40 protein-coding genes and 1 pseudogene (1 of these 41 only partly in view) are annotated in these 57671 nt (G+C 72.7%); 29 read left to right on the top strand and 12 right to left on the bottom strand.

The features are described 5' to 3' along the window. The 3 genes in view from GHR20_RS07690 to GHR20_RS07680 are tightly spaced (each overlapping or abutting the next) and all read right to left on the bottom strand, a layout consistent with a single transcriptional unit that may run on beyond the window. Positions 1 to 417, bottom strand: the 5' portion of a protein-coding gene (locus tag GHR20_RS07690; protein ID WP_243877971.1) for a PhzF family phenazine biosynthesis protein. 405 nt of this gene lie to the left of the window's left edge; the window shows 417 of its 822 coding nt (coding positions 1–417); the start codon lies at positions 415 to 417; the stop codon falls past the left edge of the window. After that, positions 404 to 1369 (bottom strand): ornithine cyclodeaminase family protein, encoded by a 966-nt coding sequence (locus tag GHR20_RS07685; RefSeq protein ID WP_153812728.1) that lies wholly within the window; start codon positions 1367 to 1369, stop codon positions 404 to 406. Before GHR20_RS07685 ends, GHR20_RS07690 begins: the two co-directional genes overlap by 14 nt. Continuing rightward, positions 1356 to 1946 (bottom strand): prephenate dehydratase domain-containing protein, encoded by a 591-nt coding sequence (locus tag GHR20_RS07680; RefSeq protein ID WP_241670522.1) that lies wholly within the window; start codon positions 1944 to 1946, stop codon positions 1356 to 1358. The genes GHR20_RS07685 and GHR20_RS07680 overlap by 14 nt, the downstream gene beginning before the upstream one ends. Positions 1947 to 2202: 256 nt before the next feature. Here GHR20_RS07680 and GHR20_RS07675 point away from each other — a divergent pair, with 256 nt between their 5' ends. Next, positions 2203 to 2598, top strand: coding sequence for a hypothetical protein (locus GHR20_RS07675; RefSeq protein WP_153812727.1), 396 nt, complete (start codon positions 2203 to 2205; stop codon positions 2596 to 2598). A gap of 42 nt (positions 2599 to 2640) precedes the next feature. Here the strand turns inward: GHR20_RS07675 and GHR20_RS07670 are convergent, their stop codons facing one another. Further along, complete coding sequence (locus GHR20_RS07670) at positions 2641 to 6105, bottom strand: BTAD domain-containing putative transcriptional regulator (protein ID WP_343335996.1); 3465 nt, start codon at positions 6103 to 6105, stop codon at positions 2641 to 2643. A gap of 232 nt (positions 6106 to 6337) precedes the next feature. On the opposite strand from GHR20_RS07670, the gene GHR20_RS07665 reads away from it, so the two are divergent. Beyond that, positions 6338 to 6550: an MbtH family protein gene (locus GHR20_RS07665; protein WP_111581162.1), complete on the top strand. Its 213-nt coding sequence runs from the start codon at positions 6338 to 6340 to the stop codon at positions 6548 to 6550. Between the two features lie 90 nt (positions 6551 to 6640). Here the strand turns inward: GHR20_RS07665 and GHR20_RS07660 are convergent, their stop codons facing one another. Continuing rightward, positions 6641 to 7573, bottom strand: coding sequence for an ornithine carbamoyltransferase (locus GHR20_RS07660; RefSeq protein ID WP_111581163.1), 933 nt, complete (start codon positions 7571 to 7573; stop codon positions 6641 to 6643). Positions 7574 to 7663: 90 nt separating this feature from the next. Beyond that, positions 7664 to 9091, bottom strand: a complete 1428-nt coding sequence (locus GHR20_RS07655) for a helix-turn-helix domain-containing protein (protein WP_153812726.1) — start codon at positions 9089 to 9091, stop codon at positions 7664 to 7666. Between the two features lie 276 nt (positions 9092 to 9367). Between GHR20_RS07655 and GHR20_RS07650 the strand changes: the two genes are divergently transcribed. The 13 genes from GHR20_RS07650 (at position 9368) to GHR20_RS07590 (ending at position 37521) form a co-directional block, all read left to right on the top strand. Continuing rightward, positions 9368 to 9790 (top strand): cobalamin-dependent protein, encoded by a 423-nt coding sequence (locus GHR20_RS07650; RefSeq protein WP_237520308.1) that lies wholly within the window; start codon positions 9368 to 9370, stop codon positions 9788 to 9790. Positions 9791 to 9822: 32 nt separating this feature from the next. Next, positions 9823 to 11157: a methylaspartate mutase gene (locus GHR20_RS07645; protein ID WP_243878315.1), complete on the top strand. Its 1335-nt coding sequence runs from the start codon at positions 9823 to 9825 to the stop codon at positions 11155 to 11157. A 5-nt stretch (positions 11158 to 11162) separates the two neighbouring features. Beyond that, entirely contained in the window at positions 11163 to 12191 is a 1029-nt protein-coding gene (locus GHR20_RS07640) for an asparagine synthetase A (RefSeq protein ID WP_153812725.1), read from the top strand. Beyond that, the gene (locus GHR20_RS07635; protein ID WP_208446844.1) at positions 12188 to 13471 is read left to right on the top strand and encodes a glutamate synthase-related protein; all 1284 of its coding nucleotides are present in this window, start codon (positions 12188 to 12190) and stop codon (positions 13469 to 13471) included. Before GHR20_RS07640 ends, GHR20_RS07635 begins: the two co-directional genes overlap by 4 nt. Positions 13472 to 13594: 123 nt before the next feature. Beyond that, positions 13595 to 21907, top strand: a complete 8313-nt coding sequence (locus GHR20_RS07630) for a non-ribosomal peptide synthetase (protein WP_153812724.1) — start codon at positions 13595 to 13597, stop codon at positions 21905 to 21907. After that, on the top strand, positions 21904 to 29046 hold the full coding sequence (locus GHR20_RS07625) for a non-ribosomal peptide synthetase (protein ID WP_153812723.1): 7143 nt from the start codon (positions 21904 to 21906) through the stop codon (positions 29044 to 29046). The genes GHR20_RS07630 and GHR20_RS07625 overlap by 4 nt, the downstream gene beginning before the upstream one ends. A gap of 309 nt (positions 29047 to 29355) precedes the next feature. Then, positions 29356 to 30273: a kinase gene (locus tag GHR20_RS07620; protein ID WP_153812722.1), complete on the top strand. Its 918-nt coding sequence runs from the start codon at positions 29356 to 29358 to the stop codon at positions 30271 to 30273. Between the two features lies 1 nt (position 30274). Further along, positions 30275 to 31333: a PLP-dependent cysteine synthase family protein gene (locus tag GHR20_RS07615; RefSeq protein WP_111581169.1), complete on the top strand. Its 1059-nt coding sequence runs from the start codon at positions 30275 to 30277 to the stop codon at positions 31331 to 31333. Beyond that, positions 31330 to 32625, top strand: coding sequence for an ATP-grasp domain-containing protein (locus GHR20_RS07610; RefSeq protein WP_153812721.1), 1296 nt, complete (start codon positions 31330 to 31332; stop codon positions 32623 to 32625). Before GHR20_RS07615 ends, GHR20_RS07610 begins: the two co-directional genes overlap by 4 nt. Further along, a complete protein-coding gene (gene argH / locus GHR20_RS07605; RefSeq protein WP_153812720.1) occupies positions 32622 to 34328 on the top strand; it encodes an argininosuccinate lyase in 1707 nt (568 codons plus the stop codon). Before GHR20_RS07610 ends, argH begins: the two co-directional genes overlap by 4 nt. After that, positions 34325 to 35716 carry an MFS transporter gene (locus GHR20_RS07600; protein WP_243877970.1) on the top strand — a complete coding sequence of 464 codons (1392 nt, stop codon included), beginning with the start codon at positions 34325 to 34327 and terminating at the stop codon, positions 35714 to 35716. The genes argH and GHR20_RS07600 overlap by 4 nt, the downstream gene beginning before the upstream one ends. A 60-nt stretch (positions 35717 to 35776) precedes the next feature. Further along, positions 35777 to 36613, top strand: coding sequence for a 4'-phosphopantetheinyl transferase superfamily protein (locus tag GHR20_RS07595; RefSeq protein ID WP_243877969.1), 837 nt, complete (start codon positions 35777 to 35779; stop codon positions 36611 to 36613). Then, positions 36607 to 37521, top strand: coding sequence for a HipA family kinase (locus tag GHR20_RS07590; RefSeq protein ID WP_153812719.1), 915 nt, complete (start codon positions 36607 to 36609; stop codon positions 37519 to 37521). Before GHR20_RS07595 ends, GHR20_RS07590 begins: the two co-directional genes overlap by 7 nt. A 66-nt stretch (positions 37522 to 37587) precedes the next feature. Here the strand turns inward: GHR20_RS07590 and aceB are convergent, their stop codons facing one another. Both aceB and GHR20_RS07580 read right to left on the bottom strand, forming a co-directional pair. Then, positions 37588 to 39213, bottom strand: a complete 1626-nt coding sequence (aceB, locus tag GHR20_RS07585) for a malate synthase A (RefSeq protein WP_153812718.1) — start codon at positions 39211 to 39213, stop codon at positions 37588 to 37590. A gap of 231 nt (positions 39214 to 39444) precedes the next feature. Then, positions 39445 to 40053 carry a nucleotidyltransferase family protein gene (locus GHR20_RS07580; protein ID WP_153812717.1) on the bottom strand — a complete coding sequence of 203 codons (609 nt, stop codon included), beginning with the start codon at positions 40051 to 40053 and terminating at the stop codon, positions 39445 to 39447. A 58-nt stretch (positions 40054 to 40111) separates the two neighbouring features. On the opposite strand from GHR20_RS07580, the gene GHR20_RS07575 reads away from it, so the two are divergent. Next, complete coding sequence (locus GHR20_RS07575; protein ID WP_220093214.1) at positions 40112 to 40558, top strand: DUF5955 family protein; 447 nt, start codon at positions 40112 to 40114, stop codon at positions 40556 to 40558. On the opposite strand, the gene GHR20_RS07570 is transcribed toward GHR20_RS07575, so the two are convergent. Beyond that, on the bottom strand, positions 40525 to 41112 hold the full coding sequence (locus tag GHR20_RS07570) for an HD domain-containing protein (protein WP_148023142.1): 588 nt from the start codon (positions 41110 to 41112) through the stop codon (positions 40525 to 40527). The genes GHR20_RS07575 and GHR20_RS07570 overlap by 34 nt on opposite strands. Before the next feature lies 1 nt (position 41113). After that, positions 41114 to 41908: an IclR family transcriptional regulator gene (locus GHR20_RS07565; RefSeq protein ID WP_111581178.1), complete on the bottom strand. Its 795-nt coding sequence runs from the start codon at positions 41906 to 41908 to the stop codon at positions 41114 to 41116. Positions 41909 to 42211: 303 nt separating this feature from the next. On the opposite strand from GHR20_RS07565, the pseudogene allB reads away from it, so the two are divergent. The 4 genes and pseudogenes from allB to GHR20_RS07545 all read left to right on the top strand — a co-directional run bounded on the left by allB (position 42212) and on the right by GHR20_RS07545 (position 47332). Further along, positions 42212 to 43548: pseudogene (gene allB / locus GHR20_RS07560) on the top strand (allantoinase AllB). Between the two features lie 70 nt (positions 43549 to 43618). Next, on the top strand, positions 43619 to 44734 hold the full coding sequence (gene alc / locus GHR20_RS07555) for an allantoicase (RefSeq protein ID WP_153812716.1): 1116 nt from the start codon (positions 43619 to 43621) through the stop codon (positions 44732 to 44734). 401 nt (positions 44735 to 45135) lie between these two features. Beyond that, positions 45136 to 46458 carry a globin domain-containing protein gene (locus tag GHR20_RS07550; RefSeq protein WP_243877968.1) on the top strand — a complete coding sequence of 441 codons (1323 nt, stop codon included), beginning with the start codon at positions 45136 to 45138 and terminating at the stop codon, positions 46456 to 46458. A 61-nt stretch (positions 46459 to 46519) separates the two neighbouring features. Next, complete coding sequence (locus GHR20_RS07545; protein WP_148023145.1) at positions 46520 to 47332, top strand: AIM24 family protein; 813 nt, start codon at positions 46520 to 46522, stop codon at positions 47330 to 47332. 28 nt (positions 47333 to 47360) lie between these two features. On the opposite strand, the gene GHR20_RS07540 is transcribed toward GHR20_RS07545, so the two are convergent. After that, entirely contained in the window at positions 47361 to 47858 is a 498-nt protein-coding gene (locus GHR20_RS07540; RefSeq protein WP_148023146.1) for a GNAT family N-acetyltransferase, read from the bottom strand. Between the two features lie 50 nt (positions 47859 to 47908). On the opposite strand from GHR20_RS07540, the gene GHR20_RS07535 reads away from it, so the two are divergent. The 3 genes from GHR20_RS07535 (at position 47909) to GHR20_RS07525 (ending at position 50543) form a co-directional block, all read left to right on the top strand. Then, complete coding sequence (locus tag GHR20_RS07535; RefSeq protein ID WP_153812715.1) at positions 47909 to 48487, top strand: TetR family transcriptional regulator; 579 nt, start codon at positions 47909 to 47911, stop codon at positions 48485 to 48487. A gap of 165 nt (positions 48488 to 48652) precedes the next feature. Then, positions 48653 to 49087, top strand: a complete 435-nt coding sequence (locus tag GHR20_RS07530; protein ID WP_148023148.1) for a ribonuclease — start codon at positions 48653 to 48655, stop codon at positions 49085 to 49087. A 256-nt stretch (positions 49088 to 49343) separates the two neighbouring features. After that, a complete protein-coding gene (locus GHR20_RS07525; RefSeq protein ID WP_153812714.1) occupies positions 49344 to 50543 on the top strand; it encodes a cytochrome P450 in 1200 nt (399 codons plus the stop codon). Positions 50544 to 50686: 143 nt separating this feature from the next. On the opposite strand, the gene GHR20_RS07520 is transcribed toward GHR20_RS07525, so the two are convergent. Further along, entirely contained in the window at positions 50687 to 51709 is a 1023-nt protein-coding gene (locus GHR20_RS07520; RefSeq protein ID WP_153812713.1) for a Gfo/Idh/MocA family oxidoreductase, read from the bottom strand. A gap of 117 nt (positions 51710 to 51826) precedes the next feature. Between GHR20_RS07520 and GHR20_RS07515 the strand changes: the two genes are divergently transcribed. The 6 genes from GHR20_RS07515 (at position 51827) to GHR20_RS07490 (ending at position 57619) form a co-directional block, all read left to right on the top strand. Continuing rightward, complete coding sequence (locus GHR20_RS07515; protein WP_153815884.1) at positions 51827 to 52576, top strand: GntR family transcriptional regulator; 750 nt, start codon at positions 51827 to 51829, stop codon at positions 52574 to 52576. Between the two features lie 268 nt (positions 52577 to 52844). Next, positions 52845 to 53849 carry a sugar ABC transporter substrate-binding protein gene (locus GHR20_RS07510; protein WP_111581187.1) on the top strand — a complete coding sequence of 335 codons (1005 nt, stop codon included), beginning with the start codon at positions 52845 to 52847 and terminating at the stop codon, positions 53847 to 53849. Continuing rightward, complete coding sequence (locus tag GHR20_RS07505; RefSeq protein WP_153812712.1) at positions 53846 to 54922, top strand: ABC transporter permease; 1077 nt, start codon at positions 53846 to 53848, stop codon at positions 54920 to 54922. The genes GHR20_RS07510 and GHR20_RS07505 overlap by 4 nt, the downstream gene beginning before the upstream one ends. Further along, complete coding sequence (locus tag GHR20_RS07500) at positions 54919 to 55782, top strand: ATP-binding cassette domain-containing protein (RefSeq protein WP_243877967.1); 864 nt, start codon at positions 54919 to 54921, stop codon at positions 55780 to 55782. The genes GHR20_RS07505 and GHR20_RS07500 overlap by 4 nt, the downstream gene beginning before the upstream one ends. Positions 55783 to 55889: 107 nt before the next feature. Then, complete coding sequence (locus GHR20_RS07495) at positions 55890 to 57035, top strand: ROK family glucokinase (RefSeq protein WP_111581189.1); 1146 nt, start codon at positions 55890 to 55892, stop codon at positions 57033 to 57035. Beyond that, complete coding sequence (locus tag GHR20_RS07490; protein ID WP_148023152.1) at positions 57032 to 57619, top strand: sugar kinase; 588 nt, start codon at positions 57032 to 57034, stop codon at positions 57617 to 57619. Before GHR20_RS07495 ends, GHR20_RS07490 begins: the two co-directional genes overlap by 4 nt. The last annotated feature ends 52 nt before the right edge of the window (positions 57620 to 57671 follow it).

Genomic DNA, 57671 nt, shown 5'->3' with positions numbered 1-57671 from the left:
CAGCCCGGCCGGCGGCTCGGTCTCCACCGCGCGTTCGGCCGGGAACCGCATGACGATCTCGCGCTGCTCGCGGCTGACCGTGAGCAGGCCACTGCGGGTGTGGAAGTCGATCTCCCGTTCCCGGTAGCCGCGCTGCCACAGGACGTGGGCGCTGGCGAGGGTCGCGTGGCCGCAGAGGTCGACCTCCTTGGCCGGGGTGAACCAGCGCAGTTCGTAGCCCTCGTCGCGGGCGGTCACGAAGGCCGTCTCGGAGAGGTTCATCTCCCGGGCGAGGGCCTGCATCCAGCCCTCGTCCCGGGGCTCGTCCAGCAGGCACACGGCGGCCGGGTTACCGGTGAACGGGCGCTTGGCGAACGCGTCGACGACGAAGACCTTGGTGGCCCGCAGCGTGGACGGCCGCGTCTCAGACAGCAACACCGATGCCGCCCTTCCGCGCCCGGGCCGCGATCGAGAATCCGGAGGCGACGTCCTCGACGGCCAGGCCCAGGGACTTGAACAAGGTGATCTCCTTTGGCTCGGTGCGTCCCTCGGTGGTGCCGAGGAGCACTTCTCCGATCTCGCCCCTGATGTCCTTCTCGTCCATCAGGCCCTCGTCGATGGGGTCGCAGAGGTCACTGGACTCGTTCAGGGCCGACTCCCGGCTGTCCACGTAGACCGCGCAGCCGGCGACGGCGGCGGGGGCCAGTTCCCGGGCGCCGCGCACGGACGCGCCGACCGCGTTCACATGGGCGCCGGGGCTCAGCAGGCCCGCCGGGATCAGCGGGACGCGCGAGGCGGTCGTGGTGCACACCAGGTCCGCGCCGCGTACGGCCTCCTCCGGGGTCGCGGCGACCTCGACCTCCACGCCCTGGGTACCGGCCCAGTCCCGGAAGTCCCGGGCCCGCTCGGCGGTGCGGGACCAGACCCGGACCCGGTGGACGTCCCGCACCAGCCGGACGGCCTCCAGATGGGTGCGTGCCTGGGTGCCCGCGCCGAGGATCGCCAGATCGCCCGCGTCCGCGCGGGCCAGTTCCCGGGTGGCGACGGCGGAGACCGCGGCGGTGCGGATCGCGGTGACCGCGCCGCCGTCGAGGACGGCCGAGAGCTCACCGGTCTCCGGATCGAAAACGGTGACCATGCCGATATGCGTGCTCAGTCCGCGGGCCTCGTTCCCGGGATTGTGCATGATGGCCTTGAAACCGTATCCGAGGCCCTCGGCATGGCACGGCATCATCGCGAACACACCTTGTTCGGACGGCGGCGCGAGCACCGACCTGAGCGGTTGCGTCACCTTTCCCGAGGAAAACGATCGCAGCGCCTCGGTCATGACCGATATCGCCTCGGCCATCGGATAGGAGGCGCGGACCGCCTCACCGTCAAGTATGAGCATGGGTGATCCTCCCCGCTTCCGCGGTGTCGTCGGGGACGACGAATATCTCGCCGTTCAGCGTGAATACGGACCAGAGCATCCTGATGAACCGTTTCCGGGAAATGAATTCGAGGCCGTGGGCCTCGGCCGCCGGTACGGTCGTGAGCGCCAGGTCCGTGACCCGGTCGCGGACCGCCTGGGCGGCCGTGCTGGTCGACGTGACCTGAAGGATCTCCCGGTCGGTGAAGTGACTTGGCAGCAACTCGTCCACCAGGGGGCGGGGCGCCGGGTGGGTGGCGACCACCGGCCGGTCCGGGACCGCCTCCCCGGGCAGCTGGGCGATGCCGTAGTGGGGGGTGTCCATCACGAACACGCCGGCCAGGGACAGCCGGGTGTCCATGTAGAACTCGCTGATGCCGCTGTAGGCGTTGGCCACCACCAGGTAGTCCACGTCCTGCTTGAGCACCGCCTCGGCGGCGTCCTCGTACGTCCGGTGCAGTGCGATGTTCCGGATGTCCGGGACATCGCCCCCGAGGCTTTGCCAGACGATTCCTGCGGCGACTTCGCTACTGGTTCCCGAAGGTCCCAGCGTGGCCACTCCTGGATTACCGCTGTGTGCGGCGAAGGAGGGTGTCAGCCAATTTACCATCTGCCTCATCGTTGCGTTCCTCCGTTGGTTCCTGGAAGCCGATCGGGCGAGCAGTGGGAATACGAGGACGCTAACTCGACGGGTCGCGGAGTTTCCATGAATCCGGCCAAGCACCCCGGTAACTGCCGATGGAAGCTGCCTCTTGACGGCTCAACCGGCAAAGCAGTGGCATGGAGGGCGTCGGAAATCTGAGAAGGAGCGTTTCGTGAACCATTTCCCGGACCCGCGACCGGTGACGGAACGGCTCAGCCGTGCCCTGCGGGACCTGTCGGCCGTCGAGCGCTGGGCCGCACACACCGGGACCGGCGCGGAGGAGAGTGGGGAGGGGCCCCGGTTCGGGGTGGCCACGGAGTCCAGCGACGGCATGCACCAGGTAGTCGGCATCACCCGGAACGCGCCCGCCGGCGCCGCCCCGTGGGGTGAGCCCGCCGCGGCGGACCGCGCCGTACTGCATTCGTCGGTCCGGGCCCTGCTCGACATGGCGGAGCACGAGAGCGGGCCCGCGCACACGGAGGTCGTCCTCACCGCCCGGGGCCCGCGTGTGCTGTCGTGCCGGCTCGGCGGTACGACCGTGACGGCCACCGGCGCGGGCACGGACTGACCCGGTACCGGCTCACCCGGTACCGGCTCACCCGGTACCGGCTCACCGGGACCGGCTCAGCCGATACCGGCTCACCCGCACCACCCGTCGCGGCCCGTCCCACCCGTTCGTTCCCGCCCCGGGAGACCGTTCCCGTCCCACCCTCCCGGATTCGCCTTTGTCCCTGGTCAGAGGCCGTTTCCGCGCGTTACCCGTGGGCGGTATCGGAGCGGGACCCTCGCGGGATCGCCCGTCTCCATATTCGAGGTGTCGGAAAGACGGAGACACTTCCAGGGGGCGGAAAACATGGCTCGCAAGCTCACCAACTCGGTCCGGATCGTCGTTGCTGTGGTCGCGCTGGCGCTGGGCGCCGCGGCGGTCGAGGCCGGCCACACGGACACGCAGCGGCACGGCCACCACGTGACGGCCGAGGACAAGGGCCCGACCGTCACCACCCCGGTCGTGGGCGCGTAGTACGACGGTCAGCTCTGCACGGCGGTCAGGTGCGCCGGGCGTTCGGGGGATGCCCATCGCCGAGAACAGTTCCTCGGCCTGCGCCGCGTGCTCGGCCGCCCACGGTTCGTCGCCCAGTGCCGCCGCCGCGGCGGCCAGTCCGGCCAGGGCATAGGCCGCCTCGACCCGGTGGCCGACGGAGGACGCCAGTTCATGTGCGCTGCTGTGCAGGGCGAGCGCGGAAGCGTACTCCTGCTTCCGCCGCAGCACCCGGCCGATCACGTTCTCCAGCTTCGCCTGGCGCAGCGGCGAGGAACCCGCCCGGGCGAGGGCCAGGGCGCGGTCCGCGAATCCGGAGGACTCGTTGGGCTGGTCCAGACGCTGGGCGATGTCGGCCGACAGCGCCAACGTCATCGCGACATGGCCCTGGTCCATGGACTCGTCGCACAACTGGCGGGCGAGAGCGAGCGTCTCATCGGCCTCCGCGTACTCGCCGAGTCCCGTCTGCGCCAGGGAGAGATCGGTGAGGGCCACCAACTTCCCTCCCTGACTCCCCAGTTGCTCGGCGAGCAGCATCGCGCGCCGGGCCGCCTCGGCGGCCTCCCGGTACTTGCCCCACTGCTCGTACAGGGCGCTCAGGGCGGTGAGGCTCTCCGCCTCGGCGCGGGGCGATTCGAGTTCGCGCTCGCAGGCGATCGCCCACTGGAGGTGGACCAGCGCCTCGGGGAAGCGGCCCAGCAGGCTCTTGTACAGGCCGAGCGTGCTCTCGGTGTGCGCCTGGGTGTGCCGGTCGCCCAGGCGGGCGGCGACGTCCCGGCCCTCCTCGGCGACCTTGATGCCCTCCTCGTAGCGGCCGAGCTTCCAGCAGGCGACGCCCAGGTTGGACAGGCTGACGCCGAGCAGGTCCAGATCGCCGAGGCGCCGGGCGGCCGTCACCGCGAGGCGGCACAGCTCCGCGAACTCCTGGAGATGGCCGCGCGCGTTGAGGTGGAAGACGAGATTGCGAGCCAGGCACACCGCGTGCCGGTCATGGCCGGACCGCTCGGCCAGGGTGACCAGGGACAGCAGCCCGGGATGCTCCCGGGAGAACCAGACCTGCGCCAGCTTCTCGTGGGTGAGGTCGGGGAGTTCCGCCACCGACGGGGGGATTCCGGTGGGCCGGTGCCGGCGCCCGGGGAACAGCACCTCGCAGGCCGCCTCGGTGGCCGTCAGGTAGTAGTCGAGCAGCCGCTCGACCGCGGCCCCGTCGTCCAGCGCGGTCGGCTCGCCGCGCAGGCTCCGGACGAAACTGCGCACCAGGTCGTGCATGGTGTACAGGCCGATCTCCGGCTGGAGCACGAGATGCACGTCGAGCAGCCGTTCCAGCATGTCCTCGGCGTCGCGCAGGTCCATGCCGAGCAGGGCGCCCGCCGAGTAGACATCGATGTCCCCGCCGGGATGCAGGGCGAGGGTCCGGAAGGCGGTCCGGGAGTCCTTGTCCAGCGCCTGGTACGACAGCCGCAGGGTCGCGCCGATGCTGCGCTCGCCCAGGCTGAGTTCGTCCAGCCGACGGGTCTCGTCCCGCAGCCGCTCGACCAGGTAGGCCAGGGTCCAGCGCGGCCGGTTGCGCAGCCGCGCGGTCGCGATGCGCAGGGCGAGCGGCAGATACCCGCACAGGCGGGCCAGTTCGGCGGCGGCCTCCGGCTCCGCGGACACCCGCCGGCTGCCGAGGATGTCCTCGATCAGGGTGGCGCTCTCCCCGGGGGACATCAGCCCGATGGAGATCCAGTCGGCCCCGTCGAGGTCCACCAGCCGGGCCCGGCTGGTGACGAGGAGGAGGCAGTCGGGCGAGGCGGGCAGCAGCTGCAGGATCGTTCCGGCTTCGGTGGCGTTGTCGACGAGCAGCAGCACCCGCTTGCCTCTGAGGGTGGCCCGCCACAGGGCCGCGCGCCCGGCGTCGTCCTCGGGCAGCTGCTGTCCGGGGCCCGGTACGCCCATGGTGCGCAGCAGCGAGGCGAGGGCCGCGCCGGTGGTGACGGGCTGTTCGCCGGGGGTGTATCCGCGCAGGTCGATATGGATCTGGCCGTCCGGGTAGGCCGCGGCGAGCCGGTGCGCGGCCCGCACCGCCAGGGTGGTCTTCCCGCTGCCGCCCATGCCGTCGATGGCCACGATCCGGGTGCCCCGGCCGTCCTCGTGACGCGCGTAGCTCAGTAATTCCTGGAGCTCGCGGTCCCGGCCGGTGAAGTCGGCGAGGTCGTGCGGGAGCGTGGCGGGGGCCTCGATCTCGGGGGCGGGCGGGAGCGGGGTCGGGGCCTGCCAGGACTTCGGCGCGGCCGCGAGTTCGGGGCTCTCCCGGAGAATCCCCTCGTGCAGCCTGGTCAGTTCGGGGCCGGGGTCGATGCCGAGTTCCTCGCCGAGGAGCCGGCGGACCTCGGCGTACTCCTCCAGCGCGGCGGCCTGGCGGCCCGACCGGTACAGCGCGAGCATCAGCTGGCCGCGCAGGGTCTCGCGCAGCGGGTTCTGGTGGACGAACTGGCGCAGGTCCACCACGAGTTCGGCGGACTCGCCGAGGCCAAGGCGCAGATCGAAGAGCTGCTCGGCGGCGGCCAGCCGGCGCTCCTCCAGCATGACCGAGGCGCGCTCGATGACCGGGGTGCCCTCGCCGGAGAGCAGCGGACCGCGCCACAGGGCCAGGGTGGCCTGGAGCGCGTCGACCGCGCGGGCGGGGTCCTCGGCGGCCAGGGCTTCCTTCGCGAGGCGCAGCCGGGCGTCGAACTCGGCCAGGTCCAGCTGGCTCTCGGTGACCATGACGCGGTAACCGGGGCCCTCGGTCACCAGGGTCTCGCTGCCGCCGGGTATGCGCCGGCGCAGATCGGCGACGGCTTTGCGAACCTGGTGGGGAGCGGTCGCGGGCGGGTCCTCGTCCCAGACGGCCTCGACCAGCCGGGAGACGGGCAGCATCTTGCCGGACTCCAGCAGCAGCATGAGGAGCACACGCTCCTGGATCGCCCCGCCCAGCCGGAGTTTGGTGCCGCCCTCCCAGACCTCCAGCGCGCCCAGCAGGTTGAATCTCAGTGGCCCCCCACCACCTGCCACGTGGATCCCCTCACCGGTCGGAGTTCATGGATCTCGCTGTCCGTATGATCATAGGTCGTCCACGAAATGGGCGGAAGTGTGGTGTGGACCAGTCGCGTCGGGCGGCGAGGGCGGGAACACCACCGCCGAGCTGCCTGTCACTCTGCCCGCGCATTGCCTGAACGGCCCCTAGTTTGGGACCGGAAAACGCAGACGCGGGTCATGCGTCGTCGCTTCAGCGAAGGTGGGAATCGTGGCAACCAACCCTTTTGAGGATCCGGCAGGCCGCTATGTCGTCCTCGCCAACGACGAGGGCCAGCACTCCCTCTGGCCGGTCGGCATCCCCCGGCCGGCGGGCTGGACGCTGGTGCGGGACGAGGGCACGAAGCAGGAGTGCGCCGAGTACATCGAGGCCCACTGGACCGATCTGCGCCCCAGGTCGGCCGTCGCGGCCATGGGCGGCTGAACCCGACCCCTCGGCGCGGGGCGCGCCGACAGCGGTGGGGGGATGGGCCCGCGGGCCCATCCCCCCACCGCTGTCTTGCGCGCTTTCCGGTCAGGCGCGGTCGGCCGCCCCGGTCACGCACCACTCCAGCACCGCCATCGCGGCCGTCATCTTGTGGTGCGCCTGGCGCCAGGCGACGCTCCGCTCCCCGTCGAGGACCTCGTCGGTGACCTCCTGGCCGCGCACGGCGGGCAGGTCGTGCAGGAACACGGTGTCCGGGCCGGCGAACCGGTCGAGGAACGCCTGGTCGATCCGGAACCCCTCGAAGTCGGCCAGCCAGTCGGGGTTCGCCTTGGGGACGCCCATCGTCTGCCAGCGGCTCGTGTACACGGCGTCCACCGGCCCCGTCACCTCGTCGGCCGACGTGACCTGCTCGACCAGCGCCTGCCCGTCACTGAGCTTGCCGACCAGGTCGAGGGTCTCCCGCGGCACCTCGTACCCCTGCGGGCACAGCAGGGTCAGCCGCAGCCCGGGGGTGAGCGCCGCGGCCAGCGCCAGCGCGGCACCCGAGCTGTTCCCCTCGCCGACGCACAGCACATGCCGCCCCGCCAGGTCACCGAACAGCTCGGTGAGCGTGGCGAGGTCGGCGATGGCCTGGGTCGGATGCTCGTCCAGGGTCAGGGCGTTGACCACGGCGAGCTTCGGGCTGCTGCCCAGCCGCCGTATCTCCGCCATGTCCCCGTTGGTGCGCACGACCAGCGCGTCCAGGTACTCGCCCAGCACCCGGGCCGTGTCCTCCAGGGTTTCCCCCGTGCTGATCTGGAGTTCGTCGGGACCGAACGTGATGACGTCCGCGCCCAGACGGCTCGCGCCGCTCCAGAACGAAGTACGGGTACGGGTCGAGGACTTGCGGAAGTAGATACCGACCCGGTGCCCGGCCAGCGGCCGTTCGCCGGTGTCACCGCGGCCGAAGACGACGGCGCGCCGGACGATGCGGTCGAGTTCCTCGGAGGTCAGGTCGGCGAGCGAGATGAGATTACGCATGGCGGAGTGTCATCACCTTTCGTGAACTACCTGTTTATGAATAAGAGTTGGCAGTTAATACCGGGGTGTCCGAGTGGTGGCGGCCGCCGGTCACACGGCGCCGGTGGCCAGCAGGCGGGGCGCCGCGTCCTCGGGGGACGGCCGTCCGCCGGTGACGAGGTCGCGGACGAGATGGAGCACCGAGAACCGGCCGGGCCGGGCCGCGCCGCCCGGACCGGCGGGGAACTGGCGGATCAGGCCGTGCAGAAGCAGGGCGTGCACGTCCTGGGCCGCCCGCGCCGAGGGGACGCCGAGCGCCTCGGCCGCGTCGTCGACCGTCCAGGAGGAGGCCGAGGGGGCCATCGCGGCCAGCAGATCGGCCTGCCGGTCCGGGAGTCCGGCGCGCACCGAGGCCAGCAGGTCGCCCAGCGGCGCGGCGGCGCCGAGGGTCAGCGAGGGAGCGCCGTCGACCAGCGCGAGGGGTGACTCCCGTGCCATCTCCCGCAGTTGCTCCAGGGAGTACAGCAACAGCCAGGAGGTGGCCGCCTCCAGAGCCTGGGGGATGCCGTCCAGCGCCTCGCAGATCTCCGCCACGACCGCGATGACGGAGTCGGTGAGCAGCAGGTCGGGACGCAGATGGCTGACGTACGACAGCATCAGCTCGACTGCGGGGCGGCGCGCCGACAGCGAGTCACCGGGGAGCGGCGACATCGCGGCCGGCCCGGATATCGCGGCCGGCCCGGTTATCGGGGGCGGCCCCGGCGCGAGGACCGTCGGCAGCGGGGCGAGGGGCAGCAGCCGGCCGCCGGAGACATGGTGCGGGTGGCGGGAGGTGAGCAGAATCCTGAGCCGCCGGCAGCTGTGCAGCAGATACATCAGGGCCGGGCTGGTGGCGGGCGTGACCTCGTGGCCGTCCAGGACCAGCAGGGTGGGCCGGTCCGCGATGAACGCCGCCAGTTCGTCGTAGCGCCCGCCCTCGGACACCAGCGGCCGTACCCAGTTGGCCAGCGCCGTCCGCGGCCGGTGCGCGGCCTTGTCCGGGGTGCGCCCGGCCCCGTCCATGGGCAGCCACAGCACGGGTATGTCGCCCCGCCGGTGCACCTGGAGGGCGGCCTCCTGGGCGAGCCGGGACTTGCCGACGCCGGGCAGCCCCACGACCGTCACCAGCCGCTCCCGCTCGCCGCCGAGCAGGTCGGCCAGCGCCCGCAGTTCGGACTCGCGGCCGAACAGGGTGTGCACCGGCATGGGCGGGCAGGCCAGTTCGGGGCTGTACACATCGCGCAGCGCCTTGCCCACCGAGGCGCTGTCGGCGGCCAGTTCGAGCGCCGCCCGGCCCGTGTCACCGAGCCGCATGGCGTCGGCGAGCAGTCGCACCGTGTCCCTGCGGGGCCGTACCACCCGGCCGCGCTCCAGATCGCGGATCGCCCGGATGCTGACAGTCGAGAGCCCGGCAAGCTGTTCCTGGGTGAGCCCGGCATGCTCCCGAGCGCTGCGCAGCACGGCGCCGAACTCAGCCGACCGAGCCTGTCGGTTCGTCATCGCTGTCTCCCCTGGTGTTCCGGTTACTTGCGGGAGCAGCTTCCGAGGCCGCCTTACCGTTCCGTTCCTGCGGCGATACTGCCGGCGGGAACACCGGGCGGCCGGGCGGCGGCAACTGCCGCTGCGCTGCCGTCGCGGACGCCGGTGACGCTCCGGGGGGACTCCTAGTCTCGATCGTGCGGGGCGTTCAGAACCCGCCAGCCCCCTTCTCCCGATGTCATCGACGATGTGGACGAAGAACGAATGAAGCCTGCCGAACTGGCGACGTGCGACCGCATGGCGTCACTCGAAGTGATCGTCACTGGACTGGCGTCCGACGCACACACCTGGAATCTCGTATTCGTACAGCTGCTGCTCGAGGACCTGGGGCACAGGGTCGTCAATCTCGGCCCCTGTGTCCCCGAGGAAGAGATCGTCGAGTCCTGTGCGAGGCACCAGCCCGATCTGCTGGTGGTCAGCAGCGTCAACGGCCATGGCTGCCGTGACGCCAAGCCGTTGATCGCCGCCCTGCGCGCCCGTCCCGACCTGGACGGTCTGCCGGTCGTCATCGGCGGCAAGCTCGGGATCTCGCAGGACCGGCAGGAGGAACAGGCCCATGAACTCATGGCGGCCGGCTTCGACGCCGTCTTCCAGGAGGGCGTGGACCTCGCCTCCTTCGAGACGTTCGTCGGCGCCCTGCCCAAGGAGGTGACCCGGTGACCCGGGCCTTCGCGAGCCGCCCCCGGGGCCCGGTGGCCGTGCACGGATCGCGCGTCTCCTTCGCACGGTACGTCGCGGATGCCCAGGCCAGGGGCGCCCTCGTGGTGCAACCGCGGATGGGGTTCTCCGACCCCGCCCTGATGCGGGCCGGGCTGCGGGCGACCAGGGACGCCGCCGACGCCGTCGTCGGCACCATCACCATCGACAGCTACACCCGGGTGGGCGACGAACCGGCCGCGGTGCGCGCCCTCAACACGGACCACCCCCTCAACGGCTACCCCATCAGCTCGCTCAGCCCGCACACCTCCCGCTGGGTCCTGGACGGCGTGCGCGACCCCTCGTTCCCCGTGCAGGTACGCCACGGTTCGGCCCGCCCCCAGCGCATCATGGCCGCGCTGGCCGCGCTCGGCCTGGACGCGACCGAGGGCGGCCCCGTCTCGTACTGCCTGCCCTACGGCCGCACCCCGCTGGCCGACTCCGTCCGCAACTGGCGCCAGGCGTGCGAGTTCCTCGCCTCGCTCCGCTCCACCGGCGCGGAACCCCACCTGGAGACGTTCGGCGGCTGCATGCTGGGACAGCTGTGCCCACCGGGTCTCCTGGTGGCGCTCAGCGCGCTGGAGGCGCTCTTCTTCCACCAAGCCGGCCTGCGCTCCCTCTCGCTCAGCTACGCCCAGCAGACCAACTCCGAGCAGGACGCGCACGCGATCCACGCGCTGCGCCGGCTGGCGGCCGAGCTGCTGCCGGACACCGAGTGGCACATCGTCCTCTACACCTACATGGGCCTGTACCCGCGCACCCGCGAGGGCGCGCTGGAACTGCTGGAGAGGTCGGCGGAACTCGCCGTGCAGGCCGGAGCGGCGCGGCTGATCGTCAAGACGGCCGCGGAGGCGCACCGCATCCCCACCGTCGCGGAGAACGTCGAGGCGCTGCGCGTGGCGTCGGCCGCCGCCCGCAACACCCGCAAGACCGCCGCCGCGGGCGTGCCGGACGTGTCCGACAACCCGGTGTACGCCGAGGCCCGCGCCCTGATCGACGCGGTCCTCGGGCTCGACGCCGACCTCGGCCGGGCCCTGCTGGCGGCGTTCGCGCGCGGCTACCTCGACGTCCCCTACTGCCTGCACCCCGACAACGCGGGCCGCACCCGCAGCCACATCGACGAGTCCGGCCGGCTGGCCTGGTCCGAGACCGGCTCGATGCCGATCGGCCGCGCCGCCGGGAGCAGCGGCCGGCTGACCGCCCGCGGCCTCTTCGACGCCCTGTCCTTCGTCCAGAGCCGGCACGACCGCCACGTCCTCGCCCCGACCGCCGCGCCGCCCCGGCGCCCGCGTCCGCTCGCCGGTCTGTCCGGCGGCACCTCCAGGAGGTAGTACCCATGACCGTGTCGACCGCCGAGTCCGCCGGACCGGCCACCCTCCAGGCCCCGCCCCCGCTGCCCGCCTCCCTCGACGCGCACCTGACCGCCGCCGGGACCCGAGCCACCCTGCGGGTGCAGAACCGGATGCTCACCGCCGTCCGCGCCTTCCTCGCGGGCCACGGCTTCCAGGAGCTGCTGCCGCCGCTCATCGGCCCGGTGACCGACCCCGGCATCCGCGGTTCGAAGCAGGTGGACGTCGATTTCTACGGCCACAAGTACAAGCTGATGACCAGCGCGATCCTCTACAAGCAGGCCACGCTCGCCGCCTTCGACAAGATCTTCTACATCGCGCCCAACGTGCGGCTGGAACCGCTGGAGACGGCGGTCACCCACCGCCACCTCGCCGAGTTCCACCAGATCGACGTGGAGATACGGGACGCCCGCCGCGAGGACGCGATGGCGCTCGCCGAGGCCCTGGTCGCGCACACCGTGGCGGAGGTCCTGCGGGACATGCCCGCCGAACTGGAGCTGCTCGGCCGGGACGAGGACGCCCTGCGCGCGGCCGTCACCGGCGCCTTCGGCCGCACCAGCCACGAGCGGGCCACCGCCGACCTGGTCGCCCTCGGGCACCCGCAGGACCCGGGCGCGGAGATCGACTGGCGGGGCGAGGAGATCCTGTCCGCCGGCTCCGCCCGCCCCTTCTTCGTCGTCGACTACCCCAAGGGCTCGCGCGGCTTCTACGACCGCGAGGACGCCCGGCGCCCGGGCGTGCTCCGCAACTTCGACCTGATCGCCCCCGAGGGCTACGGCGAACTGGCCAGCGGCAGCGAGCGCGAGCACGACTACGCGACGCTGGTGACCCGGATGCGCGAGACCGGCGAGAACCCCGCCAAGTACGGCTGGTACCTGGACCTGGCCCGCCGGGGCATCCCGGCCAGCTCCGGCTTCGGCATCGGCCTGGAGCGCTTCACCCGGTACGTCACCGGCCGCACCGCCGTCTGGGAGGCCAGCGCCTACCCGAAGCTGCCGGGAGTGGTGTCCGCGTGAGCGCCGCACTGAGCGCCGCCGGCTTCCCCGAGGAGGAGGTGCGCCGCCGCGCCCGGCTGGGAGCCGCGGCCGCCTTCCCCGACCTGTCCGTCTACGGCACCGGCCTGGTCGGCGCCGTACCCGCCGGGCAGGACCTGGGCGACCCGCTGGAGCGGACCCGGATCGTGCCGCCGGTGTTCATGCCGGAGCGGCTGGAGAAGCTGATCGAGCTGGCCCGCGAGCCGCTGTACACGGACGTCGAACTGGACACCGTCATCGGCGGGTTCGCCTCCCGGCTGCCGCTGTACGTCTCGGCGTTCGGCTCCACCCAGGTCGCCAGCCGCGACCTCGGGGAGGCCGCCGGGGCGCAGGCCGGACGGCTGGGCATCCCGATGGTGATCGGCGAGAACGTGGTCCCCGTCAACGGCTACCGGGGTGCCAGCGAGGCCGAGGTCTCCTCGATGACGGGCCGTATCACCGCCTACACCGAGGCGGCCGCCGCGTTCGGCAACGAGGAGTACGGCGGTGTGGTCGTCCAGCAGTCCACCGAGGACGCGGACGCCGAGGTGTGGAACCTCCTCTACAGCGACCCCGTGTCCCAGCCGCTGCTGGCCGCCGGGAAGCTGGCCTTCGAGCTGAAGGTCGGCCAGGGCGCCAAGCCGGGCCTCGGCGGGCTGACGGTACTGGACCGCGAGGCGGCCGGGCGGATCGCCGAACAGTACGCCACCCAGGAGGTGTTCGGCGCCGGCGACCGGGTGCTGCGGCTGAGCAGCCCCGGCACGTTCACCGAGGAGATCCTGCGCCAGCAGATCCGGCTGATGCGCAACAACTTCCCACGCGTACGGGTCTGGGTGAAGCTCCACCCCGGGCGGGACGTGGCCCACGCCGCGGCCACCGCGTGGGCCTCCGGCGCGGACGCGGTGACCGTCGACGGCGCCGAGGCGGGCACCGCGTGGGCGCCGAACGGGTTCCTGGCCCAGGTCGGGCTGCCGCTCGGCGACTGCCTGACCCGGATCGGCCGCACCGGCCGCTGCCTGCTGGCCAGCGGACGGATCTGGGAGGGCACCCGGGCGGTCAAGGCCCTGGCCCTCGGCGCCAGGGCGGTCGGGCTCGGCCGGGCGGCCCTGCTGGCCGTCGACGAGGACGGCGACGCGGGACTGCTGCGGCTCGCCGAGAGCATGGCCCTGGAGCTGCGGATGCTGATCAGCGCCGTCGGAAAGTACCGGGTCGACGCCCTGTCCCCGGAGGACCTCCAGCTCCCCGCCGACGTACGCCCACCGCTCGCGCACGTCCTGCACTAGAGCGGCCCGCCGGACCGGCTCTGGCCACCTCCCGCTCCTCCCGTCGGCGCCGATCGCGGTCGCGGCGGTCCGCCCCCTTCCGCGCGCGAGCGCAGCCCCGAATCCTCGAGATTGGTGTGTGAGATGCCCCAGCAGCAGGCCGGTCAGGCCCACTCGGTCGACATCGACGAGTACAACAGCACCGCGGTGGCCCTTCCCGAGCTGCCGCTGCACGACCTGTTCACCGCCCAGGCGGCGCGCACACCCGAAGCCGCAGCCCTGCTGTGCGGCGAAGTCGAGCTGTCCTACGGCCGGTTGGACGCCGCGTCCGACGCGTTCGCCCGTCGGCTGGTGGCGGCCGGGGTAGGCCCCGGAGACCGGCTCGGGCTGCTCTTCGACCGGTCGGTGGAGTATGTCGTCGCGATGCTCGGGGTGTTGAAGGCGGGTGGCGCGTACGTCCCGTTGGACGCCCGTCAGCCGGAGGAGCGGCTGTCCTGGATGCTCCGCGACACGGGCGCGGTCCTGCTGCTGACCGACCGCCGTTCGGGCGGGACCGACTTCGCCGGTGGTCTGCCGGTGGTGCGGGTGGGCGCCGAAATCACTGTCGTCGAGGGGGAGTCGGCGCCGCTGGGTCTGTCCGTCGCCGCCGGTCAGGCGGCGTACGTGATGTACACCTCGGGGTCGAGCGGGACGCCGAAGGGTGTGGTGAACACGCACCGCAATGTGGTGGAGCTGGCCCTGGACCCGTGGTGGGCGAGTGGCCGGCACCGGCGGGTGCTGGCGTATTCGCCGCTGGCCTTCGACTCCTCGACGTACGAGTTGTGGGTGCCGCTGCTGAGCGGTGGCCTCGCGGTGATCCTCCCCGCCGCCAAGATCGACCTCGGGGAGATAGGCGAGGCCATCGTCCGGCACGGTGTCACCGCCGCCTACTTCACCACCGCCCTCTTCGACGCGATGGCGCACGAGGCCGTGGACAGCCTGGGGTGCCTGGAGGAGATCTGGACCGGCGGCGACGTCCTGTCCAGGACCGCCCTGGAGAAGGTGCTCGCGCACTGCCCCGGCACCACCGTCGTGCACGCCTACGGCCCCACCGAGGCGACCGTCTTCTGCAGCTACCAGGTCTTCGCCACGGACACCCGCGTAGTGGAACGGCTGCACCTGGGCGGCCCGATGGCCAACACCGCCATGTACGTCCTGGACGAGTGGCTGCGCCCGACGGCGCCGGGCGCGGCGGGCGAGCTGTACGTCGCCGGGTCGCATCTCGCCGCCGGCTATCTGGGGCGCGCGGCGCTGACGGCGGAGCGCTTCACCGCAGACCCGTACGGTCCGTCCGGCAGCCGGATGTACCGCACGGGTGATCTGGCCCGCTGGAACCAGCACGGCGAGATCGAGTTCCTCGGCCGCGCCGACCAGCAGGTCAAGCTGCGCGGCTTCCGGATCGAACTCGGCGAGATCGAGACCGTGTTGAGCCGTCGCCCGGAGGTGGGGCAGGCGGCGGTCGTGGTGCGCGAGGACCGTCCCGGTGACAAGCGGCTCGTCGCCTACGTCGTCCCGGTCGCCGGGAGCGAGACCGACCCGGAGGCGCTGCGCCGGTACGTGGAGGGGGAACTGCCGGAGTACATGGTGCCGTCGGCCTTCGTCCGGCTGGCCGCCCTGCCGCTCACCGCCAACGGGAAGCTCGACCGGCGGGCCCTGCCCGAACCGGTGCTGGGCGGCGGCGCGGCCGGCCGCGCCGCGCGGACACCCGTGGAGGAGATCCTGTGCACCCTGTTCGCCGAGGCCCTGGGCCTGCCGTCGGTCGCGGTGGACGACGACTTCTTCCGGCTCGGCGGCCACTCGCTGCTCGCCACCCGCCTCGTCTGCCGCATCCGCGCCCTGCTCGGCACCCGGCTGTCGCTCACCGACTTCTTCCGCCACCCGACGGCCGCCCTGCTCGCCGGTCATCTCGCCGGGGCGGTCGCGGAGGACCGTCCCGCGCTGGTGCCGGCCGAGCGCGGTGACACGGTCCCGCTGTCCCCGGCCCAGCGACGGCTCTGGTTCCTGGACCAGATGGAGGGGCCCTCGGCGACGTACAACATCCCGCTGGCCGTCCGGGTCCGGGGCGGCCTCGACCGGGAGGCGCTGCGCGGCGCCCTCTCGGACGTCGTGGCCCGGCACGAGGTCCTGCGGACCGTGTACCCCGCCCAGGACGGCACGCCGTACCAGTCCGTCCTGCCGGCGGAGTCGGTCGATCTTCCGCTGCCGGTGGTCCCGGCGACCGAGGACGCGCTCGGGGACACCCTCGGCGAGCTGGCCGGAAGCGTGGCCTTCGATCTCGCCCGTGACCTGCCCGTGCGGGGGACGCTGCTGGAACTGGCGCCGGATGACCACGTCCTGCTGCTGGTGGTGCACCACATCGCCTCGGACGGCTGGTCGAACACCCCGCTGATGCGGGACCTGGGGACCGCGTACGCGGCCCGGGCCGACGGGGCGGCACCCGGCTGGCAGCCGCTGCCGGTCCAGTACGCGGACTACACGCTGTGGCAGCAGGAACTCCTGGGCGACGCGGACGACCCGGACAGTGTGCTCGCCGCTCAACTCGACTACTGGAAGGGCGCGTTGGCGGAGCTGCCCGACACGGTGTCGCTGCCCGCGGACCGGCCCCGCCCGGTCGTGGCCTCCTACCGGGGCGCCACGCACACCGTCTCCTGCCCGGCCGCGTTGCACCAGGCGCTCACCGCGCTGGCCCGGGAGACCGGCACCACCTTCTTCATGGTCGCCCAGGCGGCCGTCGCGGCGCTGCTCACCCGCTCGGGCACCGGTACCGACATCGCCCTCGGCTCCCTCGTCGCGGGGCGCGGCGACGAGGCGCTCGACGATCTGGTCGGCTTCTTCGTCAACACCCTGGTCCTGCGCACCGACACCAGCGGGGACCCCTCCTTCCGTGAACTCCTCCGGCGGGCCCGGGAGACCGACCTCGCGGCCTGGGCCCACCAGGACGTGCCGTTCGACCGGCTGGTCGAGGCGCTCAACCCGGAGCGGTCCGCCTCCCGGCACCCGCTCTTCCAGGTCATGCTCACCGTGGCCGACGCCGTCGACCCGGCTCCGGTCCTGCCCGGCGCGGACACGAGCGCGAGCCAGCTCCCGCTGGGCGCGGCCAAGTTCGACCTCACGGTGAACTTCCACGAGCACCACACCCGCGACGGCGGACCGGCCGGCCTCGACATCACCATCGAGTACGCCACCGACCTCTACGACGCCGTCACCATGCGGGCCGCGGCCGCCCGGCTGGTCCGGCTGCTCGGCGCGGCCGTCGCCGAACCCGAGACCCCGATCGGCCGGATCGAACTGCTCGGGGAGACCGAGCGCGCCGCACTCCTCGTCGACTACAACGACACGGAGACCGACCTGCCCGCCGCCTCCCTGCCGGAGCTGTTCGCGGCCCAGGCGGCCCGTACGCCCGAAGCGGTGGCGCTGATATGCGGTGAAGCCGAGCTGTCCTACCGGCAGTTGGACGCCGCGTCCGACGCGTTCGCCCGTCGGCTGGTCGCGGCCGGGGTGCGTCCCGGCGACCGGGCGGGCTTGTTCCTGGACCGGTCGGTGGAGTATGTCGTCGCGATGCTGGGGGTGTTGAAGGCGGGTGGTGCGCTCGTCCCGTTGGACGCGCGCCAGCCGGGGGAGCGGCTGGGCTGGATGCTGCGGGACACCGGCGCGGCCTTGCTGGTGACCGATCGTGGTGCGGATGCGACGGAGTTCGCCGGTGGTCTGCCGGTGGTGCGGGTGGGCGCCGAAATCACTGTCGTCGAGGGGGAGTCGGCGCCGCTGGGTCTGTCCGTCGCCGCCGGTCAGGCGGCGTACGTGATGTACACCTCGGGGTCGAGCGGGACGCCGAAGGGTGTGGTGAACACGCACCGCAATGTGGTGGAGCTGGCCCTGGACCCGTGGTGGGCGAGTGGCCGGCACCGGCGGGTGCTGGCGTATTCGCCGCTGGCCTTCGACTCCTCGACGTACGAGTTGTGGGTGCCGCTGCTGAGCGGTGGCCTCGCGGTGATCCTCCCCGCCGCCAAGATCGACCTCGGGGAGATAGGCGAGGCCATCGTCCGGCACGGTGTCACCGCCGCCTACTTCACCACCGCCCTCTTCGACGCGATGGCGCACGAGGCCGTGGACAGCCTGGGGCGCCTGGAGGAGATCTGGACCGGCGGCGACGTCCTGTCGGCGACGGCCCTGCGGACCGTCCTGGACCGGTGCCCGGACACCACCGTCGTGCACGCCTACGGCCCCACCGAGGCGACCGTGTTCTGCAGCTACCAGGTCTTCGCCACGGACACTCGCGTGGTGGAACGGCTGCACCTGGGCGGCCCGATGGCCAACACCGCCATGTACGTCCTGGACGACCGGTTCCGCCCCGCGCCTCCGGGCGTCACGGGGGAGCTGTACGTCTCCGGGTCGCATCTCGCCGCCGGCTACTTCGGACGTCCGGCACTGACGGCGGAGCGCTTCACCGCGAACCCGTACGGTCCGTCCGGCAGCCGGATGTACCGCACGGGCGATCTGGCCCGCTGGAACCAGCACGGCGAGATCGAGTTCCTCGGCCGCGCCGACCAGCAGGTCAAGCTGCGCGGCTTCCGCATCGAACTCGGCGAGATCGAGACCGTGTTGAGCCGTCGTCCGGAGGTGGGTCAGGCGGCGGTCGTGGTGCGCGAGGACCGTCCCGGTGACAAGCGGCTCGTGGCGTACGTCGTCCCGGTCACCGGGAGCGAGACCGCCCCGGACACCGCGTGCGACATCGACCCGGAGGCGCTGCGCCGGTACGCGGTGGAGGCGCTGCCGGAGTACATGGTGCCGTCGGCGTTCGTGACCCTGGACGCCCTGCCGCTCACCGCCAACGGCAAGCTCGACCGGCGGGCCCTGCCCGCGCCGGTCCTGCGGGGGAGCACGGGCGGCCAGGCCGCGCGCACGCCCGCCGAACAGGTCCTGTGCACCTTGTTCGCCGAGGCCCTGGGCCTGCCGTCGGTCGCGGTGGACGACGACTTCTTCCGGCTCGGCGGCCACTCGCTGCTCGCCACCCGGCTGGTCGCGCGGGTGCGGGAGATCTTCGGGGCGCAGGTACTGGTGCGGGACCTGTTCCGGCACCCGACGGCGGCCGCGCTGGCCGCTCACATCGCCGGCGGCCAGCACGATGCCACCCGCCCCGCCCTGACCGCCGGATCGCGTCCGGCTCGGCTGCCGCTCTCCCCCTCCCAGCGACGGCTCTGGTTCCTGGACCAGATGGAGGGCCCCTCGGCGACGTACAACATCCCGCTGGCCATCCGCCTCACGGGCGGCCTCGACCGGGAGGCCCTGCGCGGTGCCGTGTCGGATGTCGTGGCCCGGCACGAGGCCCTGCGCACCCTGTTCCCCGCCGAGAACGGCGAGCCGTACCAGCGGATCGTCCCGGCGGACCGGGCGGAGGTCCCCTTCGCCCTCCTCGGCGCCGACGAGGACACGCTCGCGGCGAGGATGGCCGACGAGGCCGGCCGCCCCTTCGTCCTCGACTCCGAACTGCCCCTGCGGGCCATGCTGTTCGAGCCGGCGCCGGATGAGCATGTCCTGCTGCTGGTGATGCACCACATCGTCTCGGACGGCTGGTCCAACACCCCGCTGACGCGGGACCTGGGGATCGCGTACGCGGCCCGGGCCGACGGGGTGCCGCCGGACTGGGAACCGCTGCCGGTCCAGTACGCCGACTACACGCTGTGGCAGCGGGACGTGCTGGGCGACGCGGACGACCCGGACAGTGCGGTCTCCACTCAACTCGACTACTGGAAAGGGGTATTGGCGGGGCTGCCGGACGAGGTGTCGCTGCCCGCGGACCGGCCCCGCCCGGTCGTGGCCTCCTACCGGGGCGCCACGCACACCGTGTCCTGCCCGGCCGCGTTGCACCAGGCGCTCACCGCGCTGGCCCGGGAGACCGGCACCACCTTCTTCATGGTGGCCCAGGCGGCGGTGGCGGCGCTGCTGACCCGCTCCGGCGCCGGTACCGACATCGCCATCGGAGCCCCCGTGGCCGGCCGCGCGGACCAGGCCCTCGACGATCTGGTCGGCTTCTTCGTCAACACCCTGGTCCTGCGCACCGACACCGGCGGCGACCCCTCCTTCCGTGAACTGCTGCGCCGCGCCCGGGACACCGACCTCGCGGCCTGGGCCCACCAGGACGTCCCCTTCGACCGGCTGGTCGAGGCCCTCAACCCCGAGCGCTCCACCTCCCGGCACCCGCTCGCCCAGGTCATGCTCTCGGTCACCGACGCGGCCGTACCGGTACCCCAACTCCCGCGCGTGGTAGCCCGGTCGGAGTTCACGCCGCTCGCGATCGCCAAGTTCGACCTCACCTTCACCTTCCGGGAGCACCGCACCCCGGGAGGCGAACCGGCCGGCTTCGACCTCGGCGTGGAGTACGCCACCGACCTGTACGACGCGGGCACCGTCGAGGCCGCCGCGGCCCGCCTGACCCGGCTGCTGGACGCGGCGGCCGGCACCCCCGATCTGCCGGCCGGCGGGCTGGACATGCTCGGCGACGAGGAACGCCGGCGGCTGCTCGTCACCTGGAACGGCGAGACGACCCCCCGGGCCGGGGCCTCGCTGCCGGAGGCGTTCGCCGCGCGGGTCGCCCGCGAACCGGACGCACCTGCCGTGGTGATGGGTGAACGAAGCCTCAGCTACGCCGAGTTGGACGAGCGCACCGACCGGCTGGCCCGCCGGCTCCTCGGCGAGGGCATCCGCGCCGGTGACCCCGTGGTCCTCTTCCTGGAGCGCTCGCTGGAAGCGGTGGTCGCCCTGCTGGCGGTCGTCAAGACCGGCGCGGTCTACGTCCCGCTGGACGTCCGCTACCCCGCCGACCGCATCGCCCTGATCATCCGGGACTCCAAGGCCACGGTCTTCCTCACCGACCGGGACCTGACCGGCCTCGGCCTCTCCGAGCACGCCCGGACGATCCCGGTCACCGGTGTGGCGGACCGCCCGCAGGGCGCGGCGGGGGAAGCGGCGGCCGGATCAGCGGCGACCGGGAGAGCGGCGGCTGGGGGAGCGGAGGTTGGCGGGGCCGACCCCCTGCCCCCGGTCCACCCCGACCAGCCGGCCTACGCCATGTTCACCTCCGGCTCGACCGGCGTCCCCAAGGGCGTCGCGGTCACCCACCGCAACATCACCGACCTGGCCGCCGACGAACGCTTCCCGCTCGCCTCTCGGGCTCGGATGCTGCTGCACTCGCCGATGGCCTTCGACGCCTCGACGTTCGAATTCTGGATGCCGCTGCTGACCGGTGGCACGCTCGTCGTCGCCCCGCCCGGACTGCTGGACACCACCGCGCTGAGCCGCGTCCTGTCCGAGGGCCGGATCACCGGACTGGTCCTGTCGTCGGGCCTGTTCCAGATGCTGGCCGAGGACGACCCGGCGGCGCTGGCGGGCGTACGGACCGTGCTGACCGGCGGCGATGTCATGTCCGTCGAGGCGGTCCGCCGTATCCACGAGCACTGCCCCGACACCACCGTGCTCAACGGCTACGGCCCGACCGAGACGACCGTCCTGGTCGCCGCGCACACCGTCCGCAGGCCCTACGACCGCCCCGGAGCGGTACCGATCGGCACCCCGCTGGACAACACCCGGATGTACGTCCTCGACAGCCGGATGCGCCTGGTCCCGCCCATGACGCCGGGCGAGCTGTACCTGGCGGGCTCCGGACTGGCCGCCGGCTACCCGAACCGGCCCGCGCTGACCGCCGAACGGTTCACCGCCGACCCGTACGGCCCGCCCGGCAGCCGGATGTACCGCACCGGCGACCTGGCCCGCTGGAACCACCGGGGCGAGATCGAGTTCCTCGGCCGCGCCGACCAGCAGGTCAAGCTGCGCGGTTTCCGGATCGAACCCGGTGAGATCGAGACGGCCCTGTGCCGGCATCCGGCGGTGGCGCAGGCGGCCGTGGTGCTCGGGGAGATCAGGGCGGGCGACAAGGCCCTCATCGCCTACGTCACCCCCTTCGAGGGCGTCCACGCGGACATCGCCGAGCTGCGCGCCCAGGTGTCCGCGACCCTGCCCGACTACATGGTGCCGTCGGCCTTCGTCCAGCTGGACGCCCTGCCGCTCACCGCCAACGGCAAGCTCGACCGGGGCGCCCTGCCCGCGCCCGAGCCGGCCGACACGGGAGCGGCGGCCGAGGGGCGGGCGCCGCGCACCCCCAACGAGGAGATGCTCTGCGGCCTGTTCGCCGAGCTGCTCGGCCGGCCCTCGGTCTCCATCGACGACAACTTCTTCCACCTGGGCGGGCATTCGCTGCTCGCCACCCGGCTCGTGCGCCGGATCAACAGCGTCATGGGTGTCGACCTGCCGATCGGCGCCCTCTTCAACAACCCGATGGTGGCCACGCTGGTCGAGCAGCTCGACCGTATCGGCAGCGCCCGGCCCAAGCTTCGGCCCATGCGCCGGATGGGAGCGTCCACATGATCCCCTTGTCCTTCGCCCAGCAGCGGCTGTGGTTCCTGGACCAGATGGAAGGCCCGTCCGCGACCTACCACATTCCGCTGGCCGTCCGGATGCGCGGCGCTCTCGACCGCGCGGCCCTGCGGGACGCTCTGACGGATGTGGTGGCCCGGCACGAGGTGCTGCGGACCCTGTTCCCCGCCCAGGAGGGAACGCCGTACCAGTCGATCCTCGCGGAGGAGGACGTCGAACTCCCGCTGCCGGTGCTCCCGGTGACCGAGGACGCGCTCGCCACCACCCTCGGCGAGCTGGCCGCGAAGACCTTCGACCTCGCCCGTGACCTGCCCCTCCGCGGGACCTTGCTGGAGCTGGCCCCCGAGGACCACGTCCTGCTGCTGGTCGTGCACCACATCGCCTCGGACGGCTGGTCCAACGCCCCGCTGATGCGGGACCTGGGGACCGCGTACGGCGCCCGGACCGAGGGCGGCGCGCCGCACTGGGAGCCGCTGCCCGTCCAGTACGCCGACTACACGCTCTGGCAGCGGGAGGTCCTGGGGGACGCCGACGACCCGGACAGCGTGATCTCCTCCCAACTCGACTACTGGAAGGACGCGTTGGCGGAGCTGCCGGACGAGGTGTCGCTGCCCGCGGACCGGCCCCGCCCGGTGGTGGCCTCGTACCGGGGCGCCACCTGCGAGGTGTCCTGCCCGGCCGGGACGCACCGGGCGCTCACCGGTCTGGCCCGGGAGACCGGCACCACGTTCTTCATGGTCGCCCAGGCGGCGGTGGCCGCGCTGCTGACCCGCTCGGGCGCCGGTACGGACATCGTCATCGGCTCCCCGGTCACCGGGCGCGGGGACGAGGCCCTCGACGACCTGGTCGGCTTCTTCGTGAACACGCTCGTCCTGCGCACCGACACCGGCGGCGACCCGTCCTTCCGTGAACTGCTCCGCCGCGCCCAGCAGACCGATCTGGCGGCCTGGGCGCACCAGGACATGCCGTTCGACCGGCTGGTCGAGGTCCTCAACCCGGAGCGCTCGGCTTCCCGCCACCCGCTCTTCCAGGTGATGCTCACGGTCGCCCGGTCGCTCGACCCGGCCGGGCCCGGACTCGGCTCCCTGGACACGTCGTTGGTGATCCCGGAACTGCGGATCGCCAAGTTCGATCTGACCTTCGGCTTCCAGGAGCGCTCCGGCGCCGACGGCCGGCCGGCCGGATGCGACATCGTCGCCGAGTACGCCACCGATCTGTACGACGCGGGAACGGTACGGGCCGTCCTCGACCGGCTGGTACGACTGCTCACCGCGGTGGCCGACACCCCGGACGCGCCGGTCGGCACGCTGGAGATGCTGACGGCCGACGAGCGCAGCCGGCTGGACGGGTGGGCCGGGCCCCGCACCCGGGCCCCGCGGCTCTCCCTCGACCAGCTGTTCAGCGGGAAGGCGGCCGCGACCCCCGACGCGGTGGCCCTCGTCCACGAGGAGCAGCGGATCACGTACGCGGACCTGGACATCTGGTCCAACCGGCTGGCCCGCCATCTCACTTCGCGGGGCGTGACACCGGGCAGCCTGGTCGCCATCCATCTCGAACGCTCGCCGCTGCTGATCGCCTCGCTGCTCGCGGTGCTGAAGGCCGGCGCCGGATACACCCTGCTGGACCCGCAGTTCCCCCTGGAGCGCCTCAACAAGGCCCTCGGACAGACCAGTCCGTCGGTGGTGATCAGCCAGGCGTACCTCCCGGCGCTGGAGCACACCGCGCCGCTGATCGACCTGACGGCCGACGCGACGGTGATCGCGGCGACTTCGGGCGCGTCGGTGGAGACGTCCGGCCATCCCGAGGCCGTGGCCTGCGTCATGTTCACCTCCGGTTCGACCGGCGCCCCGAAGGGTGTGGCGGCCTCCCATCGCGCCCTGGCGGCGACGTTCCTGGGGCCGGACTACCTCCACTTCGGCCCCGAGCAGAGCTACTTGCAGTGCTCGCCGGTTTCTTGGGACGCCTTCGCGCTTGAGGTCTTCGGTCCTCTCCTCCACGGTGGTACGTGCGTTCTCCAGCCCGGTCAGCACACCGATCCGCATCAGATCGTGGAACTCGTCGAGCGGCACCGGATCACCACGCTCCAGATGTCCGCGAGCCTGTTCAACCACATGCTGGACGAGCACCCCGCCGTCTTCAGCGTCCTCCGCGAGGCCATGACCGCCGGAGAAGCCGCCTCGCCAGCCCACACCGCACGCGCCCTCGCCGACCACCCGCACCTGCACCTGATCAACGGCTACGGCCCGGCGGAGAGCATGGGATTCACCACCACCCACCCGATCACCTCCGACGCCGCGTCCATCCCCATCGGCGGCCCGGTCACGGGCAAGAACGCCTACGTCCTCGGCCCGAACCTCGAACTGCTTCCTCCGAACACGCCGGGGGAGTTGTATGTCGCCGGACACGGCCTCGCCCACGGTTACATCGGCCAACCCGCGCTCACAGCGGACCGGTTCACCGCCAACCCGTACGGCCCGGCCGGCAGTCGGATGTACCGCACCGGCGACCTGGCCCGCTGGAACCACCGGGGCGAGCTGGAGTACCTCGGCCGTGCCGACCAGCAGTTGAAGCTCCGGGGCTTCCGCATCGAACCCGGCGAGATCGAGAACGTCCTGTGCAAGCACCCCGCCGTGGCCCAGGCGGCGGTCGCCGTGCGCGAGGTCCGCCCGGGTGACAAGCGGCTCGTCGCGTACGTCGTCCCGGCCGCCGGGAGCCGGATCGAACCGGAGGCGCTGCGCCGGCACGCCGAGAGCACGCTGGCCGACTACATGGTCCCGGCCGTGTTCATGGCGCTGGACGCCCTCCCGCTGACCGTCAACGGCAAGCTCGACCAGCGGGCCCTGCCCCAGCCCGGCCTCCCGGGCCACTCCACCGAGGGCCGGGCCCCCCGCACCCCCGCCGAAGAAGTTCTCTGCACCGTCTTCGCCGAGGTCCTGGGCCTGCCCTCCGCCAGCGTGGACGACGACTTCTTCCGCCGTGGCGGCCACTCCCTCCTCGCCACCCGCCTGGTCTCCAGGGTGCGGGAGATCTTCGGAGTGCGGCTGCTGGTACGGGACTTGTTCCGCCACCCCACGGTCGCCGCCCTGGCCGAGCGCATCGCCGGCGACCGGGCCGAAGCCTCTCGCCCCGCACTGCTGGCCGGGCCGCGTCCGGCGCGGCTGCCGCTCTCCCCGGCCCAGCGCCGGCTCTGGTTCCTGGACCAGATGGAGGGCCCCTCGGCGACGTACAACATCCCGATGGCCGTACGACTGACCGGTGACCTCGACCGTGCGGCGCTGCGCGGCGCCCTGTCGGACGTCGTGGGCCGACACGAGGCCCTGCGCACCCTGTTCCCCGCCGAGCACGGCGAACCCCGCCAGCAGATCGTCCCGGCCGACACGGCGGAGGTCCCCTTCAGCGTCCTCGGCGCCGACGCGGACACCCTGGCGGCCAGGATCAGCGAGCAGGCAGGACGGCCCTTCGCCCTCGACTCCGAACTCCCGATCCGCAGCGTTCTGTTCGAGCTGGCACCGGACCATCACGTCCTGCTCCTGGTGGTGCACCACATCGTCTCGGACGGCTGGTCGAACACCCCGCTGATGCGCGACCTCGGCACCGCCTACCGGGCACGCGCCGACGCCGAGGCGCCCGGCTGGGCGGCGCTGCCGGTCCAGTACGCCGACTACACGCTGTGGCAGCAGGAACTCCTGGGCGACGCGGACGACCCGGACAGCCTGATCGCCGCCCAGCTCGGCCACTGGCGCGGCGCCCTGGAAGCCGTACCGGACGAGGTGACCCTCCCCGCCGACCGGCCGCGCCCGGTCGTGGCCTCCTACCGGGGCGCCACGCACACCGTGTCCTGCCCGGCCGGGACGCATCAGGCGCTCACCGGTCTGGCCCGGGAGACCGGTACCACGTTCCTCATGGTCGCCCAGGCGGCACTGGCCGCGCTGCTGACCCGCTCGGGCGCCGGTACCGACATCGTCATCGGCTCGCCCGTGGCCGGCCGCGCGGACCAGGCGCTCGACGATCTGGTCGGCTTCTTCGTCAACACCCTGGTCCTGCGCACCGACACTGGCGGGAACCCCTCCTTCCGTGAACTGCTGCGCCGCGCCCGGGACACCGACCTCGCGGCCTGGGCCCACCAGGACGTTCCCTTCGACCGTTTGGTCGAGGCCCTCAACCCGGAGCGTTCGGCCTCCCGGCACCCGCTCTTCCAAGTCATGCTCACCGTCGGCCAGTCCCTCGGCAGCGGACCCGAACTGGGGCACCTGACAACCGAGTTCGTCGTGCCTGAACTGCGGATCGCGAAGTTCGACCTGACCTTCGGCTTCGAGGAGCACCGGACCGAGGACGGCGGCGCGGCCGGCTTCGACATCTGCGTGGAGTACGCCACCGACCTGTACGACGCCGGTACCGTCCGGGCGGCCGTGGCGCGCCTGGTCCGGCTGCTCGGCGCGGCGGCCGAGACTCCCGATCTGCCGTTCGGCCGGCTGGAGATCCTCGGCGCGGAGGAGCACGGACGGCTCACTGCCTGGGCCGGCCCGGACACGTCCGCTCCCGGGCTCTCCCTGGACCGGCTGTTCAGCGCACGGGCGGCGCGGGTCCCCGACGCGGTGGCCCTCGTCCACGAGGAGCAGCGGATCACGTACGCGGACCTGGACATCTGGTCCAACCGGCTGGCCCGTCACCTCACTTCGCGGGGCGTGACGCCGGGCAGCCTGGTCGCCATCCATCTGGAGCGTTCACCGCTGCTGATCGCCTCGCTGCTCGCGGTGCTGAAGGCCGGTGCCGGATACACCCTGCTGGACCCGCAGTTCCCGCGGGAGCGGCTGAACGGCGTTCTCGCGCAGACCGGTCCGGCCGCCGTGATCGGCCAGGCGTACCTCCCGGCGCTGGAGCACACCGCGCCGCTGATCGACCTGACGGCCGACGCGACGGTGATCGCGGGGACTTCGGGTGCGTCGGTGGAGACGTCCGGCCACCCCGAGGCCGTCGCGTGCGTCATGTTCACCTCCGGTTCGACCGGCGCCCCGAAGGGTGTGGCGGCCTCCCATCGCGCCCTGGCGGCGACCTTCCTGGGCCCGGACTACCTTCACTTCGGCCCCGAGCAGGACTACTTGCAGTGCTCGCCGGTCTCCTGGGACGCCTTCGCCCTGGAGGTGTTCGGTCCGCTCCTGCACGGTGGTACGTGCGTTCTCCAGCCCGGTCAGCACACCGATCCGCATCAGATCGTGGAACTCGTCGAGCGGCACCGGATCACCACGCTCCAGATGTCCGCGAGCCTGTTCAACCACATGCTGGACGAGCACCCTCAGGTCTTCGCCACGGTGCGTGAGGCCATGACGGCGGGCGAGGCGGCTTCGCCCTCCCACACGGCACGGGCCCTCGCCGACCACCCCCATCTGCACCTGATCAACGGCTACGGGCCCGCGGAGAGCATGGGTTTCACCACCACGCACCCGATCACCCCCGAGTCCGCCGTCTCCGGGGCCGCGTCCATCCCCATCGGCGGCCCGGTCACGGGCAAGAACGCCTACGTCCTCGGCCCGAACCTCGAACTGCTTCCTCCGAACACGCCGGGGGAGTTGTATGTCGCCGGACACGGCCTCGCCCACGGTTACATCGGCCAACCCGCTCTCACGGCGGACCGGTTCACCGCCAACCCGTACGGTCCGGCCGGCAGTCGGATGTACCGCACCGGTGACCTGGCCCGCTGGAACCACCGGGGCGAGCTGGAGTACCTCGGCCGTGCCGACCAGCAGTTGAAGCTCCGGGGCTTCCGCATCGAACCCGGCGAGATCGAGAACGTCCTGTGCAGGCACCCCGCCGTGGCCCAGGCGGCCGTGGTCATCGGCGAGGTCAGGCCGGGCAACAAGGGCCTCATCGCCTATGTGACACCTCTCGACGGGTCCCGTATCGACATCCCCGGACTCCGCGCCCACGCCTCCGCGTCGCTGCCCGACCACATGATCCCGGCGGCGTACGTGGCCCTGGACGCGCTCCCGCGCACCACCAACGGCAAGCTCGACCGCAAGGCCCTGCCCCAGCCCGACCCCGACGACCAGCCCCGCACCGGCCGCGGCCCCCGCACCCCCGCCGAAGAGGTCCTGTGCACCCTGTTCGCCGAGGTCCTCGGCCTGCCCGCGGCCTCCGTCGACGACCACTTCTTCCACCGCGGCGGCCACTCCCTGCTCGCCACCCGGCTGATCAGCCGCATCCGCACCATCTGGAGCACGCACACGACGATCAGCGACCTGTTCCGCTACCCGACACCCGAGCTGCTCGCCGAGCACATCGCGGCCGGCCCCGCCGGCGCCGGCGCCAACCCGCTGGAGGCCGTCCTGCGCATCCGCGGCGCGGCCGAGGGCGCCGCCCGCGCGGCGGAGGGGACCGCGCCACCGCTGTTCTGCGTCCACCCCGTCTCCGGGATCAGCTGGGGGTACGCCGGGCTGCTGCGGCACATCGGCGAGGACCACCCCGTCATCGGGTTGCAGGCCCGGCACTTCACCGAGCCCCAGCGCCGTCCCGGCTCCGTCGCGGAGATGGCGGACGACTACCTGGCCTCGATCCGCGCGGTCCAGCCGCACGGGCCGTACCACCTGATCGGCTGGTCCTTCGGCGGCATGGTCGCGCACGCCGTCGCCGCCCGGCTGGAACGGCTCGGCGAGGAGGTACGGCTGCTCGGGCTGCTGGACGCCTATCCGCTGCCGGAGGGCTTCGAACCGCGGCCGATCACCGGCGGGGACGTCCTGCACGGCCTGCTCGGCGAGGTGCCGGCGGACGCGCCCGTGCACTGCGCCGACGGGGCGCCGGACGTCGGGGAACTCGCCGGGCTCGTACGGGACCGGGCACCCGGGCTCGGCGAACTCGACGGGCCGGGCGCCGCCGCCGTCGTGGAGGCGACCGTCGCCAACCTGGAGATCCGGCTGCGCCATGTGCCGGACCTGCCCTTCGGCGGCGACCTGCTCTTCTTCAACGCCACCGGCACGCCCGCCCCGTCGACGGCGGCCGAGGCATGGGCGCCGTACGTGCGCGGCCGGATCGAGGAGGTCGACGTCGACTGCCGGCACGCCGAGATGACCGAGCCGGAGCCGCTGCGCGCGATCGGCGAGATCCTGGCCGGCCGGCTGCGTCCCGCCAGACGCTAGAACCGCCAGACGTGAGAACCGATACCAGGAACCTCCGGCCGGTCGCCTGATGGCCTCCGGCCGGAGGTTCCTGGTTCCTGGTCCCTGTTCCCCGGTCCCGACCGTCCACCGCCCTGCGCTGCCCCGCCAACGCCCTGCCCCGCCCTGCCCTGTGCCGCCCCCGCCCCCCGCTTCCCCCTCCGTGGTGACTGCCCCGGAACTGCCGCCTCGGTCACCGGATTCGGCCGGTTCCTTTTCCTAACGTGGAGGTGTCCGAACGGCCGACCCGGTACGCAAAGGAGCGGCCCGGCCTCAGAGGAAGCAAGGGATATGGCTGATCATTCCGGCTGGCGCCTCGGTATCGCTTCGGCTCCCATCCATCACGGCGAGATCCTGCAAGGTGTCTTCCCCCACGAGGGCGGACTCAGCAGGGGCCTGGTGACCCTGCCCTGCACCATCTACAAGACACACGCGACCTTCATGCCGGCCCCCGGTGCCGAACTGACGGTCTCCCCGGCCTGGAAGACCAAGGCCCTGCGCGCGGCCGAACTCACCATCGCCGCGATCAGCCCGGACGGGGACCACCCCGTGGGCGGCCACCTCGACCTCTCCGGAGACGTCCCGCTGTGCCGCGGCTTCGGCTCCTCGACCAGCGATGTCCTCGCCACCATCTGGGCGGTGAAGGACGCCTTCGTCAGCACGCTGGCCCCCGAGGACGTGGCCCGGCTCGCCGTACAGGCCGAACTGGCCTCCGACTCGCTGATGTTCGAGGAGACCTCGGTGCTGTTCGCGCAGCGCGACGGCGAGGTCATCGAGGACTTCGGCTACCGCATGCCGCCGGTGCGCGTCCTCGGCTTCGGCTCACGGCCGCAGAACAACGGGCAGGGCGTCGACACGCTCGCCTTCCCGCCCGCCACGTACGGCAGCGACGAGACCCGGAGCTTCGCCGAGCTCCAGGCCATGCTCCGCGACGCCATCCAGACGAAGGACGCGGCCCTCCTGGGCGCGGTGGCCACCGCCAGCACCGAGATCAACCAGCGGCATCTGCCGATACCGGACCTCGACCGGATCCGCTGGATCGTCCGGGAGGTCGGCGCCCTCGGGGTGCAGGCCGCCCACAGCGGGGACATCGCCGGAATCCTCTTCGACCGCGACGACCGCGAGGTCGAGGCCCGCACCGAACACGCGAAAGACCTTCTGCACAGCACGGGCATCCACGAGCAGTGGATCTTCACGACGGGTGACTGACATGACGACGACCGTGGTCGCGAGTGCCGCCAAGGCGCACTCGTCCGTAGTGGAAGCCACCGAGCTCCCGCGCATCATCCGACTCACCGACAACCTCTACGCGGCCGCCTTCAGCCTGATGAAGCTGCTGCCCGCCCGCTACATCATCGACCAGGCCGAGGCCGCCGGGACCCTGCTGCCGGGCACCCCCGTCATCGAGACCTCGTCGGGCACCTTCGCCCTCGGCCTCGCCATGGTGTGCCGGCTGCGCGGCTACCCCCTCACCATCGTCGGCGACGCGGCGATCGACCGGGAGCTGTACACCCGGCTGACGATGCTCGGCGCGACGGTGGAGATCGTCGAGGACACCGGACAGCCCGGCGGCATCCAGGGCGCCCGGCTCGCCCGGGTGGAGGAACTGCGCCTGGAGCGCCCGGACAGCTTCGTACCGGGCCAGTACGACAACCCCGACAACCCGGCCGCGTACGGCTCGGTCGCCGAACTGATCGGCGGCACCCTCGGCCCGGTGGACTGCCTGGTCGGCCCGGTCGGTTCGGGCGGCTCCACGGGCGGTCTCGCGGCGGCGCTGCGGCTGTCCGACCCGGCCCTGCACCTGGTCGGCGTCGACACCCACGGCTCGATCATCTTCGGCACCCCGGACCGCCCCCGGATGCTGCGCGGCCTGGGCAGCAGCATCCACCCCGGCAATGTGCGGCACTCCGCCTACGACGAGGTGCACTGGGTCACCGCGCCCGAGGCGTTCCACGCCACCCATGAACTCTTCCGCACCCACGGCCTGTTCATGGGCCCGACGAGCGGCGCGTCCTTCCAGGTCGCCGCCTGGTGGGCGCGGCAGAACCCGGACAGCACGGTGGTGGCCGTACTGCCGGACGAGGGCTACCGCTACCAGTCGACCGTCTACAACGAGGCATGGCTGCGCGAGCAGGGCATCACCCCGGCCGCCGATCCGGCGGGCCCCGCCCTGGTCGAGCATCCGCTGGACGCGCCGGCGACCTGGTCGCGGCTGCTGTGGGCGCGGCGGCGGTTCGACGATGTGATGGTGCCCGGAGCGGGCGCATGAGCGACCGGCTGCTCCTCCTGATCGAGTCCAACACCACCGGCACAGGGCGCCAGTTCGCACGGCGGGCCGTCGCGGCGGGCATCGAACCGGTGCTGCTCGGCGCCGATCCCGGACGCTATCCGTACGCCGCCGAGGACGGCCTGCGCACGGTGACCGTCGACACCGCCGACCCCGAGGCCCTCTGGTCGGCGGTGCGGGAACTGGCCGCGGACACGGAGATCGCGGGCGTGCTGTCCAGCTCCGAGTACTTCGTGGCCACCGCCGCCGAGCTGGCGGCCCGGCTCGGCCTGCCCGGTCCGTCCGCCGACGCCGTACGGGCCTGCCGCGACAAGACCACCCAGCGCCGCCTCCTCGCCGGGGCCGGGGTGCCGGTGCCCGGGTTCACGGAGGTGGGCGAGGTCGCGGAGGCCGTCGACGCGGCCGCCCGGCTGGGCCTGCCCGTGGTGGTCAAGCCGGTGCAGGGCTCCGGAAGCGTCGGGGTACGGCTGTGCGCGAGCCCCGGCGAGGTCGCCGACCACGCCGGCGCCCTGCTGGCGGCCACCGTCAACGAGCGGGGGCTGGCCGCGCCGACCCGGATTCTGGTCGAGTCGTACCTGACGGGCCGGGAGTTCTCGGTCGAGGTGGTCGGGCACGAGGCCGTGGTGACCGTCGCCAAACACGTCGGTCCGCCCCCGGTGTTCGTCGAGACCGGCCACGACCTGCCCGCCGCCCTGCCGGCGCGGCAGCGGGACGCCCTGACCGGGTGCGCGGTCGCCGCCGTACGGGCCCTCGGGCTCGGCTGGGGCGCGGCGCATGTGGAGCTGCGGCTGGACGACGACGGGCCCCGGGTGATCGAGGTCAACCCGCGGCTGGCCGGCGGGATGATCCCCGAACTGGTGCGCCGCGCCCGGGGGATCGACCTGGTCACCGCGCAGGTGCGGGCGGCGGCCGGGCTGCCGGTGACGCCGGAGGGCGACCGGGACGGCGGGGCGTCGATCCGCTTCCTCACCGTCGACGCGGCGGGCACCCTCGGTCCCGCGGACGCCGTCGAGGCGGCCCTGTCCCGAGCCCGGGAGGTGCCGGGGGTGGTGGACGCCGCGCTGTACCGCGCGCCGGAGGCGCCGGTAGGTCCCGCCGAGGACTTCCGGGGCCGGCTGGGCCATGTGATCACGAACGGTTCCTCCGCGGCCGCCGCGGCGCGGGCGGCCGAGGAGGCGCTGGCCGGACTGGCCACCGCGCTGCGCCCCCCGGCCGCGGACCGGACGGAGCGCACCGACCGCTCGGACCACCGTGACCGCAAGGAGACCGTATGAGCGCCATCGACGCCATCGACGCCCTGGGCGCCATCACCCGCCGAGCCGACACGGCCGTCCGCGACACGGCTGTCCGTGACACGGCTGTCCGTGACACGGCTGTCCGTGACACGGCTGTCCGTGACACGGCTGTCCGTGACACGGCTGTCCGTGACACGGCTGTCCGTGACACGGCCGTCCGCGACACGGCCGTCCGCGACGGGGCTGTCCGCGACGGGGCCGACACCGGCCGGCTGCGGACCACGCTCAACGGCGAGGCGCACCGGATCGTGTATGACCAGTACCTGCCGGACTCCGGCTCCGGCCGGGACGGACTGGTCCAGGAGCTGCGCCTGATCAGCGAGGTGGACCTGGCCCACCTGGTCATGCTGGCCGAGCGCGGCATCGTGGACACCGGCCGGGTCGCGGTCCTGCTGGACACCATCCTGGCCCTGCGTGCCGACGACTTCGCCGACCTGCGCGGCATGCCCATGCCCCGCGGCGTCTACCTGGCCTACGAGGGCAGGCTGGTGGAGCGGCTCGGCGAGCGGATCGGCGGTGTCCTGCACACCGGGCGGTCCCGCAACGACCTCAACGCGACGACCGTACGGCTGAAGACCCGCGGACCGTACGGCGAACTCCTAGCCGAGGTCGCCGAGTTGGCCGACATCCTGCTGGCCGCGGCCGATGTGTACCGCGACGTCACCATGCCCGCGTACACCCACGGCCAGCCCGCCGTGCCGATCACCTACGGGCACTACCTGACCGGCGTGGCCACTTCGGTGCTGCGGAGCCTGGAGGCGCTGCTGGAGGCGGGCCGGGAGATCGACGTCAACCCGCTCGGGGCCGGTGCCGTCGGCGGCACCTCGGTCCGCATCGACCCGCACCGCACGGCCGAACTGCTGGGCTTCACCGGCGCCGCGCTGAACTCGGTCGACGCGGTCGCCTCCCGGGACTTCGTGCTCCGCCTGCTCGCCGCCTGCTCCACCCTCGGGGTGACGATGGCCCGGGTCGCCCGGGATCTGAGCACCTGGACGTCGGAGGAGTCCGGGCTGCTGCGGATGGCCGACGACCTGGTCGGCTCCAGCTCGATGATGCCGCAGAAGCGCAACCCGTTCCTGCTGGAGCACATCCAGGGCCGGTCGAGCGCCGCCCTCGGCAGCTTCGTCGCCGCCTCCACGGCGATGAGCACGGCGGGCTTCACCAACGCCATCGCGGTGGGCACGGAGTCGGTACGCCACCTGTGGCCGGGCCTCGCCGGCACCCTGGACGCGGTCACCCTGCTGCGGCTGGTGGTGGCGGGCGCGGAACCGGAGCGCGAGCGGATGGAGGAGCGGGCCGTCGGGGGCTTCACCACGGCGACCTATCTGGCGGAGTCCCTGGTGCTGGACGGCATGCCGTTCCGCAAGGCCCACCATCTGGTGGGGGAGACCGTGCTGTCGGCCCTGGGACGGGGGGTCTCGCTGACCGAGGCCGGTCGCGGCCGGCCCGAGGTCGACGCTCTCGCACCGGGTGACGGCTCGTCCTGGCTGGACCCCGCGGACGTCGCCGCCGCCTGCTCCTACGGCGGGGGCCCCGGCGCGGCCTCGGCCGAGGTGGCCCTGCGGCGGCTCACCGCGGAACTCGAACGGTTGCAGAGCGAGGCGACGGCCCGCAGGACGCGCTGGACGCGCGCGGCCGACCGGCTCACCGCGACGGTGCGGGGGATGGTCGAGTCGCCGTGAACGAAGAGAGCGAAGAGAGCGAACAGAGCGAAGTGGACGGGGTGGGCGGAGACAGGGAGGGGCGCGGGCCGGGGAGACGGCACGACTTCCGGCTCCTGTGGGGCGGGGAGACCGTCAGCAAATTCGGCAGCAGCATCTCCGGCGTCGCCATGCCCCTGGTGGCCGTGGTGACCCTGCGCGCCGACACGCTGTGGGTGAGCATGCTGGCGGCCGCCGCCTGGCTGCCGTGGCTGCTCTTCGGGCTGTCGGCGGGCGCCTGGGTGGACCGGGTGCGCCGGCGCCCGCTGATGATCGCCTGCAACCTGGTCTCGCTGGTGCTGCTGGCCAGCGTCCCCGTCGCCGCCTGGTGCGGTGTCCTCACCATGGCGCAGCTGCTGGCCGTGGCCCTGCTGACCGGCTGTGCGAGCGTCCTGTTCTCCGTGGCGTACCGCGTCTATCTGCCGACCGTCGTGGCCAAGAAGGACCTGTCCGCGGCCAACGCCAAGCTCCAGGGCAGCGAGTCGGTGGCACAGCTGGGCGGTCTGGGCGCCGGCGGCCTGCTGGCGGGGGCCCTCGGCGCGGTGAACGGACTGCTGGCCGACGGGGCGAGCTTCCTGGTCTCCACCCTGGCCCTGCTCGCCGTCCGCGGCCGCGAACCGCGTGTGGAGAAGCCCCGGGTACGTTCCGGGCTGCGCGCGGAGATCCGGGAGGGCCTGCGCTACACCCTGCGCGACCCCTACCTCCGGGTGCTCACGGTCTACGGTTCGGTCACCAATCTGCTGCTGACCGGATGCCAGGCCATCCTCACCGTCTTCCTGGTGCGTGAACTGGGCGTCGGCGAGGGCGCGGTGGGCTGGCTGCTCGCGGCGGGCGGGGTGGGCGGCTTCCTCGGCGCCCTCGCCGCGAACCCGATGGCCCGGCGCTTCGGCACGGCCCGCGGCATGCTGCTGTGCAAACTCGTCACCGCCCCCCTCGGGCTGCTGATCCCGCTGGCGGGCGCGGGCGCGCGGGCCGTGCTCCTGGCGCTTGGCCTCGCGGGCCTGTCGGTGGGCGTGGTCTGCGGCAGCGTCATCCAGGGCGCGTTCCGGCAGACGTACTGCCCGCCCGAACTCCTCGGCCGGATCACGGCGAGCTACTCCGTCGCCAACTACGGATCGGTGCCGGTCGGCGCGCTGCTCGGCGGAGCGCTCGGTACGGCCATCGGGCTGCGGCCGACGCTGTGGCTGCTGACCTCGGGCCTCGCCGTCAGCAGCCTGCTGCTGCTGGCGAAGCCCCTTGCCGGCCGCCGCGACCTGCCCACCACCCCAGCGCCCGACCCCACCGACGCCCCGGAGACACCGGCACCGCCGGTGCATACGGCCACAGCCTCGGCCCCGACCACAGCCCCGGCCCCGGCACCCGCGATGTGACGCCCCCCCCCGCCCCGCATGAACATGTCCGACACCCCCTCCACGGCCGGGAGCAGTCCAGTGGAATCCATTCCGCAGCCCCTACGGCGCGGCCTCCCGTCGGCGGGCTCCCCCGAGCTGTGGCTGCTCCGGCTGTCCGACACCCCGGAGGCCGCCCTGGACGCCGCCGCGCTGGACGCGTCCGAACGCGAGCGGGCCGCGTCCTTCGCCAGGCCCGCCGACCGCGCCCGCTTCACGGCGGCGCACGGCACGCTGCGCGCGGTACTGGGGTCCTACCTGGGGGTGGCGCCGGCGGACATCCGCTACGCCCGCGAGACCTGCCCCTGCTGCGGCGGACCCCATGGCCGCCCCGCCCTCCTCGGCTTCCCCGGCGACCTCCACTTCTCGCTCTCCCACCGCGGCGACCTGGTGCTGATCGGTGTCGCGGGAGAGCCGGTCGGGGTGGACGTGGAGCTGGTCCCCGGCATCGAGGGGAGCGGCGAGCTGGCCCTGATGCTGCACCCCGACGAGCAGCGGGAGGCGCGGGCCCTGGACCCGGCCCGGCGCGCGCGGGCCGTCGCCCGGCTGTGGACGCGGAAGGAGGCGTACCTGAAGGGCCTCGGCACCGGCCTCGGCCGCGACCCCGCCACGGACTACATCGGCCTGGGCACCCCGGACGGCCCGCGGCCCAGGGTCGACTGGCACTTCCGGGACGTCCCGGTGGACCGCGGCTACGTCGCCTCGGTGGCGACGCGCGGCCCGATGACCGCCACCGCCGTCCGCCCGAACCGCGTCACCGGCCGCTTCCCCTCACCCCGGCGGATGACCCTGGCGGATCACCCCGGCGCAGCACCCTCGGTCTATGCTCACCACGTGGCACGCAGGGCGGACGAGGCTGGTGACGTAGGGACATGCTGAGAGAGGTCACCGCGACCCGTTATGTCGAGCCCCTGCGCTCGGGCGGCTCGGTCCCCGGGATCGTCGAGGCCGACGACCTGGGCACGTACGTCGTCAAGTTCACCGGTTCGGCACAGGGGCACAAGGCGCTGGTCGCGGAGGTGATCGTCGGCGAGCTGGCCCGCGCGCTCGGGCTGCGCTTCCCCGAGCTGGTCCTCGTGCACTTCGACCCGGCCGTCGCCGACGCGGAGCCGCACCAGGAGGTGCGCGACCTGCACAGCGCCAGCGCGGGGGTGAACCTCGGCATGGACTATCTGCCGGGCGCCCACGACCTCACCCCGGAGCTGGCCCGCGACTTCCCCGTGGACCCGCTGGAGGCCGGCCGCGTGGTGTGGCTGGACGCGCTGACCGTCAACGTCGACCGCACCGTGCACAGCTCCAACCTGATGGTGTGGCCCACCCTCGGCACCGCCCCGCCCCGGCTGTGGCTCATCGACCACGGCGCCGCCCTCGTCTTCCACCACCGCTGGGACACCACGGCCCCGGGCAAGCGGTACGACTTCCGCCACCACGCCCTCGGCCCGTACGGCCCCGACGTCCGCGCCGCCGACGCCGCCCTCGCCCCGCGCGTCACGGAAGAGCTGCTGCGCGCGATCGTCGCCGAGGTGCCGGACGCCTGGCTGGCCGAGGACGCCGGGTTCGCCACCCCCGACGACGTACGGGACGCCTACGTCGGCCATCTGCTGGCCCGGGCGCGGCGGTCCGCCGAGTGGCTGCCCACCGAGTTCCCGAGCCGCGAACAGGTCGCCGCCGAGGACGCCGCCCGCGCCGCCCGTACCCAGGCGGGCCGCCCGGACTGGCTGAAGCAGGTCCCCGATCTGCACGGCAAGCCGGCCGTGGAGCACGACGGCGCGGTCCACCTGCGCTGACGGGCCCGGAAAACGCGAGGGGTGGCCCAGGGCCGGAACCCTGAGCCACCCGGGACCCCTTGGGGCTCAGCCCCGGAGCTGCTCGTACGCCGGCAGCGTCAGGAAGTCGGCGTAGTCCTCGTCCAGGGACACCCGCAGCAGCAGATCGTGCGCCTCCTGCCAGTGCCCGGCGGCGAACGCCTCCTCGCCCATCTCCCCCCGGATGGAGTCGAGTTCCTCCGCGGCGACCTTGCGGGCCAGCTCCGGCGTCGCCTTCTCGCCGTTCTCGAACTCGACGCCCGCGTTGATCCACTGCCAGATCTGGGAGCGGGAGATCTCCGCGGTGGCCGCGTCCTCCATCAGGTTGAAGATGGCGACCGCGCCGAGTCCGCGCAGCCACGCCTCGATGTAACGGATGCCCACCTGTACGGCGTTGACCAGACCCGGGTACGTCGGCTTCGCCTCCAGCGAGTCCACGGCGATCAGGTCGGCGGCGGACACGTGCACGTCCTCGCGCAGCCGGTCCTTCTGGTTCGGCTTGTCGCCGAGGACCCGGTCGAAGGACTCCATGGCGATCGGCACCAGGTCGGGGTGGGCGACCCAGGAACCGTCGAAACCGTCGTTCGCCTCGCGGTCCTTGTCGGCGCGGACCTTCTCGAAGGCCACCTTGTTGACCTCCGCGTCCCGGCGGGAGGGGATGAAGGCCGCCATGCCGCCGATCGCGTGCGCGCCGCGCTTGTGGCAGGTGCGCACCAGGAGTTCGGTGTAGGCGCGCATGAACGGGGCGGTCATCGTCACCGCGTTGCGGTCCGGCAGCACGAACTTGGGTCCGCCGTCACGGAAGTTCTTGACGATGGAGAACAGGTAGTCCCAGCGTCCCGCGTTCAACCCCGAGGCGTGGTCGCGCAGTTCGTAGAGGATCTCCTCCATCTCGTACGCCGCCGTGATGGTCTCGATCAGCACGGTGGCGCGGATGGTGCCCTGCGGGACGCCCACGTAGTCCTGCGCGAACACGAACACGTCGTTCCACAGGCGTGCTTCGAGGTGCGACTCGGTCTTCGGCAGGTAGAAGTACGGGCCCTTGCCGAGGTCCAGCAGCCGCTGGGCGTTGTGGAAGAAGTACAGGCCGAAGTCCACGAGCGCGCCCGGCACCTGGCTGCCGTCCTCGGCCACGAGGTGGCGCTCGGTCAGGTGCCAGCCGCGCGGGCGCATGACGACGGTCGCCAGCTCCTCGTCGGGCCGCAGCGCGTACGACTTGCCGGACCTCGGGTCGGTGAAGTCGATGTCCCGGGTGTAGGCGGCGATCAGATTGAGCTGGCCGAGGACGACGTTCTCCCAGGTGGGCGCGGAGGCGTCCTCGAAGTCGGCGAGCCAGACCCGGGCGCCCGAGTTGAGCGCGTTGATGGTCATCTTGCGGTCGGTGGGCCCGGTGATCTCGACGCGCCGGTCGTTCAGCGCGGCCGGAGCCGGGGCGACCCGCCAGGAGTCGTCCGCGCGGATCGCGGCGGTCTCGGGCAGGAAGTCGAGCGTGGAGGTGCGGGCGATCTCGGCGCGGCGCTCGGCCCGGCGGGCCAGGAGTTCGTCACGGCGCGGGGTGAACCGCCGGTGCAGCTCCGCCACGAAGGCGAGCGCCGCGTCCGTGAGGACCTCTTCCTGCCGGGGCAGGGGCTCGGCGTCGACGATGGCCAGCGGGGACGGCGCTGGTGTGGACATGAGCTGTCACTTCCTTCAGCGGTGGCACCACGTGCCAAGCGGCACGAAAGGGATGAATCGCGTCCGCTGTGCGGTCGGACGCTTCTGATCAGTGGATACTAGTTTCCTCATTGTGGAACTTCAATGGTGTGTTGATGTCGAGATTCTCCGAGTCGAGGCATGCTGACGCCGGGTGCCACCGAACCCGGCCGGCGACACCCGCCCCGTTCATCCGAGGTGCCTCAGGTCGGCTCATTCGAGGTGGCTCAGGTCGGCCTCGGTGTCGATGTCGTACGGCCGCGCCACATCCGCGCACTCCACCAGCCGGACGGCCCCCGCGTGGGCCTTCAGATAGGCGCGGGCGCCCCGGTCCCCGGTGGCGGCCTCCGCGATCCCCGCCCAGTGGGCCGACCCGAACAGCACGGGATGCCCGCGCGTCCCGTCGTACGCGGCGGAGACCAGCGCGTTCTCGCCGTCGTACGCCCCAAGGACCCGCGCCACCGCCTCGGCTCCGATGCCCGGCTGGTCGACCAGCAGGACCAGGGCCGCCCGTGCGTCGGTCCGGGCGAGCGCGGCGAGTCCCGCGCGCAGCGAGGAGCCCATGCCCTCGGCCCAGCGCGGGTTGTCGACCAGGACGCAGCCGGCCAGGTCCGCCCGCTCGCGCACCTCCTCGGCGCGCGCGCCCAGCACGACATGGATGCGCCCCGCCCCGGCCGCCCGGAGCACCCCGACCGCGTGCTCGACCAGGGGCCGCCCCCGGTGTTCCAGCAGCGCCTTGGGCCGTCCGCCGAGCCGTCTGCCGCCCCCGGCGGCCAGCACGAGCCCGGCGACCCGGGCGGTGGGGTCCTCGATGTCACTCATGGCTCCTGCATACCCGACGGCGGCCCGGCTTTCAGGATTCCGGGGGCTGAATTTCGGCATGCCCCATGGCGCTCGCCGGGCCGGGTGGCGTTTACTGACCCGCGCACGACGGCGTGGCTGCCTGGGGAGGGCTGCTTTGCGGAGCTTGGGGCACAGGCCGGTGACCGGCGGTGAAGAGGACCCGAGGGTGACGGAGCTGCGTACGGCGGTGGCCCGCTTACGCCGTGAACTGGCCGCCCTGCGCACGGACTTCCCGGACCGGGCGACAGCGGAGGAGGAGCTGGCGGCGCTCGCCGCCATGACCTCCGGCGGCTTCCCGGAGATACCCCGGCTGCGCGGCTCCCTGCTGCTGCTCGCGGGCGCCATCGGCTCGATGAGCGCCCTGTCCGGGGGCCTGCGGGAGGTCAGGGCGGCGGTGGATCTGTTCGGGGAACCCGCCCGGCGGAGCCGGGAGCCGCTGCCCCGCCCGGATCAGCCCTCCGACGCGAACAGCCCCCGCTCCTGAGCCTGTTCGCGGATACGGCCGTACAGCGCGGTCAGCGTCTCGCTCACCCCCACGCGGGGCAGCTGGAGCCGGTCCAGCGCCTCGGGGCCGGCCGGTACGTCCTGCCAGCCCTGGCCGGTGAGCAGCCGCATCAGGGCCGGATTCAGCCGGTCCACCCCGCGCACCAGCCGCGCCTCGGCGGTGGCGCCCGCCTCGTACTCGTGCCACAGGTCCAGGAACTCCCCGGCGAGCGGACCGGGCAGCGCGCCGAACCGCCGCCGGGCGACGGCCTCCTCCGCCCGCGCCTTCCCCGCCCGGTCGCCGGGAGCCCAGGCGGAGGGATCACCGGTGTCGATCTCCACCAGGTCGTGCATCAGGCACATCTTGATCATCCGGGTGAGGTCCAGCGACCGGCCGCTCTCCCGCTCGAACTCGCCGTGCAGCAGCCAGCAGACCAGCGCCAGGTGCCAGGAGTGCTCGGCGACGCTCTCCCGGCGGTCCGGGGTGGCGTTATTGTGCCGCTCGACCTCGCGGAGCCGCGCGGTGTGGGCGATGGCGTCGAACAGCTCGCGCAAGCTACGCGCCGGAGCTCGCCAGCGACCGGGACAGCTCGACCGCGACCTGCTGGAGCACCGGCACGATCTTGTCCGTCGCGTCCTCGGTCACCCGGCCCGCCGGGCCCGAGATGGAGATCGCCGCGGCCGTGGGGGAGTCCGGTACGCACACGGCGAGGCAGCGCACCCCGATCTCCTGCTCGTTGTCGTCCACGGCGAACCCCTGCTGCCGCACCTCCGCCAGCGCCGCGAGGAACCCCTCCGGCGTGGTGATGGTCCGGTCCGTCGCCGCGGGCATCCCGGTACGGCCGAGCAGCGCCCGCACCTCGTCGTCCGGCACCGCCGACAGCAGTGCCTTGCCCACGCCCGTGGAGTGCGGCAGCACCCGCCGGCCGACCTCGGTGAACATCCGCATCGAGTGCTTGGAGGGCACCTGTGCCACGTACACGATCTCGTCGCCGTCCAGCAGCGCCATGTTCGCGGTCTCGCCGGTCTCCTCCACGAGCCGCGCGAGGTACGGCCGCGCCCAGGTGCCGAGCAGCCGGGACGCCGACTCGCCGAGCCGGATCAGCCGGGGGCCGAGGGCGTAGCGCCGGTTGGGCTGCTGGCGCACATAGCCGCAGGCGACCAGGGTGCGCATCAGCCGGTGGATGGTGGGCAGCGGCAGCCCGCTGGTCGCGGACAGTTCGCTCAGGCCGACCTCGCCGCCCGCGTCCGCCATCCGTTCCAGCAGGTCGAAGGCGCGCTCAAGGGACTGGACCCCGCCACCGCCGGGGGCCTTGGCGGATTCGGGGGTGCTGGCGCTCGACGTCGGCACGGCACGTTCCTTTCGGGACGAACGGAGGGCAGCAGCCTACCCGGCAGACGGTTGACTCCCCGCTTGTGCGGAGCTACATTCTGCTTGCTGGAATTCTAATTCCGCTTTGTGGAAACGTCCAGGGTGCCCCTCCTTCCGCCGCCGCCAGGCGGACGCCCCTTGACGACGCCGAACCGGGAGTGAAGACTCCTTCAACAGAACGTTGAAATCCGTTTCGTGGCTGTATATCCCGTTTCCCCGGGTGCGAAGACCCGGGCGTCCGACAGCGGTACAGATCCGACGGCGGGACAGAAAGGGGTCCGGGTGTCCGACGCTGAACTGGTGCTGCGCTCGACGCGGGTCATCACCCCGGAGGGGACACGGGCCGCCACGGTCACCGTGTCCGCCGGGACCATCACGGCCGTCCTGCCGTACGACACCGAGGTCCCGGCCGGCGCGCGCCTGGTGGACGTCGGCGAGGACGCGCTGCTGCCCGGCCTGGTCGACACCCATGTGCACGTCAACGATCCGGGCCGCACCGAGTGGGAGGGCTTCTGGACCGCCACCCGCGCCGCGGCCGCCGGCGGCATCACCACCCTCGTCGACATGCCGCTCAACTCCCTGCCGCCGACCACCACCGTCGAGCATCTGCGGATCAAACGGGACGTGGCCCGGGACAAGGCGCACATCGACGTCGGCTTCTGGGGCGGCGCCCTGCCCGACAACGTCAAGGACCTGCGCCCGCTGCACGACGCCGGGGTCTTCGGCTTCAAGGCGTTCCTCTCCCCGTCCGGCGTGGACGAGTTCCCGCACCTCGACCAGGAGCAACTCGCCCGCTCCCTCGCGGAGATCGCCGGATTCGGCGGCCTGCTGATCGTGCACGCCGAGGACCCGCACCACCTCGCCGCCGCCCGCAGCACGGCGGCCCCCGCTACGCCGACTTCCTCGCCTCCCGCCCGCGCGACGCCGAGGACACCGCCATCGCCGCGCTGATCGCCCACGCCCGCCGCCTGGACGCCCGGGTGCACGTCCTGCACCTGTCCTCCAGCGACGCGCTGCCGCTGATCCGCGCCGCCCGCGCCGAGGGCGTCCGGATCACCGTGGAGACCTGCCCGCACTACCTCACCCTCACCGCCGAGGAAGTCCCCGACGGCGCCAGCGAGTTCAAGTGCTGCCCGCCGATCCGCGAGGCCGCCAACCAGGACCTGCTGTGGGCGGCGCTCGCCGACGGCACCATCGACTGCGTCGTCACCGACCACTCGCCCTCCACGGCCGACCTGAAGACCGGCGACTTCGCCACCGCCTGGGGCGGCATCTCCGGCCTCCAGCTCAGCCTCTCCGCCGTGTGGACCGAGGCCCGCAGGCGCGGCCACACCCTGGAGGACGTGGTGCGCTGGATGTCCGCGCGCACCGCCGCCCTGGTCGGACTCGACAGCCGCAAGGGCGCCATCGCCCCCGGCCGCGACGCCGACTTCGCGGTCCTCGCCCCCGAGGAGACCTTCACCGTCGACCCGGCCGGCCTCCAGCACCGCAACCGGGTCACCGCGTACGCGGGCCGCACCCTGCACGGCGTCGTCAGGTCCACCTGGCTGCGCGGCGAACGCATCGTCGCCGACGGCGAGTTCACCCCGCCGAAGGGCACGCTGCTCGACCGCCCCTGAGCCGCGCCCCGCCCCGGGGCGCCCCCCGCAGACCCATCCGGCCGACTCCCGAGAGGAAGCACTGATCACCGTGACGGCGACATCAGGTTTTACCGGCGACGCGAACCCCTACGGAGGCGGTGACCCGTACGCGGACTACCGCACCGCCGACTTCCCCTTCACCCAGTACGCCAACCTCGCCGACCGCCGCCTCGGCGCCGGTGTCGTCGCCGCCAACGACGAGTTCTTCGCCCAGCGCGAGAACCTGCTGGTGCCCGAGCGCGCCGAGTTCGACCCCGAGCACTTCGGGCACAAGGGCAAGATCATGGACGGCTGGGAGACCCGCCGCCGGCGCGGTGCCTCCACCGAGGACCCCTGGCCCACCGCCGAGGACCACGACTGGGCCCTGATCCGCCTCGGCGCCCCCGGGGTGATCCGCGGCATCGTCGTGGACACCGCCCACTTCCGCGGCAACTACCCGCAGGCCGTCTCCGTCGAGGCCGCCTCCGTCCCCGGCTCGCCCGCGCCCGCCCAGCTGCTCGGCGACGACGTGAAGTGGACGGCCCTCGTCCCGCGCACCCCCGTCGGCGGCCACGCCGCGAACGGCTTCCCCGTCTCCGTGGAGCAGCGCTTCACCCACCTGCGCGTCAACCAGCACCCCGACGGCGGCATCGCCCGGCTGCGCGTGTACGGCGAAGTCGCCCCGGACCCGGCCTGGTTGGCGGCCCTCGGCACCTTCGACGTGGTCGCCCTGGAGAACGGCGGCAGCGTCGAGGACGCCTCCGACCGCTTCTACTCCCCGGCCACCAACACCATCCAGCCCGGCCGTTCCCGCAAGATGGACGACGGCTGGGAGACCCGGCGCCGCCGCGACCGGGGCCACGACTGGATCCGCTACCGGCTCGGCACCCAGTCCCGCATCGGCGCCGTCGAGATCGACACCGCCTACCTCAAGGGCAACAGCGCCGGCTGGGCATCGGTCTCCGTGCGCGACGGCGAGGACGGCGAGTGGCGCGAGATCCTGCCCCGCACCCGCCTCCAGCCCGACACCAACCACCGGTTCGTCCTGCCGGAGGCGGCCGTCGGCACCCACGCGCGCGTCGACATCTACCCCGACGGCGGCATCTCCCGGCTGCGCCTGTACGGCTCCCCGACCGAGACCGGGGCGGCCCGGCTGGCCGCGCGCCACCAGGAACTGGGCGGCTGACCCACCGTCACACGGATCGAGGGGCGGGCACCGCGGGGAGGCGGGCGCCCGCCCCTCGTGCTGTCCGCGGTGGGTGCGGCCCGTACAGCGAAGCAGCAGGTGGCGGGGGGTGAACAGGGCCGAACGGCCCCATCGGCAGGGCCGGACGGCATCGGGCCCGCGGTGCAATACTGGCTCGTCTTCCGGCCGGACCTCCGGCGCCGTGGGGCACGGGTCCACCGCCACCGTCTTCTTCCGGCGGCTAACTCGCCCACGGCGCACGGGAGTCACGCTGCGCCCCGACCCGGCGCACCGCGCGGTCCACGCGAAGACGGCGCCGAGAGAGCGCGCCGACCACCACCGGGTACGGGGCCGGGCACGGGCGGGCGGCGCGCGAGGAACCGCAGGGAGAGAGCCAGTCCGTGAACACCACCCGAAGCGACGGCCACGACGAGTACCACGCGCTCCTCGCCCGGCGGGACGCGATGCGCCTGCGCCAGCAGCTCCTGTCCCCGTCCGCCCGCCCGGACGCGGGGACACCGCGCGCCGGTGCGCGAGCGGCCCCCGGGCAGCCGTACGACGGCGCCGCCGACCAGCGGATCATCACCCGCCAGCTGCCGCTGGTCACCCCCTTCGGCAAGCTCATCGGGCACCTCTACGACGCCATGTTCGAGCGCCACCCCTATCTGCGCTCGCTCTTCCCCGACTCCATGGAGTTCCAGCGGGTCCACCTGGAACGCGCCTTCTGGTATCTGATCGAACACCTGGACCGGCCGCGGGAGGTGACCGACTTCTGCGCCCGGCTCGGCCGCGACCACCGCAAACTCGGCGTCCGGCCGGTGCACTTCGAGGTGTTCGAGCAGGCGCTCGCCGAGGCCCTGCGGCGCGGCGCGGGCGCGCACTGGAGCGAGGAGTTGGAGGGGGCGTGGCTGCGCATGGTGCGCTTCGCCGTCACGGCCATGGTGGACGGCGCGGCCGGCGCGCTGGGCGAACCGCCGTACTGGAACGGCACGGTCACCGCCCACGAGCTGCGCGGCCCCGACCTCGCGGTGCTCCGGGTGCGCCCCGCGGAACCGTTTCCCTACCAGGCCGGGCAGTACACCCGCATCCAGACCCCGCTGCTGCCGCTGACCTGGCGGCCGTACTCGATCGCCTGCGCGCCCCGCCCGGACGGCGAACTGGAGTTCCACGTCCGCCGCACCGCCCCCGGCGGCGTCAGCGACGCGCTGGTCACCCGGACCCGGGCCGGCGACCAGCTCCGGCTCGGCCCCGCCCAGGGTTCCATGGTCCTCGACGACGACCCCGCGCGGGACGTCCTGATCGTGGCCGGCGGCACCGGCTGGGCCACCGCCCGCGCCCTGCTCGAAGAGCTGTCCCGGCGCCCGCTGCACCGCACCACCCACCTGTTCGTCGGCGCGCGCACCCTGGACGACCTGTACGACACCGCCGCCCTCGCCCGCCTGGAGAAGAACTGCTCCTGGCTGCGGGTCGTGCCGGTGCTCGGCGAGGGGTCCGGCGCCGCCGAGAGCGGCTCGGTGGCCGACGCGGTGACCCGGCGCGGCGACTGGTCCGGACACACCGCCTACGTCAGCGGCCCGCCCCTGATGGTCACCAGCGCGGTGTACGGCCTGACCGCACTGGCCCTGCCCCCGGACCGCGTCCATCACGACCCGGTCGACGGCACCCTGCCCCCGGCCACGCGGCCCTCCCGGCCGGGGTCACCGGTGGCGATCATCGGGGGGTGAGCCGCGCCACGCGCGGGTGCGCACCGGAACTTCTCCCCCCTCCCGGCGCGTTCTTCCCGGCGTGACCCTTCAGCAAGAGATCGTCGGCAACGCCATGCAGATGGCGGTCGTCAACCTGGACCCCGGCCAGACCGTGTACTGCGAGGCCGGGAAGTTCCTGTTCAAGACCACGAACGTGACCATGGAGACCCGGCTGTCCGGTCCCTCCGGGAGCGGCGGGCAGCAGGGCGGCGGGAGCGGCGGCATGGGCGGCCTGCTGCGCCAGGCCATGGGCACCGCCATGCAGGTGGGCCAGCGGATGCTCGCGGGCGAGTCGCTGGCCTTCCAGTACTTCACCGCGCAGGGCGGTCAGGGCACGGTCGGCTTCGCGGGCGTGCTCCCGGGCGAGATGCGCGCGCTGGAACTCGACGGCCACCGCGCCTGGTTCGCCGAGAAGGACGCCTTCGTGGCCGCCGAGTCCTCGGTGGAGTTCGGCATCGCCTTCGCGGGCGGCCGCACCGGCATGAGCGGCGGCGAGGGCTTCGTCCTGGAGAAGTTCACCGGTCACGGCACCGTGATCATCGCGGGCGCGGGCAACTTCATCGACCTCGACCCGGCGGACTTCGGCGGCCGGATCGAGGTGGACACCGGCTGCGTGGTCGCCTTCGAGGAGGGCGTCCGGTACGGCGTCCAGCGCGTGGGCGGCCTCAACCGGCAGGGCGTCATGAACGCCGTCTTCGGCGGCGAGGGCCTCTCCCTGGCCACCCTGGAGGGCAACGGCCGCGTCATCCTCCAGTCCCTGACCATCGAGAGCCTGGCCAACGCCCTGAAGAAGGCGCAGGGCGGCGACAAGCAGGGTCCGACGGGCGGCCTGTTCTCCACGCACGCGGGGTGAGCCCGGGACCCCCGGGTGCGCGGGGACGTCACAGAGCGCGTCGCCAGGTCTGGCCGACGAGGTCGTGGCCGAAGCTGTGATGGGCCTGCGCCTCGGCCAGTTCGAAGCCGTGTGCCTCGTAGACGCGGCGGGCCGTCCTCAGTACGTCATTGGTCCACAGCGTGATCGCCGCGCACCCGGCCTCGCGCGCGAAGCGCAGGCATTCCCCGACCAGGCGGGTGCCGAGGCCGAGCCCGCGCGCGGCGGGGTCCACCAGCAGCAGGCGCAGCTTGGCGGTGCCCTCGTCGTCCCCGGGCGCGCAGAAGACGCAGCCGGCCCGCACCCCGTCGACCTCGGCGATCCAGGCCGCCCGCGGACCGGGACCGTCCGCGCGGGTGTGGTCGGCGACGATCCGGGCGACGAGCGCCTCGAAGTCCGCGTCCCAGCCGAACTCCCGGGCGTAGAGCTCGCCGTGCGCCATCACGACCCAGCCCAGGTCCCCGGGCCGGCCGAGCGGGCGGACGACCACCTCGTGTTCCGTCGCCATCAGGACCACCCACCTCTCACTGAAACGACTGTTTCAGTACACTAACCCGGGTGGCCCGATCCGAAGCAACCCCCTCTCCGCGACGGCAGGAACTGCTGGAGGCGGCATACGCCCACGCGCTGCGCGCCGGCCTGGCCGGTCTGTCCCTGCGCCCGCTCGCCGAGGAGATCGACTCCTCCCCGCGAGTGCTGCTCTACCTGTTCGGCAGCAAGGACGGCCTGGTCCGGGCCCTGCTGGCGCGGGCCAGGGCCGATGAGCTGGCCGCCCTGCGCCGGCTCGCCGCCGCCCGCGACCCGGCGCGGGGGCTGGCGCCGGTCGCCCGGGAGCTGTGGCGGTGGCTGTCCGAGGACGCCCATCGCGGTCTGCTGACGCTCTGGGTCGAGAGCTACGCCCGCTCCCTCGTGGGGCCCGACGGCCCGTGGGCCGGGTTCGCGAACGACACGGTCGAGGACTGGCTCGCCCTGCTCGCCGCCGCCCAGCACCCGGGGGAGCGCGACAGCGAAGCGGGCCTGGCCCGGCGCACGTTCGTGCTCGCCGCCCTCAGGGGCGCCCTGCTGGACCTCCTCGCCACCGGCGACCTGGCCCGGACGACCGCGGCGGTGCACGTCCTGCTGGCCGCGGTGGAGTGACCCCGGCGCGACCGGTTCGCGCCGGGCGTCCGGTGGCCGCCGCGTGACCTTCCTGTGGGTGTTCTGCGGAGGAAGGTGAACTGGTTGAAAAACACGGTTACCTGCGGGGGAATTCCACGCTGTTGTCGTTGACATGTCCTTGTCTACGCGCGTCATCATGACGTCATGCGTATCCCCCCACGTGCCGCCCGTATCGGCGCCGCAGCAGCAGTCCTGTCCGCACTCCTCGCCGGCGGCACCGTCTCCGCCACCGCGGCGAACGCCGCCCCCGTCTCCGTCGCCACGGCGAAGGCGTCCGTCGTCTCCGCCGACTCCGTCGGCAGCATCTGCCAGAGCGCCCTGCCCTCGCAGGCCGACGACACCCTCGACCTCATCGCCCAGGGCGGCCCCTACCCCTACTCGCAGGACGGGACGGTCTTCTCCAACCGCGAGGGCGTGCTCCCCAGCCAGTCCTCGGGCTACTACCACGAGTACACCGTGGTGACCCCCGGTGCCCCCACCCGCGGCACCCGCCGCATCATCACCGGCGAGGGCAGCCAGGAGGACTACTACACCTCCGACCACTACGAGACCTTCGACCTGATCGACTTCGGCTGCTGAACCACTCTGTACCACCCCTGATCCACCCCTGATCCACCGCTGATCCATCGTTGATCCGCACCGAGCCCCGCCCCGCGGCCCCACCCCACGTGACGGCCGCGGGGCGAGCCGTTACCGGCGCCCGCACATCGCTTTCGGCCATCTCCCGCTTTCCGCACGGCATTTCCGCGGGTCCGGGCACCAAGCCGCCGCCGTGTGCGTTCTCCGGACACCGGGATACGCCCGGTCGGCCTCGGGGGAGCCCGGAAGGGACGTCATGGATCGTCGACAGGCAGTGGATCTGGGGGAGTTCGGGGACGCGTTCCGCCGCGACCCCCATCCGGTGTACGCCCTGCTGCGCGAGCGGGGCCCGGTGCACCGGGTCCGGATACCCCACGCGGACGAGGACTACGAGACCTGGCTCGTCGTGGGGTACGAGGAGGCGCGCGCCGCCCTCGCCGACCCCCGGCTCTCCAAGGACGGCACGAAGATCGGCGTGACCTTCCTCGACCAGGACCTGATCGGCAGGGATCTGCTGGGCACCGACCCGCCCCAGCACACCCGGCTGCGCGGCCTCGTCACCCGGGCCTTCACCATGCGCCGGGTCGAGCAACTGCGCCCACGCGTCCAGCGGATCACCGATGAACTGCTGGACGAGATGCTCTCGCCGGGCAGCGCCGGCCGCGCCGACCTGATCGCGGCCCTCGCCTACCCGCTGCCCCTGACCGTCATCTGCGAACTGCTCGGCGTCCCCGAGATGGACCGCACCGAGTTCCGCAAGATCTCCACCCAGGTGGTCGCCCCGACCGACCCGGGATCCGAGCGCGAGGCGATGAGCCGGCTCGGCGAGTACCTCACCGAACTGATCGAGGACAAGCGCCGCTCCGGGGTCACCGGCGACCTCCTCGGCGACCTGGTCCGCACCACCGCCGAGGACGGCGACCGGCTCTCGTCCGAGGAACTGCGCGGCATGGCCTTCCTGCTGCTCATCGCGGGCCACGAGACCACGGTCAACCTCATCGGCAACGGCGTCCTCGCCCTGCTCACCCACCCCGACCAACTCGCCGCCCTGCGCGCCGACATGAGCCTGATCGACGGGGTGGTCGAGGAGACGCTGCGCTGGGAGGGCCCGGTGGAGAACGCCACGTTCCGGTACGCGGCCGAACCGCTGGAGCTCGGGGGCGTCCGCATCGAGAAGGGCGAACACGTGATGGTCGGCCTCACCGCCGCCCAGCGCGACGGCGCCCGCTTCCCCGCGCCCGAGCGCTTCGACATCCGCCGCGACACCCGTGGCCATCTCGCCTTCGGCCACGGCCTCCACTACTGCCTGGGCGCACCCCTGGCCCGCCTGGAGGGCCGCGTCGCCCTCTCCACCCTGCTGGAACGCACCCCCGGCCTCGCCCTGGACGGCCCGCACGACGAGTGGCTGCCGGGCATGCTGATGCGCGGCCTGCGGACCCTGCCGGTGCGCTGGTAGAGCTGGTCGAGGGGGAGCGCCGGGCGGGTGGTCGTACGGCTCACGCGTGACGGTCGTACGACACCCCGCGCGTGACCGTCGTACGACCACCCCGTGACCGCTTCCGCACGGCGACCACTCCGCGACCGCTCCCGTACGGCCGCTCAGCCGCCCGCGGACCCCGGCGCCGTCGGGATCTCCGCCATCGCCACCGCCCGCCGCTCCCGCCGCGAGACCTCGCACGCCTCGGCGATCCGCAGCGCCTGGAGGGCCTCGTGGCCGTCGCAGGGGTTGGCGCGTTCGCCGTGCAGCACCTCCACGAAGGCGCACAGCTCGGCCTCGTACGCGGGCGCGAACCGTTCCAGGAAACCGGTCCAGGGCTTGTCCGCGGGCGGTGGCCCGGTCGGTTCGGTGGAGGCCAGCGGGGTGCGGTCGTCCAGGCCGACCACCACCGTGTCGCGCTCCCCGGCCAGCTCCATGCGGACGTCGTAGCCCGCGCCGTTCGTGCGGGTCGCGGTCGCGGTGGCCAGGGTGCCCTCGGCCAGGGTGAGCAGCGCCGCGCCCGTACAGGCGTCACCGGCCTCGCGGAACATCACGGGGCCCGCGTCCGAGCCGGCCGCGTAGACGTCGCTCACCTCCTGGCCCGTCACCCAGCGCAGCATGTCGAAGTCATGGATGAGGGTGTCCCGGAACAGCCCGCCGGACAGCGCCAGCCAGTCGGCGGGGGGAGGGGACGGGTCGCAGGTCAGGGCCCGTACGGTGTGCAGCCGGCCGAGCCGCCCGGCGCGCACCGCCTCGCGCGCTCCGGCGTACCCCGCGTCGAAGCGGCGCTGGAAGCCCATCTGGAGCACCGTGCCGGCCGCCGCCACCTCGGCCAGCGCCTGGAGCGTGCCGGGCAGGTCCAGGGCGATCGGTTTCTCGCAGAAGACCGGCAGCCCCGAGCGCGCCGCCCGGCCGATCAGCTCGGCGTGGGCCGCGGTCGCCGTGCTGATCACCACCGCGTCCACGCCCCACCGGAAGATCTCGTCCACCCCCGGCGCCGCCGTCTCGCCGATCCGGTGCGCGAGCCGCTGCGCCCGCACCGGATCGGCGTCCGTCAGGATCAGCGAACCGACCTCGCGGTGCCGGCTGAGCGTGTTCGCGTGAAGGGTGCCGATGCGGCCCGTACCGATGACCCCGATGCGCATGGAAACAAAGTGACGGCGCGGCCCGGCCCCTGTCAATGTGTATGTCAGGACAATCAGACTTCACGACTTCCCGTCAACTGCCCACCCGACTACGCTCGGCCCGTGCCCAAACCAGATGTGGACCCGACCGTCGCGCTCGAACTCCGCGTGGACCGCGGTTCGCCGGTGCCGCTGTACTTCCAGCTGTCCCAGCAGCTGGAGGCCGCGATCGAGCACGGAAGCCTGACCCCCGGGAGCCTGCTGGGCAACGAGATCGAGCTGGCCGCGCGGCTCGGCCTGTCCCGGCCCACCGTCCGCCAGGCCATTCAGTCGCTGGTCGACAAGGGGCTGCTGGTGCGCCGCCGGGGCGTCGGCACCCAGGTCGTGCACAGCAGGGTCAGGCGCCCGCTGGAGCTGAGCAGCCTCTACGACGATCTGGCGGCGGCGGGCCGGCGGCCCACGACGAAGGTCCTGGTCAACACGGTCGTCCCGGCCTCCGACGAGATCGCGGCCGCGCTCGGGGTCACCGAGGGCACCGACGTCCACCGCGTCGAGCGGCTCCGGCTCGAGCACGGCGAGCCGATGGCGTACCTGATCAACCATCTGCCGCCCGGACTGCTCGACCTGGACACCGCCCGGCTGGAGGCGACCGGCCTGTACCGGATGCTGCGCGCCGCCGGGATCACCCTGCACAGCGCCCGCCAGTCGATCGGCGCCCGCGGCGCCGGCGCCACCGAGGCCGAGCGGCTCGGCGAGGCCGCCGGCGCCCCGCTGCTCACCATGTGCCGCACCACCTACGACGACACCGGCCGCGCGGTCGAGTACGGCGACCACGCCTACCGGCCGAGCCGCTACGCCTTCGAGTTCCAGCTGCTCGTACGGCCCTGAAAGGCACCGGCCGGCCGTCGCGTTCCCCGCCGCGCCGTCCGGTTCTCCGCCGCCTCGTCCGGCCGGCGTTCGTCGCATTGTCAGGACAAGGTGACCGGAATCTCCTCCCCGGCCGTCCGCCCGCCCACCCCGGTGACCGATACTGAAGTGTTTGGGGCCGGTGCGGTCGCCGCCGGGACACACCGACGGTGAGGTCGCCCGCCCCATCCGCACGTCGGAGCAAGGACAGCTGAGAGTCAGCTGGAGACAGCGAGAAGGGCACGGCCTCGTGGCACGGTTTCGGACCTGGGCAGTCATGGCGCTCGCAGGGGCACTCTCGGTGTGCCTCGCGGGCTGCAGCAGCACCGGCGGGAAGCGGGCCGAGGACGCCCGCAAGGCCGCCGTCGCCCAGGGCAGGTCGGGGGTGAACACCCCCCGCTGGACCTTCGCGATGATCACACACTCGGGAGACGGCGACACCTTCTGGGACATCGTGCAGAGCGGCGCCAAGCAGGCCGCCGTCAAGGACAACATCAACTTCCTGTACTCGCACGACGACGACGCCCAGCAGCAGGCCCAGCTGGTGGACGCGGCGGTCGACAAGAAGGTCGACGGGATCATCGTCACCCTGGCGAAGCCGGACGCCATGAAGGCCGCCGTCCAGCGCGCCGAGAAGGCCGGCATCCCGGTGATCACCGTCAACTCCGGCTCGGAGGAGTCCAAGGCGTTCGGCGCGCTCACCCACATCGGCCAGGACGAGACCATCGCCGGTGAGGCCGTCGGCGACGAGCTGAACAAGCGCGGGAAGAAGAAGGCCCTGTGCGTGCTGCACGAGCAGGGCAACGTGGGCCACGAGCAGCGCTGCGACGGCGTCGCCAAGACCTTCAAGGGCAAGCTCCAGAAGCTCTACGTCAACGGCACGAACATGCCCGACGTGCAGTCCGCCATCGAGGCCAAGCTCCAGGCCGACAAGTCCCTGGACAGCGTCGTCACCCTCGGCGCGCCCTACGCCGACACCGCCGTGAAGGCGAAGAACGACGCGGGCAGCAAGGCCGAGGTGGACACCTTCGACCTCAACGCGCAGGTCGCGGCCTCGCTCAAGAACGGCACCCTGGGCTTCGCGGTCGACCAGCAGCCGTACCTCCAGGGATACGAGGCGGTCGACCTGCTGTGGGCCTACAAGTACAACGGTGACGTCCTCGGCGGCGGCAAGCCGGTGCTGACCGGCCCGCAGATCATCACCAAGGACCAGGCGGCCACGCTGGCGGCGTACACCGAGCGGGGCACCCGATGACCGCCGAGCGGACCACCGGGCAGAACGCGGTCGAACAGAAGGTCGGGGAACCGGTGGCCGACGAGCGGCTCCTGCGGACCTCCCCGCTGAAGAAGCTCCTCGCCCGCCCCGAGCTGGGCTCGGTCGTCGGCGCCCTCGCCGTCTTCGTCTTCTTCGCCTTCATCGCCGACGGCTTCCTGCGCGCCCCCAGCCTCAGCACCGTCCTGTACGCCTCCTCGACCATCGGGATCATGGCCGTGCCGGTCGCGCTGCTGATGATCGGCGGCGAGTTCGATCTGTCGGCCGGCGTCCTCGTGACGTCCTCGGCGCTGATCTCCTCGATGTTCAGCTACCAGATGACGGCGAACACCTGGGTCGGCGTCGGCGTGTCCCTGCTGGTCAGCCTCGCCATCGGCGCCTTCAACGGCTTCATGCTCACCCGCACCAGACTGCCCAGCTTCATCATCACGCTGGGCACCTTCCTGATGCTGTGCGGCATGAACCTCGGCTTCACCAAGCTGATCGACGGCACGGTCTCCACCAAGACCATCGCCGACATGCAGGGCTTCTCCAGCGCCCACGCCGTCTTCGCCTCCACGGTCACCGTCGGCGGCGTCGACTTCAAGATCACCATCCTGTGGTGGCTCGCCCTGGTCGCCCTCGGCTCCTGGATCCTGCTGCGCACCCGCGTCGGCAACTGGATCTTCGCGGTCGGCGGCAACGAGGACGCGGCCCGCGCGGTCGGCGTGCCGGTGGCGAAGACGAAGATCGGCCTCTACATGGGCGTCGCGTTCGGCGCCTGGATCTCCGGCCAGCACCTGCTGTTCTCCTTCGACGCCGTCCAGTCCGGCGAGGGCGTCGGCAACGAGCTGATCTACATCATCGCGGCCGTCATCGGCGGCTGCCTGATCACCGGCGGCTACGGCAGCGCGGTCGGCTCCGCGGTGGGCGCCCTGATCTTCGGCATGACCAGCAAGGGCATCGTCTTCGCCGAGTGGAACCCCGACTGGTTCAAGTTCTTCCTCGGAGCGATGCTGCTCCTCGCGACCCTGCTCAACGCCTGGGTCCGCAAGCGCGCGGAGGCGACGACATGACGGACGACATGACGGACGGCGTGACGGCCGGGACGACGGACGGGACCACGGACGGGACCACTTCGGCGGCGACCGCGACGACGGCTGCGCCCGCCCTGGTCGAGCTGTCCGGCGTCGGCAAGCACTACGGCAACGTGCGCGCCCTGGACGGCGTGTCCCTCCAGGTGCACGCGGGCGAAATCACCTGTGTCCTCGGCGACAACGGCGCGGGCAAGTCCACCCTGATCAAGATGATCGCCGGACTGCACCAGCACGACGGCGGCACCCTGCGCGTCGACGGCGAGGAGACCCGCCTCGCCTCCCCGCGCGACGCCCTGGACCGGGGCATCGCCACGGTCTACCAGGACCTGGCCGTCGTGCCCCTGATGCCGGTCTGGCGCAACTTCTTCCTCGGCTCCGAGCCCCGCAAGGGCACCGGCCCCTTCAAGCGCCTCGACACCGCCCTGATGCGCCGCACCACCCGCGAGGCGCTGCTGCGCATGGGCATCGACCTGCGGGACGTCGACCAGCCCATCGGCACCCTCTCCGGCGGCGAACGCCAGTGCGTGGCCATCGCCCGCGCCGTCCACTTCGGCGCCAAGGTCCTCGTCCTCGACGAGCCCACCGCGGCCCTGGGCGTCAAGCAGTCCGGCGTGGTCCTCAAGTACGTCGCCGCGGCCCGCGACGAGGGCCTGGGCGTCGTCCTGATCACCCACAACCCGCACCACGCGTACCTGGTGGGCGACCGGTTCGTGCTGCTGCGCCGCGGCACGATGGTGGGCAATCACACACGGGACGAGATCACCCTGGACGAGCTGACCGCGCAGATGGCCGGCGGCTCCGACCTGGACGTCCTGCGCCACGAACTCCAGCGCGACTGAGGGCGGCGAGGGGCGCCGCGGTCAACCGGGACACCACCGGGATCGCCCGCCCCTCGCCCCCGCCTTGTACGGCACCCTTACCGTCGTTGAGGCACAATCGACCAACGATGAGCACCTATCGCGACCTCACGGCCCCCATCGGCTCCCGCCGCGCCCCCGTCCTGCGGACGGTCGGCACCCGGGAGCGCCGGTCCCACCTGACGGCCCCCCGTGTCCCCACCGTCGGCATCGACATCGGCGGCACCAAGGTGATGGCGGGCGTCGTGGACGCCGACGGCAACATCCTGGAGAAGCTCCGCACGGAGACCCCGGACAAGTCGAAGAGCCCCAAGGTCGTCGAGGACACCATCGTCGAGCTGGTCCTGGACCTCTCCGACCGGCACGACGTGCACGCGGTCGGCATCGGCGCCGCCGGCTGGGTCGACGCGGACCGCAACCGCGTCCTGTTCGCCCCCCACCTGTCCTGGCGCAACGAACCGCTGCGCGACCGGCTCAGCGGCCGCCTCTCCGTGCCGGTGCTGGTGGACAACGACGCCAACACCGCCGCCTGGGCCGAGTGGCGCTTCGGCGCCGGGCGCGGCGAGGACCACCTGGTGATGATCACACTGGGTACCGGTATCGGCGGCGCGATCCTGGAGGACGGCCAGGTCAAGCGGGGCAAGTTCGGCGTCGCGGGCGAGTTCGGCCATATGCAGGTCGTGCCCGGCGGCCACCGCTGCCCGTGCGGCAACCGCGGCTGCTGGGAGCAGTACAGCTCCGGGAACGCCCTGGTCCGCGAGGCGCGCGAGCTGGCCCAGGCCGACTCGCCGGTCGCCTACGGGATCATCGAGCACGTCAAGGGCAACATCGCCGACATCACCGGGCCGATGATCACCGAGCTGGCCCGCGAGGGCGACGCGATGTGCGTGGAGCTGCTCCAGGACATCGGCCAGTGGCTCGGCGTCGGCATCGCCAACCTGGCCGCCGCCCTCGACCCCTCCTGCTTCGTCATCGGCGGTGGCGTCTCGGCCGCCGACGATCTGCTCATCGGCCCCGCCAGAGACGCCTTCAAGCGCCATCTCACCGGCCGCGGCTACCGCCCCGAGGCCCGTATCACCCGCGCCCAGCTCGGCCCCGAGGCCGGCATGGTGGGCGCGGCCGATCTGGCCCGCCTGGTCGCCCGCCGCTTCCGGCGCGCCAAGCGCCGCCGGGTCGAGCGGTACGAGCGCTACGAGCGGTACGCCCAGGCCCGCCGCGAACGGGACACCGCATGACCGCCTCCACCTCCCTGCCCCGCCAGGCCGCCGGGCCGCAGCCGGGGCGGCGGCCTCCCGAGGACCCCCGCCACAAGGCCAGGCGCCGGGGGATCACCCTGCTGATCATCGTGCTGCTCATCGGTGTGCCGGCCGGTTATCTGGTGATCTCGGCGAACCAGAGCCGCAACAGCGGCAAGGACAAGGAGGCCAAGTACTCCGCGACCGGCCTCACCGCGGGCTGGCCGTCGAAGGTGCAGCGCCGCCTCTACCAGGTCAACGTCCCGCGCCCCGCCGACCACATCGCGTCGTACGAGACCAACAACTGGAAGACCAGCCGCCTGTACGTGCAGTTCCGCACCAACCCGGCCGGCCTGGACACCTTCCTCCAGTCCATGGACTCGCGCCGCGACGAGCTGAAGAAGGGCGACATCGCCGTCGGCGCCCGCGACCGCAAGGTCAGCGGCTGGACCTTCGCCGGCGCCGGCTCCTGGTACGGCCTCACCCACACCCAGAAGAACCCGGCACCCACCCAGGACGTGGTCGTGAACATGGCCGACCCGGACTTCCCGATGGTGTACGTGGTGTCGCGGACGGTGCCATAGCCCCTGCTCGGGGACCGGTTGTCAGACCCCGCCCGTAGAGTCGGAGACGTCT

It is taken from the genome of Streptomyces sp. SUK 48 (assembly GCF_009650765.1).
Lineage (GTDB): Bacteria > Actinomycetota > Actinomycetes > Streptomycetales > Streptomycetaceae > Streptomyces.
This window is presented reverse-complemented; position numbering and strand designations above follow the sequence as displayed.

Coding starts and splice junctions, on each gene's coding strand:
- GHR20_RS07685 (WP_153812728.1), bottom strand. CDS start 1,369: ATGCTCATACTTGACGGTGAGGCGGTCCGCGCCTCCTATCCGATGGCC.
- GHR20_RS07660 (WP_111581163.1), bottom strand. CDS start 7,573: ATGCGTAATCTCATCTCGCTCGCCGACCTGACCTCCGAGGAACTCGAC.
- GHR20_RS07655 (WP_153812726.1), bottom strand. CDS start 9,091: ATGACGAACCGACAGGCTCGGTCGGCTGAGTTCGGCGCCGTGCTGCGC.
- GHR20_RS07650 (WP_237520308.1), top strand. CDS start 9,368: ATGGCGTCACTCGAAGTGATCGTCACTGGACTGGCGTCCGACGCACAC.
- GHR20_RS07640 (WP_153812725.1), top strand. CDS start 11,163: ATGACCGTGTCGACCGCCGAGTCCGCCGGACCGGCCACCCTCCAGGCC.
- GHR20_RS07630 (WP_153812724.1), top strand. CDS start 13,595: ATGCCCCAGCAGCAGGCCGGTCAGGCCCACTCGGTCGACATCGACGAG.
- GHR20_RS07625 (WP_153812723.1), top strand. CDS start 21,904: ATGATCCCCTTGTCCTTCGCCCAGCAGCGGCTGTGGTTCCTGGACCAG.
- GHR20_RS07620 (WP_153812722.1), top strand. CDS start 29,356: ATGGCTGATCATTCCGGCTGGCGCCTCGGTATCGCTTCGGCTCCCATC.
- GHR20_RS07615 (WP_111581169.1), top strand. CDS start 30,275: ATGACGACGACCGTGGTCGCGAGTGCCGCCAAGGCGCACTCGTCCGTA.
- GHR20_RS07610 (WP_153812721.1), top strand. CDS start 31,330: ATGAGCGACCGGCTGCTCCTCCTGATCGAGTCCAACACCACCGGCACA.
- argH (WP_153812720.1), top strand. CDS start 32,622: ATGAGCGCCATCGACGCCATCGACGCCCTGGGCGCCATCACCCGCCGA.
- GHR20_RS07590 (WP_153812719.1), top strand. CDS start 36,607: ATGCTGAGAGAGGTCACCGCGACCCGTTATGTCGAGCCCCTGCGCTCG.
- aceB (WP_153812718.1), bottom strand. CDS start 39,213: ATGTCCACACCAGCGCCGTCCCCGCTGGCCATCGTCGACGCCGAGCCC.
- GHR20_RS07580 (WP_153812717.1), bottom strand. CDS start 40,053: ATGAGTGACATCGAGGACCCCACCGCCCGGGTCGCCGGGCTCGTGCTG.
- GHR20_RS07575 (WP_220093214.1), top strand. CDS start 40,112: ATGCCCCATGGCGCTCGCCGGGCCGGGTGGCGTTTACTGACCCGCGCA.
- GHR20_RS07540 (WP_148023146.1), bottom strand. CDS start 47,858: ATGGCGACGGAACACGAGGTGGTCGTCCGCCCGCTCGGCCGGCCCGGG.
- GHR20_RS07530 (WP_148023148.1), top strand. CDS start 48,653: ATGCGTATCCCCCCACGTGCCGCCCGTATCGGCGCCGCAGCAGCAGTC.
- GHR20_RS07525 (WP_153812714.1), top strand. CDS start 49,344: ATGGATCGTCGACAGGCAGTGGATCTGGGGGAGTTCGGGGACGCGTTC.
- GHR20_RS07520 (WP_153812713.1), bottom strand. CDS start 51,709: ATGCGCATCGGGGTCATCGGTACGGGCCGCATCGGCACCCTTCACGCG.
- GHR20_RS07505 (WP_153812712.1), top strand. CDS start 53,846: ATGACCGCCGAGCGGACCACCGGGCAGAACGCGGTCGAACAGAAGGTC.
- GHR20_RS07500 (WP_243877967.1), top strand. CDS start 54,919: ATGACGGACGACATGACGGACGGCGTGACGGCCGGGACGACGGACGGG.
- GHR20_RS07495 (WP_111581189.1), top strand. CDS start 55,890: ATGAGCACCTATCGCGACCTCACGGCCCCCATCGGCTCCCGCCGCGCC.
- GHR20_RS07490 (WP_148023152.1), top strand. CDS start 57,032: ATGACCGCCTCCACCTCCCTGCCCCGCCAGGCCGCCGGGCCGCAGCCG.